The organism is Enteroscipio rubneri (assembly GCF_963929405.1).
GTDB classification, from domain to species: domain Bacteria; phylum Actinomycetota; class Coriobacteriia; order Coriobacteriales; family Eggerthellaceae; genus Enteroscipio; species Enteroscipio rubneri.
The window spans coordinates 230687-287502 of the sequence record NZ_CAWVIN010000002.1 but is presented as its reverse complement, the minus strand read 5'-3'; the positions used below and the strand labels follow the sequence as shown (position 1 = coordinate 287502).

Here is a 56816-nt window from a genome sequence, read left to right as displayed (position 1 = left end):
GAGAAATCGAGAATGCGTTTTGCCAAGTTGTCAGGCGTGTTGCGCAAGGCGAGAACAACGGCGTCGCCGGCTTTGAGCGCCTTGGCGATGCGCTCGACCTCTCCATAGCTTGCCGGCTTGAGCACGGTGATCGAGCGCGTGGGGCTGTGCTTGGGCGACCCGGCGCCCGCAAAGGCCTCGTACGGATCGAATCCGCCGGAAGCTGCAGCGGCTCTCTTGGCCGCGCTCGAGCCATCGGCGGGAGAAGAAGCGCTCGCCGCAACGGCAGTCGAAGAGAACAGGGAGTTCAGGCTTTCGGATCGCTCGCGTTGCGATGCGGCGGCTGCCCGGGCGTTGGGCGTGTTGGACAGATCCGACGTCGAAGCGTCTACCATCGTACGTTCGCCGCGGTGCACGCCTACCGACGGCGGCGTTACGCGACGCGGCGGCAGCGGATCGCGCCCCAAGCTCTCGGGAACCTGCGTGCGGGCACGCACATCATCGATAGAGACAAGCTTTGGCGGCGTCGCACTCGTAGCGTGCGCGGGCGAGGGCGTGTAGCCGGCCCGAGACGGACGCGTGGTCACCGGCGCATAAGGATCGTACCGAGAACCTGCTGCAGCGCCGTCATCAAGGTCGTCGCGATAGTCGGGCCCGTATTCACCCAGATCGCCGTAATCGCCGTAGTCGTCGCCGTAGTCGTCTTCGTAACGCTCGTCGTAGCCCCGGTCGGCTTCGGCGAAGCCGAGCTTCGACTTGAGGCCGTCGAGCATACCGCGCTCCGTCTTTTTCATCCTGGGCAGCTCCATATCGTTCACCTGCTTCGTTTCATGTCCGACGGTCGAGCCGTCGCTGCGTCTGCGTCACCGAGCGCTGCGTCAATCAGAATGCGAGCCGTTCTCGAAAGCATCGTCGAACAGAGCCCGTCCAATGCGCACTATGGTAGCGCCTGCGGCGACGCCCTCGCGCCAATCTTCACTCATGCCCATAGAAAGCTCATCGAATAGTGCAGCGCGACCAGGCTCCAAGCCTCGTCGCACCTCGTCGCGCAGGCGCGCAAGCTCTTCGAAGCAGGCACGCGCCGCCGCGAGATCACCTTGCGGCGCCATCGTCATGAGGCCGCGCACGCGCACATGGTCGCACGGCTCGCACGCGATGAGCATCCTTGCAACGTCGGCCGGGGCAAGACCGCTCTTGCTGTGCTCGCCTGACACATTGACCTCGAGCAGCACGTCCTGCACCTTCCCGGCAGCAGCCGCAGCAGCCTCGAATCGATGCACATGGCGCTCCTGGTACAGTGAGTGCACAAGCACGGCGTCGCGCACGATATCGGGAATCCGGCGCGATTGAATGTTCCCGATAAAGTGCCAGGTCTGCTCTGGCAGATGCCCGCGCTTCTCCGCAAGGGCATCGGGACGGTTCTCACCGAAGTCATGCGCGCCGGCCGCGACCGCGGTCTCGATCTCGTCGATGCCGACCGTCTTCGACACCGCGACCACCCGCACCTCGCGCGGGTCGCGCCCCGCCTTGCGAGCGCATGCGGCGACTTCTTCGAGGGTGCGATGGTAACGCTCGTCAAATCCCATGTGACTCACCTCGTCTTTCGAAACGCAATCGCACCATGGCGGCCACACGTGCCTCCCGATGCACGATACGAGAAGTAGCGATCCGGGGCGCATTTTGTGCACGCGCCTGCGTCAACGATACGGTCGCGCGCCGCTCCCGCCTCCACAAGCCCGACCCTGAGAGCCTCCAATAGGTCAACATGCGACTCGTCGCATATGCACGAGGTTCCGAAACGGGCCGCAAACCGGGCACGTACGTCCGCACCGGTCTCGAAGCATTCCGCATGGATATGGGGGCCCACGTACACGTTGAAAGCGCCAGCATCGCCGTATGCTCCGTCTGACCGATCGGCTTCGACGAGCAGCCGAACGGTCTTGCCCGCGATATTCTCAACCGCTCCGCGCCATCCTGCGTGGACGACGGCGAAGCGGCCGCTCGGCGAAACGACGATCACGGGCACGCAGTCCGCAAAGCATAGCAGCGCCGCAACGCCTTCCACTGCAACCGCAACCGCATCGGCTCCATCAGCGGCTCGCCGGCACGCTGCATCGAGCGCAGCAGAAGCTGTATCGTCAATACGTACGATCGTGTCGCCGTGCACCTGATTCGGCACGATAAGGCGCGTATCGCCGGCGCCGAGCGCATCGAGCAGAATAGCGCGGTTCGCCTCGACAGCTGCGGGATCGTCGTCGACATGGCTTCCGAGATTAAGCGAGCTGTAAGGACCCGAGCTCTTGCCGCCCTCTCGTCCCGTGAACGCAATGCGCACGCCAGCGCACTCGAACAGTGCCTCGTCGGTGAGCAGAAGAAGACGACGCGCGCCGAAACGGCGCGCGGTCAGGTGCGGAGCTGGCAACGAGTCAGGCAAAGCCATGGACGGCGGCCCTCTAACGCTGGCGTTTCAGGAAATCGGGAATGTAATCTTCGTCGGCGAAGCGACCGTTGCCCCCGGCACTGGACGGCGCCGAGTATGAAATGGACGGCGGCGTCTGCTGCATGGGCTCCGGCATGGCCGTGGGAGCGAAGAGGTCTTTGGCTGAGAAGTCCATGGAAGACTGCTGCGGCGACGCGGACTTGAAGCCGGTCGCGATAACCGTAATGCGCACGTCGTCCTTCATGGACTCGTCGATGATCTGTCCGTAGATGATGTTCGCGTTCTCGTCGGCGCATGCCTCGACCGCGCGAGCCGCCGCATCGACCTCGGTGAGCGTCAGATCGGGGCCGCCGGCAATGGAGAACAGAACGCGCGAAGCCCCCGCGATCGACGTCTCGAGCAGGCTCGAGTTCGTGGCCTGCTGAGCTGCTTCGAGTGCGCGGTTCTCGCCGGAGGCAAGGCCGATGCCCATCATGGCCGTGCCCGCATCCTTCATTACGGTGCGGATGTCGGCGAAGTCGAGGTTGATGAGGCCCGGGATGGTGATGAGATCCGTGACGCCCTGGATACCTTGGCGCAGCGTATCGTCGGCAATACGGAACGCATCGAGCATGCTCGTCTTCTTGTCGACGATCTCAAGCAGGCGATCGTTCGGAATGACGATGAGCGTGTCGACTTTCTGCGACAGCAGATCGACACCCTGATCGGCCTGGTTGCGGCGGGTGCGGCCCTCGAAGGAGAACGGCTTGGTGACGATACCGACGGTAAGCGCGCCAATCTCCTCGCGCGCAATCTCTGCAATGATGGGCGCGGCGCCCGTGCCCGTGCCGCCGCCCTCGCCAGCCGTGACGAACACCATGTCCGCTTCGGCAAGCGCCTCGCGAATTTCCGCACGGCTCTCCTCTGCAGCTTGGCAACCGACCTCTGGATTCGCTCCGGCGCCGAGGCCTCGCGTCAGCTCCTCGCCGATGTGGATCGTCTTGTCGGCATCCGACATGAGCAACGCCTGTCGATCGGTGTTCACGGCAATGAATTCGACGCCGCGCACCCCCGCTTCGACCATGCGGTTCACGGCATTCGTGCCGCCGCCGCCTACGCCGACGACCTTGATGACCGCCAAATGCTCGGAACCTATTTTGTTTGGCATTGTTTCCTCCACACCAGCTGCGTTTTCAAATGCTGCGTTTCACTTCGTGGGTACAGTTCACGTGCGGTTATTGTACACGATGATCAACCATTTGCAAATTACGCTGCGAGAATGAAAACCGCACGTCCACAATATGAAACCGGTGAGGCGACGACGCCCCCCGTCCCCCCCTGTCGAACTCCTCCAGCGAGCGAGAATCTGGCAGAAGGCCGCCTTGGAAGGGGCCACCAAGCGAGTTCCGCAGCGATGCGAGGACTGTCCGAGCGACTGGGCCCTTCCAAGGCGGCCTCTCGAACAGGTCCTCAAAGAGCCCTCCAGGTCGGACTCTCCACGATGCGCACGTTGATGTACACCACATCAGGATGCTGCTCCATGATCTCGAGACATACTCGTTCCTTATCGCGAATATCCTTCGCCGCGCCAAAGACAATCTCGACGCCGTTGTCGAGCACGAGCGTGGTCGACTCGGTCTCGGTTGCTTTTACCGTGGTCACGCGCCCGGCGAGATCGGTCGTCATGCCGTCGACGATGGCCAGCGCGTTGTTAACGTTCGCGTCGCCGCAGTACGAGCCCACCTTCGGCTCGACGCCGTATGGCACATCGGCGATGTGCAGGGCAGAAGCCGCATCCTCGTACACCTTGGGACTCGTGTTCCGGCCCGCTTCGGAATCCTGCGCCGGAATGGGCATGAGCCACATGCCGTCAGAAGCAATGGCCCATGCTTGGGTCGAACTGGCATTTTCGGTAGAAACATCAACCACAGCGGTAATGGTGCGTTCCGTCACGACGATCTCGAGGGTGTCCGGAAACACGCGATTCACCGACACGTCCTGTACCCAGGCATCCATAAGCAGACGCGATCGTATGGCATCCGCATCGACGCGCAGAAGCGTGGTGCCGGCGGGCACGCCTGCTAGCTGCTCCATCTCGCTTGCGGTCAGGTGCTCGACCCCCTGCACCGAGACGCGTTCGATGGAGAAGGCGTCGGAATAGTACAGCGCGATCCCGCCCGCCAGAAGCGCAACCGCGCAGGCCGCAGCGATTCCGATGCGGATGAGGTGGCGGCGGTATGTGCGCTGAGCTCGGACGGCCCTCTCGGCGCGATCGAGATCGCCCACGCGCACCGACGTCAGAGGACGCTGGGCCTGGCCGGCGCGACGGTTCGGCAGTTGGCCGCCGGGCATGGCACGGTAGGCGCCCGCCTGAGGACCCGAACGCGATTGCGGGCGCGCACCGGGAGCCGGACGGGCCGTTCGTCCGCGACCGGAAGCGCCTCGGGTTCGCGCAGGCTGCCTACGAGAACCCGAGGAAGCGGACTTCCGGCTGTAATTCGATGCCATATGCTTCGTACACCTTACGTTTGGCCAAGTCGATCAGATCCATCACGTCGCGCGCCGTGGCGCCTCCCGTGTTCACAATGAAGTTCGCATGCAGCTCGGACACCTGGGCTCCGCCAATCGTGAAGCCTTTGAGGCCCGCCCCTTCGATGAGGGCGCCGGCCGACTCCCCTTCAGGGTTCCTGAACACGCTTCCGCACGAGGGATACGTGAGGGGCTGCGTCTTCTTGCGTCGCGCATGCGATGCCTCCATCTTACCGCGGATGAAGAAGGGGTCGGCAGGTTCTACGGAAAGTTCGCATTCGACGATGATCTCATCGGGCAGAAACGAACTCGTGCGATACCCCCAGACCATCTCCTCGCCTGCACGCCTGACAAGCCCCCGTTCAGCCGAGTACGTAGTCACGGATACCACACGCGAGCCGATCCATTCGTCCCGCGATCCCGCGTTCATGCGCAGCGCGCCGCCGATGGTGCCCGGCGTGCCCACAGCGAACTCGAGTCCGGCGAGGGAGCGATGGAACGCGTCCTGCACTACCGAGGAAAGCGGCACCCCCGCGCCCACGCAGAAGCGATGATCGTCCTCGTCGTAGCGACACACCCGGAAATCCCGTCCAAGCGTCACGACGACGCCCGCAAACCCCTCATCGGCCACGAGCAGATTGCTGCCCCGCCCTACGGCTACCCAGGGGGTCCCCGACGTTTCGCAAACTTCGACGAGGCGCTTGAGCGCGCCAATGGAGCATGCCTGCACGAAAAAACGCGCAGGCCCGCCGATGCGGTACATTGTGTGTCGAGCCATAGGCTCGTTCGGATAGATGTCGGCATCGAAGGACTCGTCAACGAGCAGCGCTTCGAGCGGCGACGCGTGGCGCGCGGTCATGACCGCATCACGCCCCGTCCCCGGAAGCGATGCCTGCGGAACGGGTCAGCACGTCAACAAGCTGAGGGCCGATGGCTGTCACATCGCCCGCGCCCATGGTGACGAGCAGATCGCCATCGGCAAGACTCGCGACAAGATGCGGCACGACATCGATACGCCGCGGCACATAGAAAGCCTCAGGGTGGCCTGGATGGTCGAGTACGACATTCAGGAACGTCTTTCCCGACACGCCAGGAACGGGCGCCTCGCCAGCCGGATAGACGTCCATGAACGTGACGGAGTCGGCCGCGTCGAAAGCAGCGGCAAACTCGTTTTTCAACACCTCTGTGAACAGAGGCGCGCGCGAGTAGCGGTGAGGTTGGAACAGCACGTGCACGCGACGGTAGCCCAACTTCGAGGCGGCCTCGATGGTGGCTGCGATCTCGGTAGGATGATGCGCGTAGTCGTCCACGATCGTGATGCCCCCGACCTCGCCAACGAGGTCGAACCGACGTTTGACGCCCGCGAATTCCGCGAGCGCCTCGGCGGCCTTCGCCGGATCGTAGCCGAGCGCCCACAGAAGCCCGATCACACCTGCCGCGTTCAGCACGTTGTGCCGGCCCGGATTCTGCTTCAGACGGCCGTCCACGGTGGTGCCATCCGGCAGCGCAAGCGAGAACGAGCTCGCGATACCGCACGGCTCGTACGACGCGATGCGCATGTCGCAACTTTCATCGAAGCCGTAGGTGAACAGCTTGCGGTCTGCCGTGCGCGCAATGCGCACGAGCGCCTCGTCCTCGCCGCAGGCCACCACCACGCCGCCGTCTTTCGGCACCGAGCCGATGAACGAGGCGAACTTCTCGTAGATCTCGTCAAGATCGCGGTAGTGATCGAGATGATCTGCCTCTATGTTCGTGACAAGCACGGCACGCGGAGCGAGGTGCATGAACGACTTGTCGCTCTCGTCGGCCTCCACCACGTAATGGGGGCCGGTGCCGGAATGCGCATTCGTGCCGTAGGCGCGCACGATACCGCCGATGAGGAATGTCGGATCCTCTCCCACGCCGTCGAGCGAGCTCGCCAGCATAGAGGACGTCGTCGTCTTGCCGTGCGTTCCTGCCACGGCAAGCGTCTCGAGATCGCGCCCCAGATACGCGAGCATTTGCGCACGATGCCAGACGGAAAGCCCCCGCTCTTTGGCCGCTACCAGCTCGGGGTTGTTATCGAGGATAGCCGTGGACACCACAACGACAGGATCGCCTGCAGGAACGTTGGCTGCGTCATGGCCGATGCGCACCTCGACGCCCACATCGACGAGTTGTCTCGTGTAGCGGCTCTCCCTGATGTCCGACCCGCTCACCCGCATGCCCTGATCGGAAGCCACACGGGCTATGCCGCTCATGCCGACTCCTCCGATGCCGATGAAATGTATCTGCTCGATGCGCCTCGTGTCCATCCTCTGCCCTTCGATCCGATCCGTTCGATCCCGAGAACCGCTATTGTACCTTACCGCCGCCGTGCGCGGGACGCACGCAGTCCGAAGCGTCGGCTCAGGCGCCTGCGGCCTCCATGACCGCATCGGCCAACAGCCCGGCCGCGTCGCGCGTCTTCTGCGCGCGAGCGGCGGTCGACATACGCGCCCGTGCGTCGGCGTCCTCGATCAGCGTGCACAGCAGGCGCGCGAACTCGGAACCTTCGACATCGGCATCGGCAACCATGTACGCCGCGCCTGCCTCAACGCAGGCGCGTGCGTTCGTGGTCTGGTGATCTTCCGCTGCGAAGGGAAACGGTACGAGCAACGCAGGCAGCGCCCGAGCCGAAATCTCGGCGAGCGACGTCGCCCCCGCGCGCGACACGATGGCGTCTGCAGCCGCCATGGCTTCGCCCATGCGGTCGAGATAGCCGAGCAGATGCCAACGTCGCTTTTCTTCGGAAGAGAGGGCCAATGCTTCGGCCGTTGCGTCGAGGTCCTTCGGCCCGGCGACGTGCACCACATGCAGATCCTCGTAAGAGAGCAGCTTGTCCTTGAGCCCCGCCACCGCCTGGTTCAGGTGGCGCGCTCCCAGGCTGCCCCCCGTCACGAGGAGCATGCGCGCGTCCTGCGGAATATCGAACAGCGCGCGCCCTTCCTCGCGCGTCGCCGCAAACACGCTTCCGCGTACGGGATTGCCGGTCACGCGCACGCGGCTTTCGTCCTTGAGCGCCGAGGCCGCGCATTCGTAGGTCAGACATACGGCGGCGGCACGGCGGGCCAAATACTTGTTCGCCATGCCCATGACCGAGTTCTGCTCGTGCACGACCACGGGAATGCCGCGCTGCTCAGCCGCACGAGCCACCGGGATGCAGACGTAGCCCCCGAAGCCCACCACCGCATCGGGGCGGATCTCGTCAAACCAGCGGCGCGCGGCCACGGTGCTTCTCTGTATCTTTGCGAGCGCCTTGGGAAGCGATAGCGGATGTCCCCGATCGAAACCGGCGGCCTCGAAGGGCTCGAACGGAATGCCCGCAGCCGGCACAAGACGCGCCTCGACGCCGGTGGGCGTCCCGGCGAAACGCACGTCGCAGCCTCGCTGCTCGAGCACCTCCGCAAGCGCGAGCGCCGGATTGATATGACCGGCGGTCCCGCCGCCGGAAAGCACGATGAGCATAGGACTACCTCCTGGTCCGCTGAGGCGATTGCCGACGATCTGCACGCCCCTGCGCGCGGCGTGGCGCATCGTCGGGGACCGATCGCACGATGCGCAGATCCTCGCGCCTGCGGTCGTAGATACTGGGAGCGCCGGCCGCACGCGACACGGACAGCACCAGACCCACCATGATGAGGGTCGCGATGAGCGACGAGCCGCCCGACGAGATGAACGGCAGGGGCTTGCCCGTAGTCGGCAACACGCCCATGACGCATCCGATGTTGAGAAACGCCTGGAATACGAGCATGATCGTACAGCTGCCGGCGATCATGGCGCCGAAGTTGTCGGGGGCCGACCGGGCTATGCGCATGCCCGCATAGAGCAACAGCATGAACAGCAGAATGACCGCGAACGCGCCCACAAGTCCCAGCTCCTCGCCGATGATGGCGAAGATGAAGTCCGTCTCGGCTTCGGGCAGCCATAGATATTTTTCCCGCGAGTTCCCGATGCCGACACCGAACAGGCCTCCGTCGGCGAAAGCGTAGAACGAGTGGATGAGCTGCCAGCCATTTCCATAGCCGTTTTCCCCGTCGCCCCAAGGATCGAGAAATAGAAGCCGATCCGATCGATAACCGGTGAATACCGTGGCGAATACCGCAAAGACCGCGCCCACTCCCAGCACGAGGAGGATGATGCGCAGCGGCACTTCGCCAATCCACATGACCGCAAGGATGCCGACAAAGATGATGAGCGTCGTGCCCAGATCTGACTGCGTGCGGTACAAGAATAGGATGGGGATGAGGACGAGCACGGCGGTCTGCACGAAGAGGTCGCGTGTGGAAAGTTCGCCGGCGCGAAAGCGATCGAGAATGCGGGCACCCATGAGGATGAACGCGATTTTCGCGAACTCCGAGGGCTGGAGGCTGATGAAGCCGAGTGAAAGCCAGCGCTGCGCGCCGAGGCCTACGGTACCCATGACGGCCACGAGCACGAGCATACCGACGGCCAGCCCCCACGCCACCCATACAAGCGGGCCGCGCCATACCTCGTAGGGAAAGAACTTCCATACGACAAGCGCGCACACCACACCGATGACGGCGAATTTGATCTGATCAAATAGGTACGAAGCCGGATCGGACCCCTCGGAGAGCGCCTCCACCGTAGAGGCGGAGTACACCATCACAAGCCCGATGAGCAGCAGCGCCAGCACCGTGACGAGCAGCAGCAGGCGCGGTCCGAGGATGTGCGCCGGCACATCCCGCGCTTCGCGAGCGGAGGCCATGGCGCGCTCCTACTCCCCGCGCGCGGCGCGGTCGGCGACGAGCGCTTTGAACACACGGCCGCGCTCCTCGAACGATGAGAACTCGTCGAACGAAGCGCAGGCCGGCGACAGCAGGACAGCATCGCCTGGCTCGGCTGTGTCGAGCGCAACCTGGAAGGCATCCTTCAGATGAGCCGCGCGCAGCACGACAGGGCCTCCTGCCGGCGCTTTCTCGAAGGCCTCGGCGAATCGGCGGCCTGCCGCACCGTAGCAAACAACCGCATGGACACTGTCGCGCGCGGCGGCCACGAGCGGGGCGAGGTCGGTGCCCTTGTCGTCTCCACCAAGAAGCACGACGAGACGCGTTCCGGAAAACGACGAGAGCGCTTTGAGCGTCGCATCGACGTTTGTCGCTTTCGAGTCATTGAAGAAGCGAACGCCGCGCACGTCGCCGCAGGGTTCGATGCGATGCTCGAGCGGTGCGAACGTGCGCAAGCCGCGGGCCACATCGTCCGCATCGACGCCGAGCGCGAGAGCGGCCGTTGCGGCGGCGAGCGCATTGGAAACGTTGTGTTCGCCCCTGATCAGAAGCTCATCAGCTTTGAGCAGCACATGCTCGACGCCGTCGAGCGCGACGCGCAGCACGCCTTCGCCGTCCAAAAACGCCGCATTATCGCTGCCGCATGCTCGGCGCATGTCGCCGCCCAGCCCTTCAGCCGTGCCGAGAGGCACATAGGAGAAGGCACGCGCATCGGCTTCGAGGGCGCGCAGGCGGCGCACCTCGGTCCGCACAACGTCGTTGGTTGCATCGAGCACGGCTACGGCCCCCGGTCGGCTGGACAGGTTCGCGAGCACCTTGCGCTTCGCGTCGCGGTAAGCCTCAAACGACCCATGCCAGTGCAGGTGGTCAGGCGTGATATTGAGCAGCACGGCCACATCCGGCGCGAAGTTCTGCGTGGAGGCAAGCTGGTAAGATGAAGTCTCGACAACGTAGACATCCACATCGCCCGAGGCCACCGCGCCAATGCATGCATCGCCAATGTTGCCCACGGCCCGCGCGCGCAGTCCTGCGGACGACAGCACATGCGCAGCGCAGGCGCAGGCTGTCGTCTTACCGTTCGTACCCGTTACCGCCACCCAACGGCTGCTCGCAGCGCTCTCGCGCCAGGCGAACTCGACCTCGCTCAACACTTCAGCCGACAGGGCCTGCGCCGCCTTGAACAGCGGCGAGAACGGGGGGATGCCGGGACTCGGAATGCACAGGTCGAACCGGCCGCCCGGAACGCGAGCTGCAAGTTCAACGACAGCGGCGTCTTCGAACGCCATTTCCACACCGCAGGCTGCCACGTGGACGGCGTACTCCTCGGACTCCGCCGTCCGTGCGCCGGCGGCAACGCAGAGCGATTCGACGCGCTCGCCCAGCAGAGGCAAGCAGTATTCGACGGCAGCACGTCCGCTTATGCCCAGACCCAGCACGAGCACGCGACCCAGGTTCCTCGCCGCGCCCGTGCGGTCCACGATACGTTCGCACACGGCCATACCCTACGCCACCGCCATGAGGGTCTCGGCAAAGTAGAGCGAGAAGCCGCAGGCAGCCAGCACGCCGGAGACGATCCAGAAGCGTACAACCACCTTCGTTTCGCTCCAGCCCTTCTTCTCGAAATGATGGTGCAACGGAGCCATAAGAAAAATGCGGCGCTTCGTCCGCTTGTACCAAAACACCTGGATCATCACCGACAACGCCTCGGCCACGAACAGCCCGCCGATGACGATGGATACGAATTCGGACTTGGTGAGCACGGCCAAGCATCCCAGCGCCATGCCGAGCGCAAGAGAACCGGTATCGCCCATGAAGATGTCGGCCGGAAAGGAGTTGAACCAGAGAAAACCGATGCACGCGCCGGCAACGGCCGCGGCGAAGATTGCCGGCTCGAGAAGGTTGGAGCGATACGCGATGGCCGCCATCACGATCATCACGATCATCACGGTGCCGGCGGCCAAGCCGTCCAGACCGTCGGTGAGGTTCACGGCGTTGCACAGACCCACAAGCAGGATGTTCATAAACAGCAGATAGAGCCATGGAATGGAAATGCCGTCGCCCACCGGAACGACGGTGGTGAGAATACCAAAGTCGAGCGTGATAACAAAGGGTATCTCCACGGTTGGCGACACCCCGAGCAAATTGACTGCCACCAAGACGAACGCCGTCGCGATGGCGAACTGCCCAACGAGCTTCATTTTGGGCGTAAGGCCCAGCGAACGCTCTTTGACCACCTTCGACGCATCATCTACGAAACCCAGAAGGCCGGTGAGCACCGTTGCAGCCAGCAGCACGAAGGTCTCAGGTGTGGGCAAACCGATGAGCAGCACCGTCGCCACCACCGCAAGCAACATAATCACGCCGCCCATCGTGGGCGTGCCCTGCTTGACGAGGTGGCTCTCGGGCCCGTCGGCACGTACCTGCTGACCGATATGGCTCGACTTGAGGAACTTTATCCACAGCGGCGTCAAAGCCATCGTGACGACGATGGCCGCCACCACAGCGAGGAACACCAGGAATGTCGGATATTGGGAAAAGATCGCGAACATATCAGTTGACCAGCCCTTCGACCACACGTTCGAACCCCATAAAATGAGAGGCCTTCACAAGGACGGCATCCCCGGGCTCGACGCAGGTATCCAAATCGCCGAACACTTCGGAAATCGAACCAGCCCGCACGATGCGGGCAGGATCCATGCCGGCGCGCTCTGCCGCGTCGGCGATGTACATCGCAAGCTCTCCCACGCACACAAGACGATCGAGCGAAAGCGTCGCTGCGAACGTGCCGATACCCGCATGGCAGGCCGGCGCAAAATCGCCGAGCTCGCCCATGTCGCCCAGCACGGCCACATGCCTGCCCGGCACATCGAGCGCACAGAACGTCGAAAGCGACGCACGCATGGAGTCTGGGTTCGCGTTGTAGGCATCGTTCACGACGGTGAACCCGCCGCGCGCTGCGATAACCTCCTGGCGGCCCGCTTCGGGCTCGGCTTCTGCAAGCGCCTCGGCGCAACGCGCAAGCGGGATGCCTGCAGCACGTCCTATGGCAGCTGCGGCGCAGGCGTTGCCCACGTTGTGCAGACCCCTCAGGTTGAGCGTGCAGGAGACGGCCTCCTCCTCCTCGGGCGCGAAGCCGGCGGCATGCACCTCGAAACGCGGACGGCCCTGCTCGTCAAGCTCGATGCGCTCGGCCCATACGGCGGGAGGAGCGGATTCTTCTGCGCCGGCGCCTGCATGGCGCGAAGCGGCACGCTCGGAGCCGTCGAACAGCACGGTCTCGACTTGGCGGGCATCGAGGCGCGCATGCACGCGCATGAAGTCCGCGAAGTCGTCATCGGCGTTCACGAACGCCCGGCCCGACCCCTCGGGCAGCGCGCACAGCAGCTCCGCTTTGGCGCACGCGATGTTCTCGCGGCTGCCGAGAAGTTCGATGTGGCTCTCGCCCACGTTCACTACGAGGCCCCAGTCGGGACGCACGTAGTCGCAGAGGTCGGCGATCTGGCCCGCACCGCGCATGCCCATCTCGACGACGACCATCTCGGTCTCGGGCTCGGCGGACAGTAGCGTCTTAGGCACGCCCAATTCGTTATTTTGGTTTCCCGCTGTGGCCACGACCGAATAGGCGCTGGCCAGCACTGCACGAACAAGGTTTTTTGTGGTGGTCTTGCCGGTGGAGCCGGTGAGCGCGATCACGCGCCCATGCAGGTGAGCGCGCCATTCGCGCGCGAGGTCGGACACGGCATGCGCCGTGTCGGGCACCTCAATCACGGCGGCTCCCATCTCGCGCGCAAGCAAGCGCGCGGCCTCGTCGAGCGGCTGCATGACAAGCGCTACGATGGCGCCGGCGCGCAGGGACGCGCCCACGAAATCATGCCCATCCACGCGCTCGCCGGGCAAAGCCACGTACACGTCGCCAGGTTTCACATCACGTGAATCCCAGGTGAGCCCCGTCGCGAGCGAGCGGGAATCGAGCGGATCCACGATGAACGAGCCACCCGTGCACGCCGCGATCTGCTTCGCGTTCAATCTCATTTCGTCTAGTCTCCGCTCACTGGCTCGTCGACCTGATCGCCGAAAGCGCGCTCAAGCTCCTCGGCAGCCACCACGCGGTCGTCGAACGAGAGCGTCTTCTCGCCCACCAGCTGGTAGTCTTCGTGCCCCTTGCCGGCAACAAGAATGGAATCGCCCGGCTCGGCCATCGAGATGGCTCGGGCGATGGCGGCACGGCGGTCGGGTTGCACGTCGAAGCGACCCGCTCCTGCCGCCATGCCGCTTACGATGTCGGCAATGATGGCGTTCGGATCCTCGGTACGCGGGTTGTCGCTGGTCACCACGGCATGGTTGGCCGCGAGCGCCGCTCTGCCCATGATGGGGCGCTTGCTCGCATCGCGGTCGCCTCCGCAGCCAAACACGCAGATGGTGCGTCCAGACGTGAGCGCCACGATGGATGAGAGTGCCTTTTCGAGCGCATCGGGAGTGTGCGCATAGTCCACGAACACGGAGACGCCGCCGTCGTGCGATGCTTTCACGCGCTCAAGCCGACCGGGGATCTGCGGGGCCTCCTCGAGCGCCTCCACGATCACGTCGGCCGAGAAGCCCAGCTGCAGCCCGATACCGAACGCGCACATAACGTTCTCCACGTTGAACCTACCCACCAACGGGTAGTCGAACGAGTAACGGCTCCCGCGCACATCGAGCGTGACGGAAGTGTGCGTGGGCTCGTAGGACACGTCCACGGGATGAATCTGCGCCGAGGAATCGAAGCCGGTGGTCACGATGCTGTCCTCAGCAACCGAGCACCGGCGCAGAAGTTCGTTTCCCCACTTGTCATCAATACAGATGACACGTCTGGCCGGGTAGCCTTTCGAAAACAACCGGGCCTTCGCCTCGAAGTACGCCTCGAACGTATGATGATAGTCCAGATGATCCTGCGTGAGATTGGAGAACGCCGTCACGGCGAACGTCGTGCCCCACGTGCGCTCTAAATCGAGGGCATGCGAGCTCACCTCCATGGCCACCACATCGCAGCGCTCGTCGCGCATGCGCGCGAGCAGCTTCTGCAAATCAGGCGACTCGGGGGTGGTGTGCGCCGTCTTCTCCTGCGCATTGCCGATGCGTACGCCCACGGTTCCGATGACGCCCGTGCGCTTGCCGGCCACGCGCGCCATGTGCTCCACAAGATAGGTGGTGGTGGTCTTGCCGTTCGTGCCCGTGATGCCCACGAGCGCGAAGTCCTTGGAAGGATGCTCGTAGAAGTTTGCCGCTGCAAGCGCCATGGCCTTGCGGGTGTCGGACACCACGACCTCGGTCACATCCGTGGCGTCGGCTAGATACACCTTGCGTTCCACAACGAGCACCTTCGCTCCGCGGTCAATGGCGTCCTGAGCGAACGAATGGCCGTCGGTCGTCATGCCGACGATGCAGAAGAACGCGTCGCCGGGCCGCACCCGGTCGCTGCGATAGGCGATGCCGCTCACTTCGTCGTCGGGATTGCCGAGAACGGTGCAGTCCAGCCCCGCGAACAGCTCGGTACAGGTCTTGCCCATGGCGCTTCCTCACTCAGACGTTATCTTGAACCGGTCGATAGCAGTAGCCATTATATCCTTAAAAATCGGCGTGACCACACGACTGCCGGGAACCTCGTTTGCACCCACAAAACAAACCAATTGACTCGACGAGCCGGCTAAGAATCCGGTGAAGGCCAGGTTGTAGACCCCTTTTCGATAGCCGCCATTCTCTTCGTCGTAAATCTCGGCGGTGGACGTCTTGCCGGCGACATTGTAGCCTTCAATGGCTGCCGCCGTTCCCGTGCCATCAGTCACCACGGTCTTGAGCATGTCCACCATGGTGGGGATGGCTTGCTTGTTGCCGATAACGTCCTCGGAACCATACTGCGCCGTCTCGCCCGACTGCGGCTTCGACACGAGGAAATGCGGGGTACACTCAACGCCGTCGTTGACAAGGGCGCCGTAGAAGCGCGTCATCTGCAACGGAGTTACCGATATACCCTGGCCGAAGCTGACGTTGTAAGCGCCGACGGTGCTCAGGCTTTCAAAGGGCACCATGTACCCCAAGACATCGGTCCCCTCTTCGCCCTCGGCGGGATAGTCGACGCCGGTCTTCTCGTGCAGATTGTATTTGAGTATATAGTCGTAGAGTTCTCGGAAGCCCATGTTCTCGGTGGCAAGCGAGATGCCCACGTTCGACGACTGATCGAGAATCTGGCGCAGAGTGAACGTTGCGTCGCCGCGCTCATGAGCGTCGGAGATGGTGTAGCCGTCAGCCTCGATGACCGCCGGGCAAAACAACGTATCATCAGGACCCATCGTTCCGGTTTCCAAGATGGCCATGGCCGAAACCGATTTGAAGATGGAACCTGGCTCGAACAGGTCGGTTACCGCCTTGAGTTCAGTGGCGCCCTCTTCCACGGTCGAACGGTCGGCAGGATTGAACAGCGGCAACGACGCCGCGGCGTATATCTCGCCCGTGCCGCCGTCCATCACCACCGAGGTGCCGCTGCTGCCTTCGAGTTCTTGAACGCCCGTCGCGAGGCGTTCCTCGACGTATTGCTGCAGTTCCAGATCGATGGAAATAATGATGTCCTGTCCGTCGACGGCCGCGCGCTCTTCATGCACACCGCCCGGGATGGGTGTTCCGTCACGTCCGCGCTCGGCTTCATAGTAACCCGGCTCCCCTGCGAGGATGTCATCGTAATAGCGTTCCAAGCCGGAGATGCCGTAATAGTACTCGCGGTTGTTCTCGGCGTCGACCGCTGTGCTGCAGGCGCCGATGATCTGGCCTGCCACCTGGCCGTTCGGGTACTCACGACGCATATCTTCGACAACATAGACTCCATCGAGAGAAAGGGCCTTCACCCGATCGCCCACGTCAACATCCAGCTTGCGCTTCACGGCGGCGAAATTGGTCTTGTCTGCGGTAAGTGCGGGCAGATAGTCTTTCGCCTCGCCTCCCAGCACGGATGCAAGGGATGAAGCGGTCGCGTTCGGATCCTTCACTTCGGAGGGGTTGGCATAGACGCTCGAAGCCTCCACACTCACGGCGAGGATGGTGCCGTTGCGATCATAGATGGTGCCCCGCCGCGGTTCGATGGGCAGCTGGACCGTACGCGCCTTCTCGGCCATGGACGAGAAGGAAGGGGCTGCGATAACCTGCAAATACACGAGCCTCCCCAAGAACAGCAGGGCCACGATAGCGAACAGCGCGATCGGTATAAGCATACGGTTGGAGGTGGGGGCAAACTCCGTTTGAGTGGGCCGAGGCCGACGTGCGGAAGATCCTCGGCCCACGCGCGTCGAACGCGCGGTGGAACGCGAGCTTCCATGGCCGCGCCGAGAACTGCGCGAACCCTGCGGGGCATGAGACCGGTCGGACACGGCGCTACTCTCCGGCGGAGACAGCGAGGGCCACGCTCTTCGAAAGCGACAGGTTGCCCGCGCCGTCGTAAGCAACCACATCGGCGCCCAGTTCGATCGTGGCGATCGTTTCTGGAGCCGCCATGCCCAGCCCTGCAGCTTGCTGCTTCAAATACGTCGGGTTCGTAAGCAGGCTTTGAGACACCTCGAGGGAGGATCCGCTCGAACGAGCCTGATCGATCTGGCTCGACAGCTCCTGCGCCTGCACCGACGTCGCTACGGTAGCCGACGAGAGGGCGATGCGCGCAAAAGCCACCAGCGAGACGACGATGAGCACCGCAGCCACTGCCTTCGCCAAAAAAACAACACTCGAAGGGAGAGCCGGGGACTGCGTGCGCGGACCTTGACCCGGCACAACGCTGATACGCGTGCGCGGGGCACGTTCGGGAGCGCGCTCAGGATAGTACGTATAAGCAGGTGCTGCGCCCATGCCCAACCCCCTTTCTTCGTTTAGCGTGTGTGTGGCGGGTCGTGCGCGTTCAATCGGTTCGTTCTATTCGCTGCGAGCACCGAGCCGCCTTTGGAGACGGCGTCGTGCCGCGGATGCACTCAGCGCTTTTGCGCGACACGGAGCTTGGCGCTGCGCGCACGGGGGTTGCGCTCCACCTCGTCTGCACGTGGCAGAATCGGTTTCCTGGTGACGATATCGAGTATCGGCTGCTTCCCGCACGCGCAGACCGGCAGGTCGGGCGGGCAGGTGCACCGGTTCGCGAACGAGGCGAACATCTCCTTGACGATGCGATCCTCGAGCGAGTGGTAGCTGATGACCGCGATCCTGCCGCCAGGGTTGAGCCAGCGGACAGCGGCATCGAGGCCGCTCCGAAGCACGTCGAGCTCGCCGTTCACCTCGATGCGCAGCGCCTGGAACGTGCGCTTCGCCGGATGCCCCCCGGCTCTGCGAGCCGAGGCAGGGATGGCGGCTTTGATGATGGCAACGAGCTGCTCGCTTGTCTCAATGGGGGCGGTTTGCCGTGCGCGCACTGCGAACTCCGCAATACGGCTTGCCCATTTCTCGTCCGAGTAGGTACGGATGATCCGAGTGAGATCTGCTGCGGTATAGGTATTGATGATCTCTGCTGCGGTGAGGGTTTGTTTCCCCGGATCCATCCGCATATCAAGAGGGCCGTTCTCCTTGAAGGAGAAGCCGCGAGACGGCGTGTCTATCTGCACCGAAGATACGCCGAGGTCGAAGAGGAACGCATCGACGCCGGGTACTTCCGTGCTCAGGAGCGCTTCGTCCATATCCCCGAAGTTGCCGCGCACGAGTTCGAGGCGCGGGCGCATCCCATCGGGCAACGTCCCGAGTTTGCGGAGGGCGGCGGCAAGCGCCACCTCGTCCTGATCGATGCCGATGAGCGTACCCGCGCTCCCGATGAGCTTGGCCGCTTCGAAGGAATGCCCTGCACCGCCGAGTGTTGCATCCACGAATGTGTACTGTGGTTGGAGCTTCATGTATTCGAGGCACTCGGCGAGCAGAACCGGTGTATGCCGATATTCGCTTGTCATTTCGCTCACGCCTTACGACTAGCCGAACAACAGACCGAGATCGGTGTCGTCGTCCACGACGTCGTAGCGCTTTGCGTCCCAAATTTCGAAGTAGCCCGTGTTGCCAACGACGACGACGTCCTTGTCGATGCCCACCGCCTCGCGCTGCTCAGCCGAGAGCATGATGCGGCCCGACGCGTCGATGGACACGTCGGCCGCCCGCGACTTGAGCTTGCGACGCAGACGTAGATGCAGATCGTTCGTATCGTCGAACTCGCCGAACTTATCCTTGAACACCTTGGTCACCCACGCATTGAAGCCCTGGGGCTCGAACACGTAGAGGCACTCGTCCTTCGGATTGCGGGTTACCACCAAATCCGTCGAAAGAACCTTGCGGAATGTCGAGGGAAGCGACATACGGCCTTTGGCGTCCACCTTATGGCGGTACGCGCTGTTGAGATCGACGATCTTTTCGGTCTCTTCGGCCAAGGCCTTCCTTCCCGCCGCGTCCCACACGGCCTTTCGATGTTTGGAATTCTATCCCACTTCGCCCCACTTCGCAACATAATATGCGATTTCAGCCCCATTTCAACCTATCGGAAACCCCTTCGTTTTCTCGCCGTTGCAAGGTACGTCGGGTTTGCTCAAGCACATCCGGCAACATGTAGACAGAAACGCGATAGAAGGGCACAACATGTGGGATTGTGCGCGTTCCACCACCGCCGAGCGAGAAGTTATGCGAAAAGTGTGTCTGTACGCTCGACCCGGCAATCGCACCGCCGGCCGGCACATCCGCCGAGGAGCTCGACAGCAAATCCATAGCCGTCCTCATCCGCTTTTTGCACAGCATCCGCCGATCTACCCGCCCCTGGCTCAGAGCGCCGCTCGTCCCAGGCAGCCTGATAGGACGGATCGATACACGAGCATTCGAGACACTGCACGCCGAGGTTCGCGAGCGCGGCTTCCTGCCATGGAAAGAGGGGTGGGTTTGCATGGGCCTCGAGTTTTGCATCGCTCTGCAAGGGCACGAAGCTTCGTTCAGTCGTAAGCTCGTAGATATCTTGCGACGAAATCCCAGGTCGGATTTTCGGCTTTGGAGAAACACGCCGAAAGCCCCCGCTTGAAGATCGCAAAACTCGAGAACCCTGCATTTTTGAGGCTTTCCAATGACAGAGAGGTGCAAAGCTCAAAGACTTTGCGGAAAGCACCTCGGCTGCCCCTTGCCGATATGCGGCGCAGGAACCTGAACAGCGCGCACCGACGTCAGGCGCGGGGATGCGCGCCCAGATATTCCTTGCGGATGTGCGAGCGGTTCACGTGCGTGTATATCTGGGTCGTAGAAATGTCCGAGTGGCCGAGTATTTCCTGGATGACGCGCAGATCGGCGCCGCCTTCCAACAGATGGGTAGCAAAGGAGTGGCGCAGCGTATGGGGATGGAGGTTCGCTATCCCGATCGTCCGGCCAGCATCGGCGACGATGGCGTGCATGCCCTGTCGCGTGAGGCGGCCGCCGCGCGCGTTCAGGAACACAGCCGCCGTTGGCTTTGCGAAGGGCTTCGCAAGCGCGGGCCTGGCCTGCTCGAGATACACGACGAGCGCACGCAAAGCGGCGCCTGCTATCGGAGCGATGCGCTCCTTGCCGCCCTTGCCCACGACGCGCAGGTATCCCTCGTCGAGCATCGTATCGCTCATATCGAGCCCGGAGCATTCGCTCACGCGCAGGCCGCATCCGTACATGACCTCCAGAATCGCGCGATCGCGCAATGGCGCAGGCCCCGGTTCGAGCGGCTGCGACAACATCTCGTCGACCTGCTCGACAGATAGGACGTCAGGCAAGCGATCGGGCGTTTTAGGGAGCGGTAGCGTATCGGCGGGATTGCGGCGGGTATAGCCTTCTCGCACGAGAAATCGATGGAATCCCTTGAGTACCGAGATTCGGCGCTCGATACTGGAAGCAGCATAGCCGCGCGAAAACAGGTCGGCCTCGAAGGAGGCGACCGTGCCGCGTTCGATCTCGTCGACGCCCGAGATACCCTTCCCCTTCAGGAATGCAGTGTAATCCCGCAGGTCGTTCGCGTACGCCTCCACGGTGAGCGGAGAGCTGCCGCGTTCTATGCGCAGATAGTCGAGGTATTCTCGAACCAACTCATCCATTCGCCATCCTCGTTGCAATACTATGAAGCACATGCCTCATGTCATGTCTGATCCGGTCGAACCGTCCATACCCTCCTAGCATAGCACGACTGAACGGCGGGTGCACCGCCGCGACATGCCCTCCGGCTTTACAGCGTCGAGGCCGAGACGCAGCGCCCTTGTCTCCCCGGCATCCTCCTGCTCGGCCATGAGATCGATCATCGGGAAAGCGGCTCGGCGTCGAACTCGGTCGACGTCGAGCCGGACATGCCAGCTACGTGCTGCGAAAACTCGCACTCAGCAGCCTGCAACCCCAGGCAGACGGCCTAAACGGTACGCCGCTATCGCGATATAAGGGCAGCAGCGATATGCTCGGAAAGCCGCCACTTGAGAGCGCATATGAGCGCCTACTGGGTCGTCTTTTCGTAAAAGACCATTCCCGACCTCGAAGAGGTGCCCGACGCGATGCGAAAGTAGGCTATAATCTAACGGTTGCATCGAGCCGTCCGCGTCGCAGGCGGCTCTTCCGTTTGCTTCGGACACCAATGCGTCCGCAAGCAGGCTCGTCCACGCCGAGAAAGGTTCGCCTCCATGCGCATCGGATTCGACAACGACAAGTACATCGCATTGCAAGCGGAGCATATCCGCAACCGCATCGACCAGTTCGGCGGCAAGCTCTACTTGGAGTTCGGCGGCAAGCTATTCGACGACTACCATGCTTCGCGCGTGCTGCCCGGCTTCGAGCCCGATACCAAGATCCGCATGCTGAAGAACCTCATCGACGACGTCGAGATCATCGTCGCCATCAACGCCAATGACATTGAGAAAAGCAAGGTGCGCGGCGATTTAGGCATCACCTATGACGACGACGTGCTGCGCCTCATGGACATCTTCCGCAGCATGGGTTTTCTGGTGGGCAGCATCGTCATAACCCACTATGCCAACCAACCCGCCGCCGACGCGTTCCGACATCGGCTGGACAGTCTCGGCATCACAAGCCGGTTGCACTACCCCATCGCCGGCTACCCTTACGACATCGATCATATCGTCAGCGACGAAGGGTACGGGAAGAACGAGTTCGTCGAGACGAGCCGCCCGCTCGTTGTTGTCACTGCTCCCGGCCCCGGATCGGGCAAGATGGCCACCTGCCTCTCGCAACTCTACCACGAGCACAAGCGAGGGGTGACCGCCGGCTACGCCAAGTACGAGACGTTCCCCGTATGGAACCTGCCGTTGAAGCACCCCGTAAACGTGGCCTACGAGGCCGCCACGGTCGATCTTGACGATGCGAACATCATCGATCCGTTCCATTTGGAGGCTTACGGGCAGACCACGGTCAACTACAATCGCGACGTGGAGATTTTCCCCGTGCTCAAAGCCATGATGGAGCGTATTTCAGGTTCGAGCCCCTACCAATCCCCCACCGACATGGGCGTGAACATGGCGGGCTCGGCTATCGTCGACGACGAGGTGGTATGCGACGCGGCCCGCATGGAAATCGTGCGCCGTTACTTCCAGACCGCCGTCGAGGTAAAGCGCACCGGCGTCGGACACGCACAGGTGGAGAAACTCGAATTGCTCATGAACCAAGCCGGCGTGAACGCAAGTTTATCCCCTGCGCGCAGCGCCGCCCTACTGAAGGAGGAGATGACCGGACGTCCCGCCGGCGCGATGGTGCTGCCGAACGGCGCGGTGGTGACCGGCAAAACTTCGACGCTTCTGGGCGCGGCATCCTCGCTCATGATGAACGCGCTCAAAGGCGTGGCGGGCGTAGACGACGGCATCGACGTCATCAGCGACAACGCCATCGAGCCCATCTGTCGGCTCAAGACCGAGCGGCTTCACAGCAAAAACCCGCGTCTGCATTCCGACGAGACGCTCATCGCGTTGTCCATCAGCTCGGCAACCGACCCTTTGGCCGCACAGCTCATCGAACATGTGGACGACCTGCGCGGATGCGACGCATTCTTCTCCGTCATCATCTCATCGACCGATGAGAAGCTCTACCGCACATTGGGCATCAACGTCTGCTGCGAGCCGAAGTACGAACAGCACCGCTACTACCACAAGTAGAGCGCCGGAAAAAGCCCCGAATCGAAAGAGGGTGCCCGTTTTATGCGGGCACCCTCTTTTAGCGGCTGCTGCAACGAATGCCGCCGAGCGCTACGGCCGGCGAACGAACACCATGCCGCTCTGCACAGAGCTCACCTTCACGACGTCGCCCGTGCGGGGAGCGTGGATCATCTGGCCGCCTCCGATGTAGATACCAGTGTGTTGGCGCGAGGAAGTGTGGATGACACATACGTCGCCGGGCTGGGGGTTGCTCACACGCGGCCAGCCAATAAACGTGCCGGTGGTCCCCAAACGCGAGTAGCTGCCGGTGAGCGCATAGCTCACAAGACCGGAACAGTCGTAGGAGTTCGGACCCGAAGCGCCCCAGGAGTAGGGTTTGCCGAGCTGGCTGTATGCGCGGTCAACCACGGCGTTGCCGGTAGAGGGATTGTAGGACGGACCGGACGAGCCTCCGCCGCCGTTCGAGTTGCCGCCCGAATTGGCGTTGTTGTTACCACTCGATCCGCCGTTGTTCGTGCTGGCGCCGCCGTTGTTCGATCCGTTGTTGCCGGAAGCGCCGGCGTTATCGCTCTCGGCCGCCTGAGCAGCCGCTGCAAGCACGGCTTCGGCCTGCGCCGCTGCAGCGGCCTCTTCGGCGGCGCGCTCCTGTTCCAGAAGCTCGGCGGCCTCAGCACTCAGGCTGTCGTAGGTGGCCTGCATGGACGCGACCGTGGACGCGGCCTCCTCCTCGATGCGCTTGGCTTCGTCGGCCTTTTCCTGGGCGACGCGCGCCTGCTCTTCGTAGACCGCCTTCTCGTCTTCAACCTCGGCGCGCAGGTCCTTGGTCTGCTGCACCATCTCTGCGTCGCTCTCGTTGATCTGGGCCAGCATGTCCCAGTTGGTGGCGAAGGCCTGGAAGCTCGTGGAGCCCAGCAGCAGGTCGAGCATCGAGGAGCTACCCGAGCGGTACATGGTGCGGGCCCGGTCGCCCAGATGCTCCTGCATCTCGGATATCTGCCCGTTCAGCTCGTCGATGCGCGTTTGGGCGGCATCGCGGCTGTCTTCGGCCTCCTGCTGCTCGGAGAGCGCAGAGAAGTGGTTGTTGGAAGCCTGGTCGAGCTTGTCCTGCATCGCGTTCAGCGAAGCCAGAGCAGCATCAGCTTCGGCGCGCTTGTCTGCGGCCGTGGGTTCGGCTATCGCAATCGCAGGCGAGCTGAAAGCGAGGGGGACCGCCAACAGGGCGGAGAGCGTAAGGCAGAGAAAGGCCTTGAAAGTGCGTTGCGCGTTTCGTGTCATGTTTGCACCTTTTCGATACTTCGTTGCGATTGGGCGGTTGAAGTTGCTTCAGCATACCAACCGAAGCTCGCTTTGACAAACGATATGGGAAAGCTCCACAGGGCAGGCTCGAAAAAAGCGGAATAGTCATCGCCGCGTTTACGTAACGACGGCGAGTCGACTCATCGGAGCCGGCTTGCATCCATACCCGCTCCCACGCGGCACGAGGACGCCCCGCTCGGACGCCCTCGCAGCACCGCACGCTGGCAGCTTGGTTACGGCTGACGCACGAAAATCATGCCGCTGTGCACGGGTCCGACCTTCACGACGTCGCCCGTGCGCGGGGCGTGGATCATCTGGCCGCCGCCGATGTAGATACCGCAGTGATGGTCATTCGTGCAGATGTCGCCCGGCTGAGGATCGCTTACGCGTGGCCAGGACATGAACGTGTAGGTGGTGCCCACACGCGAGTAGCCTCCCGTGAGCGCATACCCGACAAGACCGGAGCAGTCGAAGGAGTTCGGACCCGTGGCACCCCAGACGTAGGGTTTGCCGAGTTGGCTGTACGCACGATCGACGATGGCGTTGCCAGTGGAGGGAACGTACGACGGCGCGCCGCCACCCCCGCCGCCCCCGCGGTTGGTATTGGCTGCAGCGGCCTCCCGTGCCGCAGCTTCGACGGCAGCGGCGGCAGCCGCAGCGCGAGCGGCCTCTTCGGCGGCGCGCTCCTGTTCCAGAAGCTCGGCGGCCTCAGCACTCAGGCTGTCGTAGGTGGCCTGCATGGACGCGACCGTGGACGCGGCCTCCTCCTCGATGCGCTTGGCTTCGTCGGCCTTTTCCTGGGCGACGCGCGCCTGCTCTTCGTAGACCGCCTTCTCGTCTTCAACCTCGGCGCGCAGGTCCTTGGTCTGCTGCACCATCTCTGCGTCGCTCTCGTTGATCTGGGCCAGCATGTCCCAGTTGGTGGCGAAGGCCTGGAAGCTCGTGGAGCCCAGCAGCAGGTCGAGCATCGAGGAGCTACCCGAGCGGTACATGGTGCGGGCCCGGTCGCCCAGATGCTCCTGCATCTCGGATATCTGCCCGTTCAGCTCGTCGATGCGCGTTTGGGCGGCATCGCGGCTGTCTTCGGCCTCCTGCTGCTCGGAGAGCGCCTGGCCGTAATCGGCCGAGGCTTGATCGAGCTGCTCCTGCATGGCGTTCAGCGAGGCGAGGGCAGCCTCGGCCTCGGCCTGTTTCTCGGCAGCTGTCACGGCATGTGCCGACGTCGGAGAACCGAAGGCGACAGGAACAGCCAGCATGAGGGAAAGGAGAAGGCAGACGGCCGCCTTTGATGTGCGTTGTACGTTTCGAGTCATGTTTGCACCTTTTCAATACTTCGTATTCAGAAAAGCAACCGTATCATAGCAATCGAGTGCACGGTCGACAAACGATTCGAGAAAGCTCCATAAGAGCCCATCCGACTTACCGAAGCGATTCGGTGAGGGATCGATCGCAAACGCATGGCATGGAACCCGCTGGGAACGGGCGCCTTCGCTCCCTGAAACAGCGAAGGCGCCCGTACGGACGCCTTCGGATCATTCGTCAAAACAGAGGGCTCGCTAGGGCCGCACGTAGATCATGTCGCTGTGGACCGCGCTGACTTTCACAACATCCCCCGTCTGGGGAGCGTGGATCATCTGACCTCCGCCGATGTAGACGCCGCAGTGGTGATCGTTCGTGCAGATGTCGCCCGGCTGGGGATTGCTCACCTGACGAAGCCCCATGAGCGAGCCGGTGGTGTACACATGGGAATAGCTGCCGGTGAGTGCGTAGCTCACGAGACCCGAGCAGTCGTAGGAGTTCGGCCCGGCAGCACCCCACGCATAGGGCTTGCCGAGTTGGCTGTACGCGCGGTCGACGATCGCATTGCCCGTTGAGGGTACGTAGGGCGGCTCGCTTGCGCCGTTGTTGCCATCGCTATTTGAGTTCGCGCCCCCATTGCTGCTGCCACGTGAGCTATCGTTCGTTGCCGCATCGGCAGCGGCGGCGACCGCAGCGCGAGCGGCCTCTTCGGCGGCGCGCTCCTGTTCCAGAAGCTCGGCGGCCTCAGCACTCAGGCTGTCGTAGGTGGCCTGCATGGACGCGACCGTGGACGCTGCCTCCTCCTCGATGCGCTTGGCTTCGTCGGCCTTTTCCTGGGCGACGCGCGCCTGCTCGGCGAAGACAGCCTCCTGCTCCTCGACCTCGGCGCGCAGATCTTTGGTCTGCTGGACGAGGTCGGCGTCCTCAGAGTTGATCTGCGTGAGAAGATCCCAGTTGGTAGCGAAGGCCTGGAAGCTCGTGGAGCCCAGCAGCAGGTCGAGCATCGAGGAGCTGCCCGAGCGGTACATGCTGCGAGCGCGGCTGCCCAAACGATCCTGCAAGTCGGCTATCTGGCCGTTCGCCTCGTCGATGCGCTCTTGTGCTGCATCGCGGCTCTTTTCAGCCTCCTCCTGCTCGGAAAGCGCTGTGAAGTAGTTGTTGGATGCACGATCGAGCTGTTCCTGCATGGTGTTGAGGGAAGCGAGAACCGCTTCGGCTTCTGCTCGCTTCTCCGCCGAGGTGGGATCGGCGAACGCCGTGGCCGGCACCATGAGCGAAACCGCCAAAACCACCGCCGTGAATCCTGCCAACGCGCCTTTGCCGTATGCGAACCGAGCCTGTTGCATGCGAGAACCTCCACTTATGCTGAGACAGACGTAAACAGTGAATCCAAGTGTACCAGAATGCCCCGCGAAGCCAGCCAATGCGGACCAGATCGCTACGGGAACACCACACTCCTAGCGTCAGTCGGCAGCACCTGCACGGTCGAAGCCTTCATCGACAATACGGCCTTCCCCATCGGCGGCGGACGTTGCAAGCTGGTCGCATCGCTCGTTCTCCGGATGGCCTGCATGTCCTTTCACCCATACGAATTCCACGCGGTGAGGAGCCTTCGCGGCCAGCAGCCGCTTCCACAGATCGATGTTTTTTACAGGTTCCTTCTTCGCATTCTTCCATCCGCGCCTGAGCCATCCGTCCACCCAATGCTGGTTGAAGGCGTTCACCACGTACTGCGAATCAGAATAGAGCGTAACCTCGCACGGCGCTTTGAGGACCTCGAGGGCCGCAATGGCGCCCAATAGCTCCATTCGGTTGTTGGTGGTGCATTCGTACCCCTGCGAGAGCTCCTTGACGTGCAGGTTTCCGTTACCGTCGACGTACTGCAGCACCGCGCCGTAGCCGCCGGGACCCGGGTTGCCGCGCGCGGCGCCATCCGTATATATGGTCACGTCCATGTCAGGATCCTTTCGCAGGGAGACGCCCGTCATGATATCACAGCGCGCGGCACTGATAGCCTCCCTGGATGCGAACGTACGCGATGCGGCAAGGTCACACCTCGAAACGATCCACGAAGTGCAGGATGATGGCGGCGGATGTAGGCGTGCAGCGCTCCCCATCGAGCCGCCGCTTGCATACCGGGATACCGCGAGCGAGGATGGCGGCGGTAGCCGGAGCTGGCACGGACAGCTCTCCGTGAGCACAGCGCACCGTCCCTTTTCCCGCTTGCACGGCCGTCGCCACGATCTTTTCAGGTTCCACCGCCTCGACAGCTAGGCAGATGCCAAGCGCATTGCGGATAGCCGCGCCTTCGCCCACCTCATGGAAGTGCGTCGAGTCGACATCGCAGCCATGCGCGGCGGCCTCGGCTTCAGCGAGGATGCGGTAGATGCCGCGCAGATCATCCTTCACGCGCTCGCTCGCGTCAAGCGCATCGATGACGGCGAGCACTGCCGCAAGATTGCGATGATGCCCTTCGGGGACAACGGCGGCATCCCACTTCGCCTTCACCGCCGTACGCTCGTCATCGGGAAGCGCTGCAAACGTTGCTTGCAGCAGGGCATCCCTCGTCGCCCATTCCTGCAAATCCCAGTACAGAACCGTCATGACGTCCTCGCTTTCGCATGATTGACCATGTGCGCCTGGTAGCCTGCGCCGAACCCGTTGTCGATGTTAACGACGGATACGCCCGATGCGCACGAGTTGAGCATGGCCAGCAATGCCGCCACGCCCCCGAAGCTCGCTCCATAGCCGACGCTCGTCGGCACGGCGATAACCGGGCACGCTGCCATACCGCCCACAACGCTTGCCAGCGCCCCTTCCATGCCGGCGACGGCCACGACCACGTTTGCCGCCGCAATGTCTTCGGCATGAGCGAGCAGCCGATGGATGCCAGCAACGCCCACGTCGTAGAGACGCACCACGTCGTTGCCGAGCATCTCCGCAGTTACTGCAGCCTCCTCGGCAACCGCCAGATCGCTCGTTCCCGCCGCCGCCACGACAACGGTTCCGTTGCCGTCGGGCTCGGGAGCTTCTCCCAGGATGCCAAGACGCGGCAGTGTGCGGTACTCGAAGACAGGCAGGTCCGAGCCGTCCGGGCTCGCATGCATATTCCCGTCTTCTCCAGGGGTGCCTCCGTCAGAAAACGCCCCGTCTTCGCCGGAGCAAAGGGCGACGCCCTGTCCAACGAGCAAACGCTCGACCCCTTCGGCCTTGTCCGCCTCGAGCCTTGTGACGAGCACGCGATGCTGTCCGCCCTCCAAAAGCGCGCGGCACACGCCCGCTATCTGCTCAGCCGTCTTTCCGGCGCCGTACACGACTTCCGACACGCCTTGCCGCACACCCCGATGGGTGTCGACTTTCGCATACCCAAGATCCTCGAAAGGCGCAACGCGCAGCGCCCGTTCCGCCTCTTCGATCGAGGCCTGCCCCGTCGCGACCCGCTCCAGCAGGCCGCGCAGCTGCCGCTGCTCCATGCAAGCTCCCTTCATCGTCTTTTCCGCAACCGGGCGATACTTCGAACCCCGTTCGCATCATTGAACCACGTGGAGCGTACTCCAAGTCAAGTGCCTTTGCGCCGCCCATTGAAAAAGCCGCACGGCACCGACCCTCGCACAGCAAGGGCGCGTCATGGGGGTCGAGGCAGGACACAAAAAGGCCCCGGAGGGCGCCGAAGCGCTCATCCGGGGCCGTTCATCCCGCCAATCATGCAGCAAGCGGGATGGGCAGTACGTGAACTCGACTAGTCGAGATTCGTGCCGGCGATCCAGTCGTCGTACTCGATACGGCCGTTGTGCTTCTCGAGCTCGCGGGCGATCGTGATGCGCTGAACGGTCGGGGCGCCTTCCTCGAGCCACATGGCGCGGCAGTCGCGGTAGAGACGCTCGGTCTCGCCGAACGGGGCATCCTCGAAGTAGCCGTCGCCGCCGTAGATCTCAAGCATCTCGTCGGACACGAGGCGCGTGCAGTCGATCGAGAACAGCTTGCACATGGCAGCCTTCTCGGCGATGTACTCGCCGTTGGGATCCTTGTCGTAATCCGTGGCAAAGTCCATGACCATGCAGCGCAGGGCATGCGTCATCATGGCCATGTTGGCCAGCTTCACGCGGATAGCCTGGCGCTTGATGATCGGCTTGCCGAAGGTCACGCGAGCACGGGCACGAGCGATGCTGATCTCGAGCATGCGCTGGCACATACCGAGGTTGGAGTCGGCGATGTGCACGCGGGAGATGGCGAGGGAGTGCATAGCCACTTCCATGCCCTGGCCCTCTTTACCGAGGAGGTACTTCGGGGACAGCGTGACGTTGGTCATCTTGAAGCCTGCATGGCCAGCGCCGCGGCAGCCCATCATGTGGGGCATCGGCACGAGTTCGAAGCCGGGGGCATCCATCGGCACGAAGAAGGCGGACAGACGCTCGTCGCCGGTCTTCTCGGGATCGGTCACAGCGATGACGTACGCGAACTGAGCAACGTCGGTGTGGGAGATGAGCCACTTCTCGCCGTTGATGACGTAGTCGCCATTCTCATTCTTGATAGCCGTGGTGTGCAGGTCGGCGCCAGTGCCGCCGGTCTGCTCGGTCAGCGCGAAGACCGTGAAGATGGTCTTGTCGGCGAACTTGTCCATGTACTCGGCCTTGAGCTCAGGGCAGCCGTAGTCGTCGAGGATGCGCCAGTTCAGGTCGGCCGCGTAGTGCAGGTGCATGCGCATGCCGCCGGGGCCACGGGAGAACTCCTCCTGAACCTGCAGGATCTCACGCTCGGACAGGCCCCATCCGCCGTACTCCTCGGGAAGAGCGTAACGGTACAGGTTGTTCTCGATGCAGAGATCGATGAACTCCTGCGGGAACTTGTTCGTAACCTCGACTTCCTTCTGCATCTCCTCGAAGGGACCTTCGGCGAGCGCGCGGACAGTCTTCAGATAGTCGCGAAACTCCTCTTTGGATAACTTGCTCATTCATCCTCCTTTATGTCGGACCCCGACAGATGATTTGGGCCGTACCGCCTACCATCGGCAGCACTCGTAACCCGTCTGTTCGCATTTTGCACCCTAATCGTATAATTTGTCCAATAGGAAATCATCGTCATTTTTTTCGGATTGCATAGTTTATTCCTATGGGTCGATGGTGTGAGGTGGCGAGAGCCCGTGTGCGGCCACGGTGGATAACGCGTTGCAGAAACCTATATAATACCTGTTCAATACTATTTTTATCAGTGGTTTTCTGCTTTGGTCGAACAACGCTTCGCCGCGTCATCGATAGCGCCAGCCTATGAGTCGGACGTTGATTGGCCGAAAAGAACCTATTGGACATGATGGCGATTATGGGTGCAAACTTACGATAGCAATACTCATATTCGCGTATCTATGCGCGGATGGAGAGAGCGACGAGACGAAACCGGCGCTGGGGCGTAGGAAGCGTCCTGCAGCCGGGCCAAGGAAGGAGCAGGCAGCATGGATTTTAGCCTAACCGACGAGCAGCAGCTACTCGTGGAGTCCCTGCAGGAGTACGCTGAGCGCTACTTCGACGATCAGTCCGTTATGGACATGTACGAGGCGCACCAAGTGCCCGCCGAGGCTCAGGACGCCTACCGCGACGCCGGGTTCCCGTTCATGGGCCTTCCCGAAGAGGTCGGCGGCATCCCCACCGACCACGTGACGCTCGGCCTGATGACCGAGAAGCTCTACGAGTTTACCGGCGCCATGACTCCGTTCATGACCGGCATGCTTGCCTGCGCGGACCTCGCCGAGTTCGGCACCCCCGAGCAGGCCGCCGTCATCATGGAGGAGTATGAGAAGTCCGGCCAGTCCGTCGCCGCTCTCTGCCTTTCCGAGCCCGCTGCCGGCTCCGACAACATGGGCATGACCTGCGTCACGAAGAAGCAGGCCGACGGCTCCTTTATCCTGAGCGGGCAGAAGACCTGGGTGACCAACGGCGCCGACGTTCCCTATCTCATCGTCATCGCCAAGGACGAGGACGCGTCCCGCGACAATACCAAGATGTCCCTGTGGCTTGTCAAGCGCGAGACCCCCGGTATTTCCACCGCCCATCTCACCAAGATCGGCCAGCACACCGTGCCGTTCGTAGAAGTGTACTTCGACGACGTCGTGGTCACCGAAGACCAGCGCATCGGCGAAGCTGGCGCCGGCTGGCTTCTGCTCATGAAGAACTTCGAGTTCGAGCGTTGCCTGGTCGTTGCCCAGGGCCTCGGCCTGGCGCAGGCCGCTCAAAACGATGCGGTCAAGTACGCCAAGGAGCGCATCGCCTTCAACAAGCCGATCATCACGAATCCCCGCGTTCAGGATCTGATCGAGGAGAACGAGATCATCCTGCAGCAGACCCGTCATTGGCTGTACTACTGCCTCTGGAAGCTCGACCAGGGCGAGTCCATCAACGCGGACATCGCAATGCTGAAGTCTTGGGGGACCCGCGCGCATGTCCAGCTCGCCGACAACGCGATCGAGATCTTCGGCGGCCTCGGCTACACCGAAGAGGTTCGCGTCGGCCGCATTTGGCGCGACTTGCGCGGCAACATGCTCGCCGGCGGTACCTGCGAGGTCATGGACTATATCGCGGGCCGCGCCATCCCGAAGTGGTACGCCGACTAACCTTTGCTCCATTCGCCCATGCCGCTCGCCCGCTGCCAAAAGTGGACGGGCGGCATGGGTGTTGCCAGGACCTCTCTTGTCGTACAATGGGCGAGGAGGCACAATCAAGCAAGTCCGGTACATCGACCAGAAAGGACACGACCATGAACATTGCTGTAGCGGTGAAAGTGGTGCCTGACGATCAGGACATCACCGTCGCCCCCGATCGGTCTCTCGACAGCTCGAAGGCGCATCAGATTGCGAGCGAGTACGATCTTAACGCCATCGAGGCAGCGGCCCAGCTGGCCGAGGCCGAAGGTGCGCGACTCGTCGCCATCAGCGCGAGCAACGCCAAGGCCGGCGACATGAAGGTGCGCAAGAGCATCCTCTCCCGCGGCCCTGAGGAGCTCCTCATGATCGCCGACGACGCCTATGCGTTCGCCGATTCCCGCACCACCGCCAAGGCCCTTGCCAAGCTCGTGGGCGACGTCGAAGGCGGCGTTGACCTCGTTGTGTGCGGCGACGGCTCGGCCGACATGTATGCAGGCCAGGTGAACGTGCAGCTGGCCTCGGTGCTTGGTGTGCCTTGCATCAACTCCGTCACCGCCATGCGCATGGAGAACGGTGCGCTCGTCGTCGAGCGCACGCTCGACGACGTGGTCGAGGAGATCGAAGTCGCGCTTCCCGCCGTCGTCGGCGTCTCTCCCGACATCGCTCTGCCCCGCATCGCCGGCATGCGCGAGATTCTTGCCGCCGGCAAGAAGCCTGCGACGGTCAACGACGCAGCTGCGGCCGGCGTGGACACGAACGGCACCGTGGAGATCGACAGCGTTGTCGCTCCTGAGCTTGCTGACCGCAAGCGCGAGATATTCGACACAAAGAACGACGGCGATCTCGACGCGTTCATCGACGCGGTCGCTGGCGTCATTCGATAGGCCAACGAGGACCAGAAAGGGCGCATCATTATGAAAGCATTTGTCATTGCAGAAGCGGCCGAAGCGCAGAAGGATCTGTGCGCGGGTGCCCGCACGCTCGCCGACGAGGTCGTGCTCGTCTCCATCGGCGACGCTCCTCAGACCGGCGTTGCCGATAAGGCCTACCACATCGCTCTTCCCGAGGGCGAGCTGTACGAGAACGCCACGGATACCGTCATCGCACTGTTCGACGAGGTCGCTCCCGAGATCGTGCTCGTCGAGACCACCCCGCGCCTGAAGATCGTCGGCGGCCGCCTTGCCGCCCATGCCGACACGAGCGTGATCAACGACGTCGCCGCCTTCGACGGCGACGCAGCCGAGAGCCTGTACTTCGGCGGCTTGGCCACCATGAAGCGCCGTCCCGCCGGCTCCGTGCGCATCTACTCCACGAACGGCTCTATGTTCTCCGAGGCCGAAGCTTCGGGTACCGACGCGGTCGAAGAGCGTGAGTTTGTTCCGGCTTCCAACCCGCTCAAGCTGCGCGGCAAGCGCGAGGTTGTGCAGGAGGGTGCCGATATCGGACGTGCGCCCATCGTCGTGGGCGCCGGCCGCGGCTTCGCCAAGGAAGAGGACCTCGATCTGGCCCGTTCGCTGGCCGCCGCCGTGCGCGGCGAGATTGCCTGCTCCCGTCCCATCGCCGAGAACGAGAAGTGGCTCCCCAAGAGCCTTTACATTGGCGTGTCCGGCCGTGTGATTTCCCCCAAGGTGTACTTTGCCGTGGGCATCTCCGGCCAGATGCAGCACATGGTGGGCGTGACCGGAGCCGACACGATTATCGCCATCAACAAGGACGCGAACGCCCCCGTCTTCAAGCAGGCCGACTATGGCCTGGTGGCCGACCTGCAGGAAGTCCTGCCGGTTCTCACCGAGAAGCTGGCGTAAGCGCAGAGCACTGGATTCCAATCCAAGATCGAAGAAGCGCGCCTTCGGGCGCGCTTCTTTCATGTCCAGCTTCATACGGGTTGCGGTTCGAGCTTCTACGCTGCGCAGAAGCTTCTCGACCAATTTTCACATTTGTACGGTTTTGCCTAACGGCGTAGACCATCCTCACCCCTATAATGTATGCGGGCGTTCTGACGTTTGCCGAGGAGGGGTTGATGAATCTTTCGCAGCTGTACTACTTTAAAAAGCTCGCCGAGCTCCAGCACTATGCCAAGGCTGCCAAAGAGCTCTACATCACCCAGCCCTCCCTTTCAAACGCCATCAGCTCGCTTGAGAACGAACTCGGCGTGTCCTTGTTTCAGAAGACGGGACGCAATATCCACCTTACGAAATACGGCGTGGAATTCCTCGATTATGTGACGGCCGGCCTCGAACAGATAGACAAAGGCGTGGCCATGATGAAGAGCTACACGGGCTGCGGGGACGGGGGCAAGATTGACCTCGGATGCATCATCACCGTGCAGACCAACTACATCCCAAAGCTGATCAGCAACTACAAGGCAACGATCAGCTCGGACGTACAATTCACGGTACGGGAAGATGCATCGGCATCGCTCATCGGGGATCTCAAGCGCGGCCTTTACGACGTGGTGTTCTGCGCTCACTGCGAGACTGATCCGGACATATGGTATACGCCTGTGCTCACCCAGAGGCTCGTCGTAGCCATGAGCTCCGACTGTCCGCTTGCCTCGAAGGAGTTTCTTGTTCCCGAGGATCTGGCCGACCAGCGTCTCATCACCTACAGCGATGCCATCCCCATCGGCAAAGCCGTGAAAAAGATGTTAGATGATCGCGGCATGAGTCACGCTGAGTACGCGTATCAGGACGAGACGATTTTGGCGGGCTTTGCCGTAAACGGCGTCGAGGTGGCGCTCATGCTGGACACGTTCTTCCTCCGCAGCGTCGAGAACGCCGAAGTTCGCCCCCTCTACAACAATGCAGACGAACGCAAAGGTTTCTATCATCGGATATACCTGGGATACAGCACGAAGAACTACCATCCATACTGCGTCGACCATTTCATCCAATACGTGACCAACGAGAAGCAGCTACCCGCATCCGACGAGGGCGCTATCTACATCGACTAGGCTTGCCGCAATCGTCTGTTCGGCGACGCTCCGAAGGGCTGCTGCGTTCGCATGAACCTTGCGCATACGGTGCGCCGAAGCTCGAACGCAAACTGTATTGTCGTTGGCATGGATGAACGGCGTCAGCCGTTCCATGAAAGAACCCCTAAAGTCACAACCGGCCTTATTGAAACCAGTCCGAATGTAGGGGTTCGCCCCAGCGAGGGATCTTTTCGATCTCAGACGGTAAGTTCTTCGAGCGAGACGGCGTTAGAAGCCGGTCCTCTTTCTCCTGACACAGGTTCCGTGGGCGCCTCCTCGCCAGATTCGCCAGTATCTCCGTCGGATGACTCGCCTTCGTCGGTTCCCTCCTCGGCTCCCTCGTCGGAGGTTTTCGAAGCTGCTGGGGTGGTTGCGCCCGCCGTGAGGGGCAGCGTCGAAAGATCCAGCGTCGTGCCTAGCCATTTCGTCTCAATGAGCGAGACGACGCCATTGCCGGAAAGCGCCGCAAGCGCATCGGAAATGGCCTGCTTGAGATCGGAATTCGTGTCGAGCACGCCAATGCAATACCCGCTCGGCTGCTGCATAAGCGCCACGATCTGCACCTCGTCGTCAGCGGTGTGCGCCGCATACGTGCCGATGATGGCATCCGAAGCGACATACTGGACCTGACCCGATTCAAGCGAGGAGAACGCGCTCTGCAGATCGCTCGTCGTCACGATGTTTCCCTGATCGAACTCGTTCGTGACAGCCCAGGCGCTCTTCGAAGACACCTGCGCGGCAATCGATGGCTGCGACTCGTTTGTGGGCACCGTTGTGTTTCCCGGCGTCGAGAACAGGACGATCGCTGTGGGCAGATAGGTGTCGGACATCCAAAACGACGCATCCGTACCGGACTTGTCGACACCCATGACGATATCCACCGTACCCCCGTCAAGCGCCGCTTGGGCATCGGTACCGACATCCACGAGCTCAAGCTTCAGCCCGAAGCTATCGGCGAGGTACGCCGCAATATCGACGTCGAGGCCCACAATGTTCTGCGACGAGGTGGACACGCCGGCAAGCGGTTGGTTCTGGGTGTTGACGCCGACGCGCAGAACGCCGTCTTTGCCAATAGCTGGCGACGCGAGCGTAGGCGACTTCTCCGGCGGCGTGTACTCCTCCTGCGATGCACAGCCCGCCATGACGGCGAGCAGACATGCGACGCACGCGACCGCCAGGCAGCGGGTCGCAAGCTTGGTAAAGCGCTTCATATGCGATGAGCCTCCATCTGATTGCTTCTCATAACGCCTCTTCCGACTGACCTAGTCTTTGCCCCCACACTCGCGCACCGGGGTCGAGCTTGCACCCGGTACCCTCTCGTCCGGCGCAGCCATGTGCCGCGCAAGGTAGCGGACGGTGCGACTTACCTCTAGGATGCGCCATGATCGTCGCGCTGAAAAGCGCGGCTTACGTGGGTCCTTTCGACCGCATCTGCCGTGGACTGAGGTTGTGAAACCCGCAACTACAGACTCGAAAGAAGCGACAAACAGTGTAGCAGATCATGAAAAGCCCTGGAACAAGGCGCGCATAATATGCTGAATCGACGGCATGCGAGAAGTAGAGAAAACGGTTTGGAATGCAAAGCCGAATACGACGATTGGCGATCGAGCTCGTCCGGACGGAGATTCGACCGGCACGACGCGCGCGCCGAAACGAGGTGGAGTCGATGCGATACTCGTGCTGGAACGACGTTGGAATGCCGCTCGGTCGGAGCTTACTCGGCAGCACGGCGGTCGTTGGTTTCTATCGGGTGGGCATCGACTCGCGCTCGACCGACGGCAAGGTTTCCGCTGGAGGGCCCATGGTAGGCTCGATCCATGGAGCATCAGACTGTCACAACGCAGCGCGTCCCCTGCAATGCCTATCGAAGCGAGCCTCGCGGCCCGCGGAAACGAGCACGGGATAGCGGAGGTGCCGGATGCTGGGAGCGCGCTTTCGAACGTGCGCTTGCTTACGGGGAAGCTGCGGGCACCGCCCTGGCCGAAACGCTTTGGCCCACGCGCTGCGCGGTTTGCGACACGCCGGGCGAGGCAGTCTGCCAAGCATGCCTTCGATCCCTCCCCTACCTTGACTGGTGGCGCGCATGTCCTCGCTGCGGGGCGCCGTTCGGGCGCGTGCAGTGCAGCGAATGCAACCCTGTGACGATGGCCGCTCTGGATCGGCACGAGCTTCCGTTCGATGCATGCGCGAGCGCCGTTGTGTACAATGACGCGACCGCACGCATCGTGCGCGCATGGAAGGATGCAGGAGAGCGCAGGCTCGTCGAAACCTTGGCCGACCTCATGGCCTCGGTCACGGCGCCATCCTGGCGCGCCGAGCGGCCGACAATCGTTCCCGTGCCAGCGACGGCTGCGGCGCTGCGCAGGCGAGGCTTCGATCATGGAGCGGACCTCGCCCGCGCACTAGCCGAGCGCCTAAGCCTTGACGAGATTCCGCTGCTGGCTCGACCTCGCTCCTTCGACCAGCGCTCATTGGCGCGAAGCGGGCGCATTAAAAACATGGAGAACCGCTTCAAACCCCTTCCAGGGGCACGCGCGCCAGCATCTGTTTTGATCGTGGACGATGTCTATACGACCGGCGCGACACTGTTCGCCGCCTCGGAAGCCGCACGGGCTGCGGGCGCGCGGCAGGTACGCTGCGTCACGTTTGCCCGCGTATGGTAAAGCTACCGATGCCCGGTGTACGAAAAAAAGCTACATTGTGCGACGGCTCTTGCTTTGGGCTTGCGAGGCGTCGAGAGAGAGTTCGGCCACATCCACCGAAATGCTGTGGCGAATAGGTTTCCAATTGCACTTCTTCACGAGGGCCACAAGGGCGATGGGAATATAGGTGATCATGAACACGGGGAAGGTGAACATGTACAACACCTTCTTACCCGTGGTCGAGCGGATGGAGTCCCACTCGACGAAGGTGGTGAGCACGCCGAACATAAACATGAACACAACGTAGTTCATCAGGCAGAAGAAGATGGACGACAGCGACGAGGCCACCATGACACCCGTTGACATGGCCCCGGTAAGACCAAGGAACACGATGATACCGTTAAAGACAACCGAGACGATGGTGAGCAGCATGCCCGGCGCAATGGTCATGAGCATATCGTAACAGGCGAAACGCGCGCCCTTCGGGTTGGTGGCCACGCCTTTCACCAGACGGGCGCCATAGTGCCAGAACACCTGATAGAAACCTTTGGCCCAACGAAAGCGCTGGTTCCACGAGTCGCGAAACGTGATCGGCTGCTCGTCGTACAGGATGGCCGTGGGCGTATAGCTGATACGCACGCCCTCGAGAATGCTGTTCGCCGAGAACTCGATGTCCTCGGTCAAGAGATGCCACTTCCAACCACCATGCTTCTCGATGATGTCGGCGGCAATGAAGAAGCCCGTGCCCGATACCGCACAGCTTGTGTTCAGCGTAAGGCGCGCTTGGTTCAGGAACTTGGCTTCGCGCAGGAACCATACGGCGTAGCCAGCGGAGATCCAGTTCGAGTCGTAGTTCTTGGAGTTGCGATAGCTGGTGGAAGCCTTCGCGCCGCTATCGAAGGTCTTGTTCATCTCGCGGAAGTAGTTCACGTCGAGCACATTATCGGCATCGAACACGAAGTAGGCTTCGTAGCCACGGTCGGCGTACTGTTCGCGGATGACCTGGAAACCGTAGTCAAGAGCGTAGCCCTTCCCCACTTCTTTATCGTTCGTGCGCGGAAACACGATGGCGCCGGCCTCGCGGGCCACATCGGCCGTGTCGTCGGTGCAGTTGTCTGCGATCACGAACACGTCGATGAGTTCCTGGGGATAGTTCTGCACCCTGATGGAGTGGATGAGATCCGCGATGACGGCGCCTTCGTTACGGGCCGACACAACCACGGCAAATTTGTGGTTCTTCTTGGCCGTGCGCTCTTTGGGCTTGCGCGTGAGCACGACGAACACATAGTACAGCTGATAGGTGTAGCAACATGTAAACGTGAGGAATACGCAGAAGTTGAAGATGTCGACAAACGATATCTGCGAGAAAAACTGGTCCAGCACCTTTGCTCCTTTGTCGGGCCGCTCCGCGCTTCAGCGGCCGTACCATCGCACACCCATCTATGGGCGGCGCTCGCCCCCTTGCAGCAGTTTGCGTTTCGACTGGGGTTTTCCGAAATGCCACACATGTGCGGCATGACTCACCGCCCGTGATGCATTTCAAGCTTGGGTGATTATAGCCGCTGGCAAGCCCGATGGGGCAACAACTAGCTCGTCCGTTACCGTTTCTTCTGGTTTTACCTGGATAAAACACCGGTTTTCACAAAGGTTCTACATATGAACTTCATAACCACTCGTGCTCGCACCGTTCCCGAATAGGTCCATACTATCGTACAATGTCGAACACTCTTTCATTCGAATCACCGCACAGGGAGGCAGCATGCCCGAGAACTACGACATCAAAGACATCGCGCTGGCCGACGAGGGCCTTGCCCGCATCATGTGGGCCGACCGCGACATGCCCGTGCTCGCGTCCATCCGCGAGCGCTTCGAGCGCGAGAAGCCGCTCGCGGGCGTGCGCATCGGCGCCTGCATGCACGTGACCACCGAGACGGCGAACCTCATGCGCGCACTCACGGCCTCCGGCGCGCACGTCACGCTGTGCGCTTCGAACCCGCTGTCCACCCAGGACGATACCGCAGCCTCGCTCGTGCGCGATTTCGGCATCGACGTGTTCGCCGTCGCCGGCGAGGATGCCGACACCTACAACCGCCATATCGAGGCCGTCATCGCCACCGACCCGCAGATCATCATGGACGACGGCGCCGACCTCGACACGGCGCTGCACACGAAGTTCACCGACAAGCTGGCGCACGTGGTGGGCGGCACCGAGGAGACCACCACCGGCGTCGTGCGCCTCATGTCCATGGCCGCCGAGGGCACGCTCGCCTACCCCGTGTTCAACATCAACGACGCCAACACCAAGCACTGCTTCGACAACCACTACGGCACCGGCCAGTCCACGCTCGACGGCATCATCCGCGCCACGAACCGCCTCATGTGCGGGCGCACCATCGTCATCTCGGGCTACGGCTACTGCGGAAGCGGCCTGGCGCTGCGCGCGAAGGGCATGGGCATGCGCGTGATCGTGTGCGAGGTGAACCCGCTGAAGGCGCTCGAGGCGCACATGGAGGGCTACGAGGTGATGCCCGCGGCCGAGGCGGCGCGCTTCGCCGACGTGTGGGTTACCGTGACGGGCAACTGCAAGGTGGTGGACGCGCCCGCCTTCGAGAACATGAAGGACGGCGCCATCGTCTGCAACTCCGGGCACTTCGACTCCGAGATCAACCTGGTGTGGCTCGAGGAGCACGCGGTGAAGAAGGAGGAGATCAAGCCGCTCGTAGAGGAGTACACGCTGGCCGACGGCCGCACGGTCGTCGTGCTGGCGCAGGGGCGCCTCGTGAACCTGTCGTGCGCCGAGGGCCATCCTGCATCCGTGATGGACATGAGCTTCGCGAATCAGGCGCTGGCCGCCGAGTACCTGTTCCAGCACGCGGGAGAGCTGGAGAACAAGGTGTACGACGTGCCAGCCGCCATCGACGACGGCGTGGCCCGCGTGAAGCTAGAGACGCTCGGCGTCGAGATCGACGAGCTCACCGAGGAGCAGATCGCGTACATGAGCAGCTGGAATTTCGAGACGCTGTAAGGCGCCTTCTCCATACGCCTCTTTTGCACCGTTGAATATTCCGCTTTCCACCCTCCCTCCGAACGGCTGGGGGGTCTCCTTTATTCGGAAAGAATGAGAGTTGCATGCGCGCCTCGAACCAAGCCATGCCGTTCGACTATCGCCGAACGGCAACGATCGCAAGTTGAATCAAGCGCGAGCATTTTGTATCCCGTATAGTGCACTGCAGCGTACGCTGAAGGCAAGGAGAACAAGACGGCATGCATGAATGGCGGCTGCAGATACAGGACATCATCGACGCAATTGACGAGAGCATCGAGAGCCACGACGACGAGGCGCTCACGCTGCGCGCTCTCGCGCGTCAGCTAGGATACTCCGAGTTCCACACCACGCGAAAGTTCAGAGAGGTTTCCGGCATGCAACTGCGAGACTACTTGCAGGGGCGCAGGCTGGCCTTCGCCCTCAAGGAGGTGCGCGACAGCGATACGAGTCTGCTCGACATCGCGCTCGCCCACGGGTTCTCGTCGCACGAGGCGTTCACCCGGGCGTTCAAGCGCACCTTCGGAGTGACGCCAAGCGCGTACCGCAAGGACCCGAGCCCCGTGGTGCTGCGCACGAAGATCACCGCCTTCGACCGTTACGTGCTGGGAATGGGAGAGATCGGCATGGAGAAATCGAACGACCGCATCGAGCAGTACTTCGTCACGGTACCAGCGCACCGGTTCTTGCACGTAAGAAATTACGAGAGCAACGGCTACTGGGACTTCTGGCAAAAGCAGGCTGAGATACCCGGACAGGACATGGCCACCGTCTGCGGCTTTTTGGACAGCGTAAAAGGCAAGCTTGACGACGAAGGCGGCGCCGAGGTGCATGCTGGCGGCGGCCAAGTGATGGCCTACATGAGCGACCCCGAGGGCCGCCTGTGCGCCTGGGGCTTCCCGCGCGTCGAGTGCCACGGGGCGCGCCTGCCAGCGGACTGGGCGGGCGAGGTGCCGCCGAACCTGCAGATCATGGACGTGGACGCGGGCGAGTACACCGTGTTCGAGCACGGGCCCTTCAACTACGACCAGGAGATGCGCACTGTTGAAGAGAAGATCGAAACCGCAATGGCCGCGTTCGAGAACGCAGACAACGGCTGGCAGTTCGACACGGCGCACGGCAAGGTGATCTACCTCTACTTCGACCCCGAGCGGTTCTGCAAATACGTCCGCCCGGTTCGCAAAGCGTAGAACACGTTTTGCCACCTGTTCGAATGGCCTCGAAAGCATGCCCAGCGAAGCTGAGCAAGGGATACGGCCGCCATCGACGACGGCATGGCGCGCGTGATGCGGGAGACGCTCGCCATCGCCATCGACACGCTCGCCAAAAAGCAGATCACGCGCATGAGCTCCTGAGGCTTCGAAGAGATCGAGGAGAGCTTCGGCCGCTCAGCTGCCTGGCCCCGCTCGCATATCGCAGGCGAAGCGTTTTTGGTACAATAGAGCCATCCTCGAGGGAAGGCGGTGGCCCGCATGATGCTTGAACAGGTTTTTCCCATTCTTTTCATCGTGGTCATGTACCTGCTCGTCTTTCTGTTCATCCTGTTTCTCGGCTATCAGGTGGTCAGGCGCGCCGTCCGCGACGGCGTCCTTGACGCACGCGCTCGCATCAAGGAACTTGAGGAGCCATGGCCTTCTGTCGACGAGCCGGGGGCGCACCCAAGCGCACAACAATGACGTCTATGCGAGCTGCGGATCGCGACCGATCGCTTTTCTTCGATCTGCTTTCACGTTTCCTCAGTGGGCGTCCGTCTTGTCTTCGTCCGGATCGTGTCGCCAGCTCAAAGGGGTAGTGCGAAACGCACTCGGAATAAAGAGGACGCGACCGCTTCGAACGAGCATGTTGGTCGAATTGAGCTGATTGCACTGGAGGATCATATTCAAAAGCGCACTGTGCGGGTATGGACTTGTCAAGAACAAGATGGAGACAGAGCGAGCGCTTTCCCATCCCTAGAGCCTTTTGCTGATTCATCAATGAACGACGATTGCGGTTTAGTCTTTCTGCAAATAGGCAACCGATACATGGATGCTTCTGACAGGTTCGAAATAGTGCTTGACTTGGAGCGCGCTCCAGGGTTCATGATAGGCGTCGAAACAACGACGAACGATCATGATTCGCGATAGGAGATGCACATGTTAGGAACGTTCAGTTATACGAACCCCACCAAGCTGTACTTCGGGGAGGACGCGCTCGACTCCCTGCCCAGGGAGTTGGCGCACTACGGCGACCGCGTGCTGCTGGCGTACGGCGGCGGTTCCATCAAGAAGACCGGCCTCTACGACGAGGTGCGCGGCATCCTCGAAGCCGCCGGCAAGGAGGTGTTCGAGGTGCCGGGCGTCATGCCGAACCCCACCGTGGAGAAGCTCTACGCCGGATGCGCGGTCGCGCGCGACAACGACGTCGATCTGATCCTGGCCGTGGGCGGCGGTTCGGTGGTGGACTACGCGAAGGCCGTGAGCGTGTCGGCCTGGTGCGACGAGGATCCATGGGAGAAGTACTACGCGCGCCTCGAGGAGCCGGACAACCGCATCATCCCCGTGGGCAGCGTGCTGACCATGACGGGCACCGGCTCCGAGATGAACGGCGGCTCGGTGATCACGAACCGCGCGACGAAGCAGAAGATCGGCCACGTGTTCGGCGAGGAGGTGTTCCCGAAGTTCGCCATCCTGAACCCGCGCCTCACGTTCACCGTGCCGCGCTACCAGATGGTCGCCGGCATCTTCGACGTGATGTCGCACATCCTAGAGCAGTACTTCTCAGGCGACGACGACAACACGTCGGATTACCTTGCCGAGGGCCTCATGCGCTCGCTCGTGCACTCGTCGCGCATCGCCGCGGTCGACCCGGAGGACTACGAGGCGCGCAGCAACATCATGTGGACGTCCGCCTGGGCGCTGAACACGCTCATCGCGAAGGGCAAGTCCACCGACTGGATGGTGCATATGATCGGCCAGGCAATAGGCGCGTACACCGACGCCACGCACGGCATGACGCTGTCGGCGATCTCGCCGGCGTACTACCGACTCGTCATGCCCTACGGCCTGCCGAAGTTCGCTCGATTCGCGGTCGCGGTGTGGGACGTGGACGCCTCCGGCAAGACCGACGAAGAGACGGCCGCCGAGGGCCTCGAGCACATGGAGGACTGGATGCGCGAGCTGGGGCTCGTGATGAACATCTCCGAGCTGGGCGTGACCGACGACATGATCGATGGCATCGCCGACGGCTCCTTCGTCATGGACGGCGGCTACCACGTGCTCGACCGCGACGAGATCGTGGCCGTGCTCGAAGCCAGCAAGTAACAAGGACGGCGCGGAACGGGACGACGACGCAGCAGCTGCGCCTCACCCGTGTTCGGACGGGGCGGCGGCGCTGCCCGCACGTCAGCGCTTCACAGGCAGGCGCCTCACGGCTTTCGAGATTTCCTTGTACTTCCGTTCCTTCTGGGCCAGGTAGCCCGCTTTGTCCTCGGCGAACGCGGCCTCGGCCTTCAGCTTGCGGTACGCCTGCCAGCGGCGCTCGGACAGCTCGCCGTCCGCGATGGCCTCGTAGACGGCGCACCCCGGCTCGGAGGTGTGGGTGCAGTTCGAGAACCGGCACGAGGCGAACAGGCGCTCCACGTCGGCGAACCCCTGCTCGAGGCCCTCGGCAACGTCCCCCAGCCCCAGCTCCCGCATGCCGGGCGTGTCCATCACGAGGCCGCCTCCCGGCAGCAGCACGAGCTGGCGGCGCGTGGTGGCATGACGGCCGCGGCCGTCGGCGCGCACGTCGCGCGTTTCGAGGACGTCCTCCCCCAGCAAGCGGTTGACCAGCGTCGACTTGCCCACGCCCGACGAACCCAGAAGCGCGACGGTCCTGCCGGGCTGCAGGTAGGGGCGCACGGCCTCGCAGCCGCCCTCCTCCATCGACGACACGGCCAGCACGTCGATGCCGAAGGCCACCGACTGCACGGCGCGCAGCCGTCGCCCCAGGCTTTCGCACGCATCGGCCTTCGTCAGCACCACGACGGGCACCGCCCCGCCCTCCCACGCGAGCGCGAGGTAGCGCTCGAGCCGTCGCAGGTTGAAGTCCCCGACGAGCGACATGCACAGAAACGCGGTGTCGATATTGGCCGCCACCACCTGCTGCTCGAACGACGCGCCGGCCGCCTTGCGCACGAAGGCGCTCGTGCGCGGAAGCACCTGCGAGACGATGGCGCGCCCGCCCGCGTCGTCCGCACGGTCCAAGAGGACGAAATCGCCAACCGCCGGAAAGTCGGCGGCCGAACGGGCGGCATGGCGCAGCTTGCCCGCCGCTTCGGCGAAGAGCTCGCCCTGCTCGCCGACGACGCGGTACAGCTCGTGGGCCTGGGACAGGACGCGCCCCACGACGGGGTCCTCCAAGCCGGACGCCTCGCGCGCCCGCTGCATGATCGCGTCGGTCATGCCGTAGGCGCGCAGGTCGACGGCCGCCATCACGCCTCGCCTCCCTCGCGCGCCTGCGAGCCGGGCGCGTCCGCTTGTAGGCCCTCGAGGGGAAACGGCGGCTCTGCCAGCGGCTTCACGGCGATGGACATGAGCTTGACGGGGTTGTCGTCGGCGGCGATGCGGTTCGAGCTCAGGTGACCGCAGCGCTTGCAGCGGTGCACGATGGCCCATTCCCCGCCTTTGCGCACCCACACGCTGATGGGCTCCATGATGCTTTCGCACACGGACGCCCGGTCGCCGGGCCGCTCGTCGACGTGCAGGCTGTGCAGGCATTGAGGACAGTGGTTGCGATGACGGCTCCCCGCCTCGTCGGGCGTGACGAGCTGGCCGCACTGTTTGCAGATGAAGCTGTCCATGCAGGCATGCGCCTGGTAGAAGGCGGTGCCTCTCTTGATTTTTTCCACGGTGGTTCTCCCAAAACGTTGATGGTCGTTGCCCTGTTTGGGAGGTTCCAGCGGAGACTAGCGCTCGCAAACCTCCCGGCTTGCGACAATCTCCACGCTACATCCTTGTGACAAAAGTCATGCTCCTCAAGTAGTGTTGACGCCGTCGTTTATACCACAGGAGGGCGAAGGGCCACAAGGGGGGCCGCCGCGCACGTCGAACGGCCGGCGCGCCCTCAGCCCTCGTAGCGCTTCAACATGTGCAGCCACGTGGCCTCGATGCGGACCGTAATCTCCGCAAGGGCGCAAGCTCCAGACGCATACGGTACGTAACCGTCTCAAGAATGCGCGCGCCAGACGCATGCAGATCGCCCTCTCCCCGACGGCGCACGCCCCAGACGCATGCGAGCCGCTCTTCCTCGCGGCCGCAGGCGACATCCGCGGCAAAGATTGCGAAAATGGCAGAGATTTCGAGGTGTGTGATTTTCTGTTCAGACTGTCCAAGCAGAAATGATCGGATGGCAAAGCATGACCTGGCTTTTTGCATGCGCATTCCCATTTTTCGGTGATTCCTCACTGGGACAAAAATCACATACCTCGTAATCTCTGCCAAAAAGCACTCCTCACGGTGCCGTCCGCATGCATAGCTGCCGTTATCGCACATACCTGCCGTTATCGCGAGATTTTTTCTACCCGTTTCGCACGATCAGAACGGCAGGGCGCTGACCTCGAGGGAATTGCCGTATGAGCTGAAGGACGACACGCGCAGGATGCGTACTCCAACCAAACGTCCCTCTGCAACTTGAAGCATTCTTGGAGCGGTTCTCAACTCGATTCGCCCATCGTCCAACGAGAAGTCAGAGACTCACGGGGGAAGGCGGGCGCCGGTAGGGGCTGCGGAGGCTCGGACGCTCCCCCCCCCCCGAATCATTTCCATCGAACTGCAGGCTCGCGCACGCCGTCCGGACCCCTCGGCTCGGCGGCCGCCCCGGCGACCGCAGGCAGAAGATCGCCCCGGGAGGCGTCCGACCCACGCGTTACAGCCCGAGGCTCTCCACCCAGCGGCCCACCTCGGCCTCGCTTGCGTGGCTCGAGAGGCGTTTGCCGGGCTTCCACGTCGTCGCCGGCGAGCAGCAAGCGTGCAGGATGGACTCGGTGCCGCCCAGGCCGCTGCCGCCCGACGTGGCGAAGGGCACGACCGTCTTGCCCGAGAAATCGTAGGCTTCCAGAAACGTGCTGATGATCGTCGGCGCCACGTACCACCAGATGGGGAAGCCGACGAACACGATGTCGTAGGCGTCCATGTTGCCTACGCGACTCGCGACAGCCGGGCGCGAGGAGGGGTCGTTCATCTCGACGCTGCTGCGGCTTCGCTTGTCGTTCCAATCGAGGTCGGCCGCCGTGTAGCGCACGGCGGGCTCGATCTCGTGCAGGTCGCCGCCCGTCGTCTGCGCGATCGTCCGCGCGAGCCGCTCCGTCTCGCCGCTTGCGGAAAAGTACGCCACGAGGATCTTCTTGTCGTTCGCCATGAGGGTCTCCTTTTGCTCGAATCGGTTGCGATCCCATCGTAGTACCTGGAGCGAACTCGAAGTCAACGGGTAATTTCACGGAAGCGCAGAAAGACCCAGCCGGCGCGCGCTTCCTCATCCGGAACGGCGCGGCCGAACGAAGGTCGCCAAGATTTCCCGGGCTTGCCTGCGTTCGCTCGCTGCTCGAAGATTTGCGCTTGATTTGCATTAAAACCATCTGTTACTACGAGCGCATAGGACTCATCCCTCATGTCACGCACCTGCCGAACAACACCCGCAACTTCACCGAATACGATTGCGGCTAGGTGGAGTTCATCCGTTGCATGCGCGAATCGGATGTGCAGATAAAAGCCCTTGTCGAATACGTGGGCTCTTCCAGATAGGCGAGCGCATCACCACCGCACGTCTTGAGATACTCGTCGAGCAACGCGACATGCTGAACGCGAAGCTCGAGGAGATGAAGGTCACCGTACAGCGCCTCGACGGTAAGATCGCCAGCTACCGGACCGATGGGAAATGCGTCGAAACCGGCGACGAATGGCTACGTCGGGAATAACCGCTTGCGCGCTCCGTCCGCGCCACCGATTTAGAGAATCGTGGCCGTTTTCGACGGAAATTCACCGCCTTGGGCAGCGCGATGCAGTCGAAACCGCGAGCGGATTGCCTCGCCTCTACGTTTTACCAGCTCAGTGTTGAGCGTTAAACAGCGTGGATCCCCGAGGACCCGATCGACGACGAATTTCCGTCGAAAACGGCCGCCAGTCGGCTATGCGTCGTCTCTTCTTCGCAATCGCCGGAACGGGCTCGCGCGCGCCGCCGCTTCGTCTTAGCCGCATTCCTCCTGCAAGCAGCCTAGAAACGTCTCGGCGGCCTTCGAGAGGCGGCGATGCTTCTTCCAAACCACGTCGATGTTCGAGGAGAGCGGCGGGTCGAGCGGCCGGAAGCACAGCGGGCCGCCAGGGACCGTCTTCACCAGCCCGTCGTAGCAGATGGCCGACCCGAGGCCCTCCTCCACCATGAGCGCCCCGTTGAACACGAGGTTGTACGTGGCCACCACGTCCCAGGAATCGAACGCCTCGCCCGCCCACGCCTGCATGACGCCCGCCTTGAGCGCCTGGCGCGAGCAGATGACGGGATGCGCGGCCAGGTCGTCGGCGCGCACGGCGGGAAGATCCGCCAAGGGGGAATCCGCGCGCATGAGCACGCCCCAGGTGTCGAGCGTCGGAAGCGGGCACGACAGGCAATCGGGACGGCTCACGGCCTCGAATTCCACCATGAAGTCGAACAACCCCTCGTTGAAGCGGTCCATCAAATCGGCGCTCGTGCCGCTGAACAGATGGAAATGCACGCCGGGATGCTCGTCGCGCGTACGTTTCGCCGCACGCAGGATGATGCGCATGGCGTCCGACTCGCCGCATCCGACGTACACATCGCCGGCCACGGCGCGCTCGGGCTGGGCCAGCTCGGCCTCGGCCTTGTCGGCCAGCTCCACGATGGCCTCGGCGTACTCGCGTAGGCGCACTCCCTCGTCGGTGAGCACGATGCGCTTGGCCCCGCGCTCGAACAGCTGCTTGCCGAAGCCCCGCTCCAAGTCGGCCAGCTGGCGCGACAGCGTAGGCTGCGTCACATGCAGCGCCTTCGCCGCGTTCGAGACGGTACCCTCCTGCGCGAGAGCGAGGAAGTACCTGAGCGTCCGAAGCTCCATGTCGTCCTCCGATTCTCTATACCCGATAGGCATATAAAGACTTTCATTATAAGCATTGGCTATTTTACCACGAGGGCGGTACGGTGGATAAGGAAGACAGGGACCATTCGTTGGAGGCCTCTATGAGCACCGGAAACCTCGCAAGCCCCCGGCGCACCGCGTTCGCGGCGGCGCTGCTGGTCGCGCTCGCGTTCGCGCTCGGCTTCGCCGAGTTCGTGCTGATCGGCATCACGCCCGCCGTGGCCGAGGGGCTGGGCGAGCCGCTCACGCTCGTCGGCGACCTCGTGGGTTATTACGCGCTCGCCTGCGCCGTCGCCACGCCTGTCGTCGCGCTCGCCACGGCGCGCGCCGACCGCTTCAAGGTGATGGCGGCGCTGCTGGCGGTGTTCAGCGCCGGCAACCTGCTCACGCTGTTCGCCGACGATTACGCGCTGCTGCTCGTCTCGCGCATGCTGCCCGCCGCCACATCAGGCACGCTTTTGGCCCTCGCGCTCACCTACGTGCCCGACATCGTGGCGAAGGAGCGCGTGGCCGCCGTACTGGGCCTCGTGCTGGCCGGGTTCTCGGTGTCGAGCGTCGTCGGCGTGCCCATCGGCACCGCGCTGGCCGACATGCTCGGATGGAAGGCAGCCTACGCCTGCGTGTTCGCGCTCGGCCTGGCCGTGAGCGCCGCCCTGCTGCCGGCGCTCCCCCGCGGCTCCTCCGCGCATGCTGCAGGCGCTGCTCCCACCCTGCGATCGCAACTGCGCTTGCTCGGCGACGCACGCGTGCTGGGCGCCGCCGCCATGATCCTCGCAGGCGTGGCATCCACCTACGTGTTCTACACCTATCTCGCGCCCATCCTCGCCGACGTCGTCGGCCTCGACGCGCCCGGCGCGAGCCTCGTGCTGCTGCTGTTCGGCGTCACGTGCGTGGGTTCGAACCTGCTGTCGGGATGGGTAGCCGACCGTTTCGGGCTGCGCGCGCTGCCCGTCGTCTTCGTCACGCACGCGGCCTTGCTGGCGCTTTTGGCCGCGAGCCTTCCCGCCGGGGTAGTCGGCATCGCGAACATCCTCGCGGTGGGCCTGCTCATGTACGTGATGAACTCCACCGTGCAGATGCTGTTCCAGGACGTCGCCCGCGCCGACTACCCGAGCGCCCTCACGTTCTCCGCCTCGCTGCACCCCATGGCGTTCAACGCGGGCATCGCGCTGGGATCGTTCGCGGGAGGCCTCGTGGTGAACGCGGGAGGCCTGCTGGCCACCGGGCCGACAGGTGCCGTGCTGGCCCTCGCAGCAGCCGCGCTGGCGTTGATGCTCGTCCGCATGACTGCGCATCGCAACGCCGAAGGCCCCGTCGATGCCTCCCGCGTCTCCGCAGCGGCCGCAAACGAGCTGGAGTAATCAACTGGACCGAGGATGCGTTGTTCGGGCGCTGCGCGTGCTCCGCTCTTCGATCATGGCTCTTGGGTCGAGATGATCAGGCATCGCAGAAGGACGTGCGCGGGAAGGTGGAATCCGGTAGGATGCATCCAGGACAAGTTCGGCGCGTGGCACGTGCGAACAGGAGGCCGTAGCAATGCTGGATATCAAGCGCATGCTGGCGAGCGCACCGCACAAGCCGGAGGACGTTGAGCTGCAGGAGCTCTTCACGCCATGGGGCGAGGCACTGGCAGCGGGAGACGAACGCCAGGCGGTCCATCCCCGGCCTCAGCTTGCACGCGAGAACTTCGAGCTGCTCGACGGTTGGTGGGACTACGCGATCAAAACAGCCGACGAAGCGGCCGACGCATGGCGGCGAGCGGATGGACCGGAGACGTGGGACGGGCACATACGCGTGCCCTACTCGCCGGAAGCACCACTCTCGGGCGTGAACCGGCAGGTGCAGCCAAACGAGCTTCTGTGGTACCGACGGACGTTTGCCACGCCCGATCTTACCGACGACAGGCGCGTCATCCTTCATTTCGAGGCGGTGGATCACGCGTGCGCCTGCTACGTGAACGGCTCGTGCGCGGGCGAGCACGTGGGCGGCTATCTGCCGTTTTCCTTCGACGTCACGGACCTCTTGGACGTGCGCCGAAGCGCCTGCAGAGGATGGGCGCTGCGAGCTCGCGCTGGATGTGCCCGAACCGCATCTTTGGAGCCCGGACGATCCGCACCTTTACGACCTCGAGCTCTCCTTCGGACACGATCGCACGAGAAGCTACTGCGCCTTCCGCACCGTGAGCGTCGAGCCGGACGCGCAGGGCGTACCGCGCTTCCACCTCAACCACAAGCCGCTCTTCCTGCGAGGCGTGCTCGACCAAGGCTACTGGCCCGACGGCCTCATGACCGCGCCCGTCGACGAGGCGCTCGCCTTCGATGTACGCACGATGCGAGAGTTGGGCTTCAACCTTTTGCGCAAGCATATCAAAGTGGAGTCCGATCGGTACTATTATTGGTGCGACAAGCTGGGCATGCTCGTATGGCAGGACATGGTGAGCGGCGGCGCAACTCCAAGCCCTTGGCATTCCAGCTACAAGCCCACGTTCTTCCGCAGATCGTGGAGCCGCTACGCCGACGACGACCCGCACCACTTCCCCGGTCTGGCCGCCGACGATCCGATGTTTCGCACAGAATGGATCGCTGCGTGCGAAGGCACGGTGGAGCACTTGCGCAACCACCCCTGCATCTGCGCTTGGGTGCTGTTCAACGAGGCGTGGGGGCAGTTCGAAGCCCGTCGGGCGGTCGGACTTGTGCGCCGTCTCGATCCGACGCGCCCCATCGACGCCGTGAGCGGTTGGTATGACCAACGTTGCGGCGACTTTCTGAGCGTGCACAACTACTTCCGTCCACTCGAGGTGTACGCCGATGCAGCTCGGCCGCACCGTGCGTTCGTGATCTCGGAATTCGGTGGGCTGTCGCTTCGCGTGCCGGGGCACAGCGTGCTTCCCACGTCGTACGGATACGGCTCATTCGGTAACCTCACGTCGTTTCGGGCCGGCGTGCGCTCGGTGCTCGCCCAGGCCGACGCGCTCGAGGCCAAAGGACTAGCCGGCTACGTGTACACCCAACTTTCCGACGTGGAAGAGGAGACGAACGGTCTCATCACCTACGACCGACGCGTGAACAAGCTCGAGGAGGGCGAGTGCTTATGACGCGGACCGAAGGCGAAGCTCTGGACCTGCTGCGTTGGCGATTCGCGGAACGATTCGGCGGCACGGGCGACGCAAGCCGCAGCGCGTTCGCATTCGCATCCGCACCGGGACGCGTGGAGTTGGCTGGGAATCACACCGATCACCAGGGCGGACGCACCATCTCCACAGCCATCGACCGGCGCATGTTCGCCCTGGCGGCCCCAAACGGCACGGATGAGATCCGCGTGAGCATGGAGGGCTTCGGCGAGGCGAGCGTCTACGTGCAAGACCTTGCGCCGCGTACAGATGAGCGCGGCACGCCTCTATCGCTCGTGCGCGGCATGGCCGCCGCCTCCGCGCGCGGAGGCGGGAAGCTGCGAGGCTTCGACGCCGTCACGTGCTCGGACATCCCCTCCGGCTGCGGCGTCTCGTCGTCGGCCGCCTTCGAGATGCTGCTGGCGATGCTGATCCGCACGGTGTGCGGCCCGGACAGCTTGGATCCGCGCCGCAGCGTCGTCCAGCTCGCGCTCGACGGCTCATGGGCCGAAGCCGTTTACTTCGGCAAGCCCTCGGGCGCGCAGGATCAGTTGGCGAGCGCCTTCGGCGGCATCGCGGAGCTCGACTTCGCGGGCGAGATGCCACGCGTCTCTCCGGTCGCCTTCGACATGAGCGCGTGCGGGCACTCGCTGCTGCTGGTGGACAGCCGCTGCGACCACACGCGGCACACCGACGAGTTCGTAGCCGTCCCCGCCGACATGTTCGCCGTCGCGCGGCGCTTCGGGCGCAGGCGGCTCCAAGACGTTCCCTTTGAGGCGTTCCTCTCCGAACTCGCGGGCGTACGCGCCGACCTGGGCGATCGGGCGGCCCTGCGCGCGCTCCACTTCTTCGAGGAGACGCATCGCGTCGCCGCGCAGAAGCATGCGCTCGAAGCCGGCGACTTTGCGACGTTCCTCGAGCTCGTTCGACTGTCGGGCGCCTCGTCGGCGCAGTATCTCCAGAACGTGTCGCCGCGCGCCGACCACACGGGCTCCGAGCAGAGCGCCATGGTGGCGCTTGCGCTGTGCGCGCATCTTCTGGGCAATCGCGGGGCGTTCCGCATCCACGGCGGCGGATTCGGCGGCAGCGTGCTCGCCTTCGTGCCCGAGGGCGATACTGAGATGTTCCGCGCGAGGATGGACGAGCTTTTGGGCTACGAGGCCTGCATGCCGGTGACCATCGGCGCACCCGGCGTGCGTGCAAGGAGGCTCATCCGATGAGCGCGCCGCTGCCCGCGCCAGCTGAGGTGCGCGCGGAGTTCGACCGCCTGCTCGCGCTGGATGCAGAGGCCGCGGTGGCATACCTGCATCGCCTCGGAACCTCGAGCGGCTACATCGACGAAAGGGCCGTTGCGCGGAACATCTGCTGGACCGCAGCGAGCCCTTACGGCACTCTGGAGATGACCATCAACTTGTCCAAGCCCGAAAAGGACCCGCGCGCCATCGCCGCGGCACAAGCGGGAGCCGCCTCGATTTCCAATGCCACGGCGGACGCCGCGCAACCTGCAGCCTCTCACAGCACCCCGCCATCGCCGTCATTCCCCCAATGCGAGCTCTGCTGGGAGAACGAGAGCATTTGCCGTGCGCCCGGACGCACGGCAAAGCCCGGTCTGCGCATCGCCCGCATCGAGCTTTCCGGCGAGCGCTGGGGCCTTCAGTTCTCGCCCTATGCGTACTTCCACGAACATTGCGTCGCGCTTTCGGCCGAGCACCGGCCCATGAAGATCGACGCGGCCTGCTTCGTGCGGTTGCTCGATTTCGTCGACCTGTTTCCGTTCTACTTCATTGGGTCGAACGCCGACCTGCCCATTGTGGGCGGATCCATCCTCTCGCACGACCACTTCCAGGGCGGGCGGCACGTGCTTCCGCTTATGAAGGCGCCCATCGAGCGCAACGTAGCGCTGCCGGGGACGCCCCAGGTGCGCTGCGGCATCGTGCGCTGGCCGGCATCGACGCTGCGGCTTGTCTCGGAGGACCGAGTCGCTCTCGCCCGCGTCGCCGCTCGCGTCCTGAAGACATGGCAGGGCTTCTCCTTCGAGCCGTGCGGCATCGTCGCGCAGGATGCGGACGGCCCCCACAATACGCTCAACCCTATCGTGCGTCGAAGGGGTGCTCTTTACGTGATGGACCTCGTGCTGCGCAACAATCGTACAGACAAAACTCATCCTTGGGGCGTTTTTCACGCTCATGAAAAGCTGCACCACATCAAGAAGGAGAACATCGGCCTCATCGAGATCATGGGGCTCGCTGTCCTGCCGCCGCGCCTCGCACGCGAGCTCCCCCGGACGGGATGCGAGCTCGTTGAAGCCGCTCGGGCAGAACGGGCCCCCGACGAAATTGAGAGTCGCCTGCGCGCGTGCGAAGGAACCGCCTCGCACGCCGCCTGGGCCGCCGACATCCTCGCCAGGCGCAGAGCCGAGCTCGCCGCTCCCACCGCCGGTGAATACGATCCGATCCACCCTGTCCTGCGCGACGAGGTCGCCCGCGCCTTCACCGCCATCCTCGAGACGACCGGCGTCTTCAAGCGCAATGCGACAGGAGCCTCCGGCTGGAATGCCTTCTTCTCGGAATTCGCATGAGCTTTCAACTCGGTCGAAACACTCGCCGCAGTACATGACGAACCCGCGTCAGCACGGCAGCGCGTCAACGGCGTCTTCCCGGTAGGGCGCGTTCGCACCGTCTCATCGGCCGATCGCCTTCGGAGCACCGTCGCCCACCAGAAGCATGCTCGCATCGCCTACGGGACGCATGCCGCAGCTACGCAAGATCGTAGCTTTCATTTTCGATGTCGAGAACCGGCACCCTTGCCCGTTCGAACACCTGCATCCTTCTTCGGACGCACAAGACACTTCGGCCCGTATCCGATCAGGTCCATGCGGCCGGCCTTGCGCAGCGCCTCCCGCACCAGATCGCGGTTCCTCGGATCGCGGTACTGGATGAGCGCGCGCTGAAGCGCCTTTTCATGCGGGTTTTTCGGCACGTAGATCGGCTGCAAGGTGCGCGGATCGACGCCTGTCGCGTACATGACCGTGGACATGCTGCCCGGCGTAGGGTAGAAATCCTGCACCTGCTCGGGGTTGAAACCCAAATCGCGGCAATACTCGGCCAGCTCCACCGCCTCGTCCAACGTCGATCCGGGGTGTGATGACATAAGATAGGGTACCAGGTACTGCTTTTTGCCGAGTTCCTCGTTGGCCTGCTCGAAGGCGCGCGCAAAGCGCTGGTACACGCGGTTTTCAGGCTTGCCCATAACCGAGAGCACCGCGTCGGACACGTGCTCAGGAGCAACTCTCAGCTGCCCGCTCACATGGTGCTCGCACAGCTCGCGGATGAACGCGTCTCCGTGCACCCGATCAGCCAGCACGAAGTCGAAACGGACGCCCGAGCGCACGAACACCTTCTTCACGCCGGGCAGGCCGCGCAGCGCGCGCAACAGCTCCAGATAGTCTCCGTGGTCGGCATCCAGCTGCCGACACGGCTCGGGAAAGAGGCAGCGCTTGTTCGGGCACGCGCCGCGCTTGAGCTGCTTTTCGCAGGCCGGAGCGCGGAAATTCGCCGTGGGGCCGCCCACGTCGTGCAGGTATCCCTTGAAACCCGGATCGTCGACGATGAGCCGAGCTTCGCGCAGAAGCGATTCGTGGCTGCGCGCCTGCACAATACGCCCCTGATGGAACGTGAGCGCGCAGAACGAGCATTCGCCGAAGCAGCCGCGGTTGCTGGTCAGGCTGAACTTCACCTCCGCAATAGCCGGCACGCCGCCTTCGCGCTCGTACATCGGGTGGCAAGCACGCATGTAGGGCAGCGCGTACACCGCATCCAACTCCTCTTGTGAAAGCGGAGCCGCAGGCGGGTTCTGCACAACGAACTCGCGATCGGAGTACGGCTCAACCAGGCGCTTGCCCGTGAGGGGATCGCTATTGGCATACTGTACGGCAAAGCTTTTCGCATAGTTTAGCCTATCGGCCTTGAGCTCGTCGAAAGAAGGCAGCACCTCGGCGTCGTAAACGTGCTCGAGCGAGGCTGCCTTGTACGCCGTCCCGTCGATGAACGTGAGATCTTGGATGGACAGGCCGCTGTCCAGCGCGTCGGCTATCTCTACGATGGAGTGCTCCCCCATGCCGTAGGAAACAAGGTCGGCACCTGAGTCGAGAAGGATCGAGCGCCTGATCTTGTCCGACCAGTAGTCATAGTGCGCAAGACGGCGCAGACTCGCCTCGATGCCCCCCAGAATGATAGGCGTCTTTTTGTACGTACGTCGGATCAGGTTGGCATAGACCGTCGCTGCGCGGTTCGGCCGCCGGCCCGCCGCGCCTCCCGGCGAATAAGCGTCGGATTTGCGACGTTTTTTGGCCACCGTGTAGTGGTTCACCATCGAGTCCATGTTCCCCGCAGACACGAGAAAGCCCAACCGCGGTTCGCCGAACACGGCGATGCTGCGCTCGTCGTTCCAATCGGGCTGTGCGATGACGCCCACCTTGTAGCCCTTCGCTTCCAGAAGCCGCGTGATGATGGCCATGCCGAACGAAGGATGGTCGACGTAAGCATCGCCTGACACGTACGCGAAATCGACCCGGTCCCATCCCCGATCGAGCATGTCCCGGCGATTGACCGGCAAAAACCCGTGTTCCATGCAGCTCCCTCAACGCGCGGTTTGATATGAGGCTCTCAGCGGCGGTTCGACGTGCGGCGCTCCCGGCGTCTTTTCAACGCCTCGAGACGACGCACCGAAGCCGAGTATAGCACGGACGCGCTGAAGCGCTGCCGCGCCGCTTCAGCAGCACGACGTGCTGCGCGAACGTGGATCGACGTCAAGGCAGATCGAGCGCAAGCGCCGCGCCCGGATCCTCGCACAGTTTCTCCATCTGCTCGAGAAAAACCTTGGCCGGAGCCGATAGCATGCGACTC

At 63.0% G+C, this 56816-nt stretch carries 49 protein-coding genes and 2 pseudogenes (2 of these 51 running past the window's edge); 17 read left to right on the top strand and 34 right to left on the bottom strand.

The window, feature by feature from the left end; translation table 11 throughout:
- The 19 genes from ABGT83_RS04625 to xerD form a co-directional block, all read right to left on the bottom strand.
- Positions 1-773, bottom strand: the 5' portion of a protein-coding gene (locus tag ABGT83_RS04625; RefSeq protein WP_346686178.1) for a cell division protein SepF. 127 nt of this gene lie to the left of the window's left edge; the window shows 773 of its 900 coding nt (coding positions 1-773); it begins with the start codon at positions 771-773; its stop codon lies beyond the left edge, outside the window.
- Between the two features lie 84 nt (positions 774-857).
- The gene (locus ABGT83_RS04620) at positions 858-1565 is read right to left on the bottom strand and encodes a YggS family pyridoxal phosphate-dependent enzyme (RefSeq protein WP_346686176.1); all 708 of its coding nucleotides are present in this window, start codon (positions 1563-1565) and stop codon (positions 858-860) included.
- A 5-nt stretch (positions 1566-1570) separates the two neighbouring features.
- Entirely contained in the window at positions 1571-2419 is an 849-nt protein-coding gene (locus tag ABGT83_RS04615) for a polyphenol oxidase family protein (protein ID WP_346686174.1), read from the bottom strand.
- Between the two features lie 13 nt (positions 2420-2432).
- Positions 2433-3566 carry a cell division protein FtsZ gene (gene ftsZ / locus ABGT83_RS04610; protein ID WP_103265344.1) on the bottom strand — a complete coding sequence of 378 codons (1134 nt, stop codon included), beginning with the start codon at positions 3564-3566 and terminating at the stop codon, positions 2433-2435.
- A 302-nt stretch (positions 3567-3868) separates the two neighbouring features.
- Positions 3869-4906, bottom strand: a complete 1038-nt coding sequence (locus ABGT83_RS04605; protein ID WP_346686173.1) for a cell division protein FtsQ/DivIB — start codon at positions 4904-4906, stop codon at positions 3869-3871.
- Entirely contained in the window at positions 4860-5786 is a 927-nt protein-coding gene (murB, locus tag ABGT83_RS04600) for a UDP-N-acetylmuramate dehydrogenase (RefSeq protein WP_103265346.1), read from the bottom strand. The genes ABGT83_RS04605 and murB overlap by 47 nt, the downstream gene beginning before the upstream one ends.
- A gap of 7 nt (positions 5787-5793) precedes the next feature.
- On the bottom strand, positions 5794-7221 hold the full coding sequence (murC, locus tag ABGT83_RS04595; RefSeq protein WP_103265347.1) for a UDP-N-acetylmuramate--L-alanine ligase: 1428 nt from the start codon (positions 7219-7221) through the stop codon (positions 5794-5796).
- Positions 7222-7315: 94 nt separating this feature from the next.
- Positions 7316-8413 (bottom strand): undecaprenyldiphospho-muramoylpentapeptide beta-N-acetylglucosaminyltransferase, encoded by a 1098-nt coding sequence (gene murG / locus ABGT83_RS04590; protein WP_103265348.1) that lies wholly within the window; start codon positions 8411-8413, stop codon positions 7316-7318.
- 4 nt (positions 8414-8417) lie between these two features.
- Positions 8418-9674, bottom strand: coding sequence for a putative lipid II flippase FtsW (gene ftsW / locus ABGT83_RS04585; RefSeq protein ID WP_103265349.1), 1257 nt, complete (start codon positions 9672-9674; stop codon positions 8418-8420).
- Between the two features lie 9 nt (positions 9675-9683).
- The gene (gene murD / locus ABGT83_RS04580) at positions 9684-11192 is read right to left on the bottom strand and encodes a UDP-N-acetylmuramoyl-L-alanine--D-glutamate ligase (protein ID WP_346686171.1); all 1509 of its coding nucleotides are present in this window, start codon (positions 11190-11192) and stop codon (positions 9684-9686) included.
- Positions 11193-11195: 3 nt separating this feature from the next.
- Positions 11196-12242 carry a phospho-N-acetylmuramoyl-pentapeptide-transferase gene (gene mraY / locus ABGT83_RS04575; protein WP_103265351.1) on the bottom strand — a complete coding sequence of 349 codons (1047 nt, stop codon included), beginning with the start codon at positions 12240-12242 and terminating at the stop codon, positions 11196-11198.
- Position 12243: 1 nt separating this feature from the next.
- Positions 12244-13725 (bottom strand): UDP-N-acetylmuramoyl-tripeptide--D-alanyl-D-alanine ligase, encoded by a 1482-nt coding sequence (locus ABGT83_RS04570; protein ID WP_346686170.1) that lies wholly within the window; start codon positions 13723-13725, stop codon positions 12244-12246.
- Between the two features lie 5 nt (positions 13726-13730).
- On the bottom strand, positions 13731-15239 hold the full coding sequence (locus ABGT83_RS04565) for a UDP-N-acetylmuramoyl-L-alanyl-D-glutamate--2,6-diaminopimelate ligase (RefSeq protein WP_346686169.1): 1509 nt from the start codon (positions 15237-15239) through the stop codon (positions 13731-13733).
- 9 nt (positions 15240-15248) lie between these two features.
- Entirely contained in the window at positions 15249-16931 is a 1683-nt protein-coding gene (locus ABGT83_RS04560) for a peptidoglycan D,D-transpeptidase FtsI family protein (protein ID WP_239926544.1), read from the bottom strand.
- Positions 16932-17091: 160 nt separating this feature from the next.
- Positions 17092-17556 (bottom strand): cell division protein FtsL, encoded by a 465-nt coding sequence (locus tag ABGT83_RS04555; RefSeq protein WP_103265355.1) that lies wholly within the window; start codon positions 17554-17556, stop codon positions 17092-17094.
- A 119-nt stretch (positions 17557-17675) separates the two neighbouring features.
- A complete protein-coding gene (gene rsmH / locus ABGT83_RS04550; protein ID WP_103265356.1) occupies positions 17676-18632 on the bottom strand; it encodes a 16S rRNA (cytosine(1402)-N(4))-methyltransferase RsmH in 957 nt (318 codons plus the stop codon).
- Between the two features lie 18 nt (positions 18633-18650).
- A complete protein-coding gene (locus ABGT83_RS04545; RefSeq protein ID WP_103265357.1) occupies positions 18651-19100 on the bottom strand; it encodes a division/cell wall cluster transcriptional repressor MraZ in 450 nt (149 codons plus the stop codon).
- Positions 19101-19188: 88 nt separating this feature from the next.
- Positions 19189-19431 carry a hypothetical protein gene (locus ABGT83_RS04540; RefSeq protein ID WP_346686168.1) on the bottom strand — a complete coding sequence of 81 codons (243 nt, stop codon included), beginning with the start codon at positions 19429-19431 and terminating at the stop codon, positions 19189-19191.
- A gap of 443 nt (positions 19432-19874) precedes the next feature.
- Positions 19875-20765, bottom strand: a complete 891-nt coding sequence (gene xerD / locus ABGT83_RS04535) for a site-specific tyrosine recombinase XerD (protein WP_103265359.1) — start codon at positions 20763-20765, stop codon at positions 19875-19877.
- Positions 20766-21335: 570 nt separating this feature from the next.
- On the opposite strand from xerD, the gene ABGT83_RS04530 reads away from it, so the two are divergent.
- A complete protein-coding gene (locus tag ABGT83_RS04530) occupies positions 21336-22817 on the top strand; it encodes a DUF1846 domain-containing protein (protein WP_103265360.1) in 1482 nt (493 codons plus the stop codon).
- 90 nt (positions 22818-22907) lie between these two features.
- Here the strand turns inward: ABGT83_RS04530 and ABGT83_RS04525 are convergent, their stop codons facing one another.
- The 7 genes from ABGT83_RS04525 to ABGT83_RS04495 form a co-directional block, all read right to left on the bottom strand.
- On the bottom strand, positions 22908-24092 hold the full coding sequence (locus tag ABGT83_RS04525; protein ID WP_346686167.1) for a coiled-coil domain-containing protein: 1185 nt from the start codon (positions 24090-24092) through the stop codon (positions 22908-22910).
- Positions 24093-24346: 254 nt separating this feature from the next.
- Entirely contained in the window at positions 24347-25426 is a 1080-nt protein-coding gene (locus ABGT83_RS04520) for a coiled-coil domain-containing protein (protein WP_346686166.1), read from the bottom strand.
- Between the two features lie 243 nt (positions 25427-25669).
- Positions 25670-26758 carry a coiled-coil domain-containing protein gene (locus ABGT83_RS04515; RefSeq protein WP_346686165.1) on the bottom strand — a complete coding sequence of 363 codons (1089 nt, stop codon included), beginning with the start codon at positions 26756-26758 and terminating at the stop codon, positions 25670-25672.
- A gap of 117 nt (positions 26759-26875) precedes the next feature.
- On the bottom strand, positions 26876-27367 hold the full coding sequence (gene rnhA / locus ABGT83_RS04510) for a ribonuclease HI (RefSeq protein ID WP_346686164.1): 492 nt from the start codon (positions 27365-27367) through the stop codon (positions 26876-26878).
- A 94-nt stretch (positions 27368-27461) separates the two neighbouring features.
- Positions 27462-28016 (bottom strand): nickel insertion protein, encoded by a 555-nt coding sequence (gene larC, locus ABGT83_RS04505; protein ID WP_346686162.1) that lies wholly within the window; start codon positions 28014-28016, stop codon positions 27462-27464.
- On the bottom strand, positions 28013-28885 hold the full coding sequence (gene larB / locus ABGT83_RS04500; RefSeq protein ID WP_346686161.1) for a nickel pincer cofactor biosynthesis protein LarB: 873 nt from the start codon (positions 28883-28885) through the stop codon (positions 28013-28015). The genes larC and larB overlap by 4 nt, the downstream gene beginning before the upstream one ends.
- A gap of 266 nt (positions 28886-29151) precedes the next feature.
- Positions 29152-30363, bottom strand: coding sequence for an acyl-CoA dehydrogenase family protein (locus ABGT83_RS04495; RefSeq protein ID WP_103265367.1), 1212 nt, complete (start codon positions 30361-30363; stop codon positions 29152-29154).
- A 495-nt stretch (positions 30364-30858) separates the two neighbouring features.
- Between ABGT83_RS04495 and ABGT83_RS04490 the strand changes: the two genes are divergently transcribed.
- The 4 genes from ABGT83_RS04490 to ABGT83_RS04475 all read left to right on the top strand — a co-directional run bounded on the left by ABGT83_RS04490 (position 30859) and on the right by ABGT83_RS04475 (position 34996).
- The gene (locus ABGT83_RS04490) at positions 30859-32013 is read left to right on the top strand and encodes an acyl-CoA dehydrogenase family protein (RefSeq protein WP_103265368.1); all 1155 of its coding nucleotides are present in this window, start codon (positions 30859-30861) and stop codon (positions 32011-32013) included.
- A gap of 143 nt (positions 32014-32156) precedes the next feature.
- On the top strand, positions 32157-32927 hold the full coding sequence (locus ABGT83_RS04485) for an electron transfer flavoprotein (RefSeq protein WP_103265369.1): 771 nt from the start codon (positions 32157-32159) through the stop codon (positions 32925-32927).
- Positions 32928-32957: 30 nt separating this feature from the next.
- The gene (locus ABGT83_RS04480) at positions 32958-33848 is read left to right on the top strand and encodes an electron transfer flavoprotein subunit alpha/FixB family protein (protein ID WP_103265370.1); all 891 of its coding nucleotides are present in this window, start codon (positions 32958-32960) and stop codon (positions 33846-33848) included.
- A 215-nt stretch (positions 33849-34063) separates the two neighbouring features.
- The gene (locus ABGT83_RS04475) at positions 34064-34996 is read left to right on the top strand and encodes a LysR family transcriptional regulator (RefSeq protein WP_346686160.1); all 933 of its coding nucleotides are present in this window, start codon (positions 34064-34066) and stop codon (positions 34994-34996) included.
- Positions 34997-35214: 218 nt separating this feature from the next.
- On the opposite strand, the gene ABGT83_RS04470 is transcribed toward ABGT83_RS04475, so the two are convergent.
- Positions 35215-36228 carry a substrate-binding periplasmic protein gene (locus ABGT83_RS04470; protein ID WP_103265372.1) on the bottom strand — a complete coding sequence of 338 codons (1014 nt, stop codon included), beginning with the start codon at positions 36226-36228 and terminating at the stop codon, positions 35215-35217.
- A gap of 606 nt (positions 36229-36834) precedes the next feature.
- Between ABGT83_RS04470 and ABGT83_RS04465 the strand changes: the two are divergent.
- Both ABGT83_RS04465 and ABGT83_RS04460 read left to right on the top strand, forming a co-directional pair.
- Positions 36835-37137 (top strand): annotated as a pseudogene (locus tag ABGT83_RS04465) (double zinc ribbon domain-containing protein); the annotation flags it as partial.
- Between the two features lie 24 nt (positions 37138-37161).
- Positions 37162-37680 (top strand): ComF family protein, encoded by a 519-nt coding sequence (locus ABGT83_RS04460; protein WP_239926552.1) that lies wholly within the window; start codon positions 37162-37164, stop codon positions 37678-37680.
- A 30-nt stretch (positions 37681-37710) separates the two neighbouring features.
- On the opposite strand, the gene ABGT83_RS04455 is transcribed toward ABGT83_RS04460, so the two are convergent.
- The gene (locus ABGT83_RS04455) at positions 37711-39042 is read right to left on the bottom strand and encodes a glycosyltransferase family 2 protein (protein WP_346686158.1); all 1332 of its coding nucleotides are present in this window, start codon (positions 39040-39042) and stop codon (positions 37711-37713) included.
- A gap of 376 nt (positions 39043-39418) precedes the next feature.
- On the opposite strand from ABGT83_RS04455, the gene ahcY reads away from it, so the two are divergent.
- The 4 genes from ahcY to ABGT83_RS04435 all read left to right on the top strand — a co-directional run bounded on the left by ahcY (position 39419) and on the right by ABGT83_RS04435 (position 44001).
- A complete protein-coding gene (ahcY, locus tag ABGT83_RS04450; RefSeq protein WP_346686156.1) occupies positions 39419-40684 on the top strand; it encodes an adenosylhomocysteinase in 1266 nt (421 codons plus the stop codon).
- Positions 40685-40923: 239 nt separating this feature from the next.
- Complete coding sequence (locus ABGT83_RS04445) at positions 40924-41892, top strand: helix-turn-helix transcriptional regulator (protein WP_346686154.1); 969 nt, start codon at positions 40924-40926, stop codon at positions 41890-41892.
- 282 nt (positions 41893-42174) lie between these two features.
- Positions 42175-42378 (top strand): hypothetical protein, encoded by a 204-nt coding sequence (locus tag ABGT83_RS04440; protein ID WP_103265377.1) that lies wholly within the window; start codon positions 42175-42177, stop codon positions 42376-42378.
- Between the two features lie 456 nt (positions 42379-42834).
- Entirely contained in the window at positions 42835-44001 is a 1167-nt protein-coding gene (locus tag ABGT83_RS04435) for an iron-containing alcohol dehydrogenase (protein WP_346686153.1), read from the top strand.
- Between the two features lie 81 nt (positions 44002-44082).
- Here the strand turns inward: ABGT83_RS04435 and rsgA are convergent, their stop codons facing one another.
- The 3 genes from rsgA to ABGT83_RS04420 all read right to left on the bottom strand — a co-directional run bounded on the left by rsgA (position 44083) and on the right by ABGT83_RS04420 (position 47077).
- Positions 44083-45153, bottom strand: a complete 1071-nt coding sequence (gene rsgA, locus ABGT83_RS04430; RefSeq protein ID WP_346686698.1) for a ribosome small subunit-dependent GTPase A — start codon at positions 45151-45153, stop codon at positions 44083-44085.
- Positions 45153-45569, bottom strand: a complete 417-nt coding sequence (locus ABGT83_RS04425; protein WP_204600472.1) for an RNHCP domain-containing protein — start codon at positions 45567-45569, stop codon at positions 45153-45155. The genes rsgA and ABGT83_RS04425 overlap by 1 nt, the downstream gene beginning before the upstream one ends.
- A gap of 1016 nt (positions 45570-46585) precedes the next feature.
- A complete protein-coding gene (locus ABGT83_RS04420; protein WP_103265380.1) occupies positions 46586-47077 on the bottom strand; it encodes a flavodoxin in 492 nt (163 codons plus the stop codon).
- A 433-nt stretch (positions 47078-47510) separates the two neighbouring features.
- On the opposite strand from ABGT83_RS04420, the gene ABGT83_RS04415 reads away from it, so the two are divergent.
- Complete coding sequence (locus tag ABGT83_RS04415) at positions 47511-47633, top strand: hypothetical protein (RefSeq protein WP_346686150.1); 123 nt, start codon at positions 47511-47513, stop codon at positions 47631-47633.
- A 270-nt stretch (positions 47634-47903) separates the two neighbouring features.
- Here the strand turns inward: ABGT83_RS04415 and ABGT83_RS04410 are convergent, their stop codons facing one another.
- Positions 47904-48815, bottom strand: coding sequence for a LysR family transcriptional regulator (locus ABGT83_RS04410; RefSeq protein ID WP_346686148.1), 912 nt, complete (start codon positions 48813-48815; stop codon positions 47904-47906).
- Positions 48816-48904: 89 nt separating this feature from the next.
- Between ABGT83_RS04410 and ABGT83_RS04405 the strand changes: the two genes are divergently transcribed.
- From ABGT83_RS04405 to ABGT83_RS04385, 5 genes and pseudogenes are all read left to right on the top strand, one after another.
- Positions 48905-50164, top strand: coding sequence for an MFS transporter (locus ABGT83_RS04405; RefSeq protein ID WP_346686146.1), 1260 nt, complete (start codon positions 48905-48907; stop codon positions 50162-50164).
- 175 nt (positions 50165-50339) lie between these two features.
- Positions 50340-50771: pseudogene (locus ABGT83_RS04400) on the top strand (sugar-binding domain-containing protein); the annotation flags it as partial.
- Between the two features lie 109 nt (positions 50772-50880).
- Positions 50881-51897, top strand: coding sequence for a glycoside hydrolase family 2 TIM barrel-domain containing protein (locus ABGT83_RS04395; RefSeq protein ID WP_346686144.1), 1017 nt, complete (start codon positions 50881-50883; stop codon positions 51895-51897).
- Positions 51894-53132, top strand: coding sequence for a galactokinase (locus ABGT83_RS04390; protein WP_346686142.1), 1239 nt, complete (start codon positions 51894-51896; stop codon positions 53130-53132). The genes ABGT83_RS04395 and ABGT83_RS04390 overlap by 4 nt, the downstream gene beginning before the upstream one ends.
- Positions 53129-54490: a UDP-glucose--hexose-1-phosphate uridylyltransferase gene (locus ABGT83_RS04385; protein ID WP_103265385.1), complete on the top strand. Its 1362-nt coding sequence runs from the start codon at positions 53129-53131 to the stop codon at positions 54488-54490. Before ABGT83_RS04390 ends, ABGT83_RS04385 begins: the two co-directional genes overlap by 4 nt.
- A gap of 197 nt (positions 54491-54687) precedes the next feature.
- Here ABGT83_RS04385 and ABGT83_RS04380 read toward each other — a convergent pair whose 3' ends face one another.
- Positions 54688-56541: a YgiQ family radical SAM protein gene (locus ABGT83_RS04380; RefSeq protein WP_346686140.1), complete on the bottom strand. Its 1854-nt coding sequence runs from the start codon at positions 56539-56541 to the stop codon at positions 54688-54690.
- Between the two features lie 178 nt (positions 56542-56719).
- Positions 56720-56816, bottom strand: the end of a protein-coding gene (locus tag ABGT83_RS04375) for a LysR family transcriptional regulator (RefSeq protein ID WP_346686138.1). Its footprint extends 848 nt past the window's final position; only the last 97 of its 945 coding nucleotides appear in the window; the start codon falls outside the window, past its right edge — the gene reads right to left on this strand; the stop codon is at positions 56720-56722.

Excerpts from the sequence above, each read along its gene's own strand:
- ABGT83_RS04620 (WP_346686176.1), bottom strand. The coding sequence starts at position 1,565 with ATGGGATTTGACGAGCGTTACCATCGCACCCTCGAAGAAGTCGCCGCA.
- ABGT83_RS04615 (WP_346686174.1), bottom strand. The coding sequence starts at position 2,419 with ATGGCTTTGCCTGACTCGTTGCCAGCTCCGCACCTGACCGCGCGCCGT.
- ftsZ (WP_103265344.1), bottom strand. The coding sequence starts at position 3,566 with ATGCCAAACAAAATAGGTTCCGAGCATTTGGCGGTCATCAAGGTCGTC.
- ABGT83_RS04605 (WP_346686173.1), bottom strand. The coding sequence starts at position 4,906 with ATGGCATCGAATTACAGCCGGAAGTCCGCTTCCTCGGGTTCTCGTAGG.
- murB (WP_103265346.1), bottom strand. The coding sequence starts at position 5,786 with ATGACCGCGCGCCACGCGTCGCCGCTCGAAGCGCTGCTCGTTGACGAG.
- murC (WP_103265347.1), bottom strand. The coding sequence starts at position 7,221 with ATGGACACGAGGCGCATCGAGCAGATACATTTCATCGGCATCGGAGGA.
- murG (WP_103265348.1), bottom strand. The coding sequence starts at position 8,413 with ATGCTCATCGTGCTTTCCGGCGGCGGGACCGCCGGTCATATCAATCCG.
- ftsW (WP_103265349.1), bottom strand. The coding sequence starts at position 9,674 with ATGGCCTCCGCTCGCGAAGCGCGGGATGTGCCGGCGCACATCCTCGGA.
- murD (WP_346686171.1), bottom strand. The coding sequence starts at position 11,192 with ATGGCCGTGTGCGAACGTATCGTGGACCGCACGGGCGCGGCGAGGAAC.
- mraY (WP_103265351.1), bottom strand. The coding sequence starts at position 12,242 with ATGTTCGCGATCTTTTCCCAATATCCGACATTCCTGGTGTTCCTCGCT.
- ABGT83_RS04570 (WP_346686170.1), bottom strand. The coding sequence starts at position 13,725 with ATGAGATTGAACGCGAAGCAGATCGCGGCGTGCACGGGTGGCTCGTTC.
- ABGT83_RS04565 (WP_346686169.1), bottom strand. The coding sequence starts at position 15,239 with ATGGGCAAGACCTGTACCGAGCTGTTCGCGGGGCTGGACTGCACCGTT.
- ABGT83_RS04560 (WP_239926544.1), bottom strand. The coding sequence starts at position 16,931 with ATGCTTATACCGATCGCGCTGTTCGCTATCGTGGCCCTGCTGTTCTTG.
- ABGT83_RS04555 (WP_103265355.1), bottom strand. The coding sequence starts at position 17,556 with ATGGGCGCAGCACCTGCTTATACGTACTATCCTGAGCGCGCTCCCGAA.
- rsmH (WP_103265356.1), bottom strand. The coding sequence starts at position 18,632 with ATGACAAGCGAATATCGGCATACACCGGTTCTGCTCGCCGAGTGCCTC.
- ABGT83_RS04540 (WP_346686168.1), bottom strand. The coding sequence starts at position 19,431 with ATGGATTTGCTGTCGAGCTCCTCGGCGGATGTGCCGGCCGGCGGTGCG.
- xerD (WP_103265359.1), bottom strand. The coding sequence starts at position 20,765 with ATGGATGAGTTGGTTCGAGAATACCTCGACTATCTGCGCATAGAACGC.
- ABGT83_RS04530 (WP_103265360.1), top strand. The coding sequence starts at position 21,336 with ATGCGCATCGGATTCGACAACGACAAGTACATCGCATTGCAAGCGGAG.
- ABGT83_RS04525 (WP_346686167.1), bottom strand. The coding sequence starts at position 24,092 with ATGACACGAAACGCGCAACGCACTTTCAAGGCCTTTCTCTGCCTTACG.
- ABGT83_RS04520 (WP_346686166.1), bottom strand. The coding sequence starts at position 25,426 with ATGACTCGAAACGTACAACGCACATCAAAGGCGGCCGTCTGCCTTCTC.
- ABGT83_RS04515 (WP_346686165.1), bottom strand. The coding sequence starts at position 26,758 with ATGCAACAGGCTCGGTTCGCATACGGCAAAGGCGCGTTGGCAGGATTC.
- rnhA (WP_346686164.1), bottom strand. The coding sequence starts at position 27,367 with ATGGACGTGACCATATATACGGATGGCGCCGCGCGCGGCAACCCGGGT.
- larC (WP_346686162.1), bottom strand. The coding sequence starts at position 28,016 with ATGACGGTTCTGTACTGGGATTTGCAGGAATGGGCGACGAGGGATGCC.
- larB (WP_346686161.1), bottom strand. The coding sequence starts at position 28,885 with ATGGAGCAGCGGCAGCTGCGCGGCCTGCTGGAGCGGGTCGCGACGGGG.
- ABGT83_RS04495 (WP_103265367.1), bottom strand. The coding sequence starts at position 30,363 with ATGAGCAAGTTATCCAAAGAGGAGTTTCGCGACTATCTGAAGACTGTC.
- ABGT83_RS04490 (WP_103265368.1), top strand. The coding sequence starts at position 30,859 with ATGGATTTTAGCCTAACCGACGAGCAGCAGCTACTCGTGGAGTCCCTG.
- ABGT83_RS04485 (WP_103265369.1), top strand. The coding sequence starts at position 32,157 with ATGAACATTGCTGTAGCGGTGAAAGTGGTGCCTGACGATCAGGACATC.
- ABGT83_RS04480 (WP_103265370.1), top strand. The coding sequence starts at position 32,958 with ATGAAAGCATTTGTCATTGCAGAAGCGGCCGAAGCGCAGAAGGATCTG.
- ABGT83_RS04475 (WP_346686160.1), top strand. The coding sequence starts at position 34,064 with ATGAATCTTTCGCAGCTGTACTACTTTAAAAAGCTCGCCGAGCTCCAG.
- ABGT83_RS04470 (WP_103265372.1), bottom strand. The coding sequence starts at position 36,228 with ATGAAGCGCTTTACCAAGCTTGCGACCCGCTGCCTGGCGGTCGCGTGC.
- ABGT83_RS04460 (WP_239926552.1), top strand. The coding sequence starts at position 37,162 with ATGGCCGCTCTGGATCGGCACGAGCTTCCGTTCGATGCATGCGCGAGC.
- ahcY (WP_346686156.1), top strand. The coding sequence starts at position 39,419 with ATGCCCGAGAACTACGACATCAAAGACATCGCGCTGGCCGACGAGGGC.
- ABGT83_RS04445 (WP_346686154.1), top strand. The coding sequence starts at position 40,924 with ATGCATGAATGGCGGCTGCAGATACAGGACATCATCGACGCAATTGAC.
- ABGT83_RS04440 (WP_103265377.1), top strand. The coding sequence starts at position 42,175 with ATGATGCTTGAACAGGTTTTTCCCATTCTTTTCATCGTGGTCATGTAC.
- ABGT83_RS04435 (WP_346686153.1), top strand. The coding sequence starts at position 42,835 with ATGTTAGGAACGTTCAGTTATACGAACCCCACCAAGCTGTACTTCGGG.
- rsgA (WP_346686698.1), bottom strand. The coding sequence starts at position 45,153 with ATGGCGGCCGTCGACCTGCGCGCCTACGGCATGACCGACGCGATCATG.
- ABGT83_RS04420 (WP_103265380.1), bottom strand. The coding sequence starts at position 47,077 with ATGGCGAACGACAAGAAGATCCTCGTGGCGTACTTTTCCGCAAGCGGC.
- ABGT83_RS04415 (WP_346686150.1), top strand. The coding sequence starts at position 47,511 with ATGCTGAACGCGAAGCTCGAGGAGATGAAGGTCACCGTACAGCGCCTC.
- ABGT83_RS04410 (WP_346686148.1), bottom strand. The coding sequence starts at position 48,815 with ATGCCTATCGGGTATAGAGAATCGGAGGACGACATGGAGCTTCGGACG.
- ABGT83_RS04405 (WP_346686146.1), top strand. The coding sequence starts at position 48,905 with ATGAGCACCGGAAACCTCGCAAGCCCCCGGCGCACCGCGTTCGCGGCG.
- ABGT83_RS04390 (WP_346686142.1), top strand. The coding sequence starts at position 51,894 with ATGACGCGGACCGAAGGCGAAGCTCTGGACCTGCTGCGTTGGCGATTC.
- ABGT83_RS04385 (WP_103265385.1), top strand. The coding sequence starts at position 53,129 with ATGAGCGCGCCGCTGCCCGCGCCAGCTGAGGTGCGCGCGGAGTTCGAC.
- ABGT83_RS04380 (WP_346686140.1), bottom strand. The coding sequence starts at position 56,541 with ATGGAACACGGGTTTTTGCCGGTCAATCGCCGGGACATGCTCGATCGG.